The sequence below is a fragment of the Xenorhabdus lircayensis genome, assembly GCF_016306625.1.
Classification (GTDB): Bacteria; Pseudomonadota; Gammaproteobacteria; order Enterobacterales; family Enterobacteriaceae; genus Xenorhabdus; species Xenorhabdus lircayensis.
In genome coordinates this window covers 1-57671 of sequence record NZ_JACOII010000049.1, presented here as the reverse complement: position 1 = coordinate 57671, position 57671 = coordinate 1, and the positions used below count along the sequence as shown (strand labels likewise).

37 protein-coding genes (1 of these 37 running past the window's edge) are annotated in these 57671 nt (G+C 45.2%); 17 read left to right on the top strand and 20 right to left on the bottom strand.

What is annotated here, in order from left to right:
- From sucD to sdhC, 8 genes are all read right to left on the bottom strand, one after another.
- Window positions 1-433, bottom strand: the start of a protein-coding gene (gene sucD, locus H8A87_RS14465) for a succinate--CoA ligase subunit alpha (protein WP_198690652.1). The gene continues 437 nt to the left of window position 1, outside the view; the window shows 433 of its 870 coding nt (coding positions 1-433); its start codon is at window positions 431-433; its stop codon lies off the left edge, out of view.
- Window positions 433-1599 carry an ADP-forming succinate--CoA ligase subunit beta gene (gene sucC, locus H8A87_RS14460; RefSeq protein WP_198690651.1) on the bottom strand — a complete coding sequence of 389 codons (1167 nt, stop codon included), beginning with the start codon at window positions 1597-1599 and terminating at the stop codon, window positions 433-435. Before sucC ends, sucD begins: the two co-directional genes overlap by 1 nt.
- 159 nt (window positions 1600-1758) lie before the next feature.
- Window positions 1759-2976 carry a 2-oxoglutarate dehydrogenase complex dihydrolipoyllysine-residue succinyltransferase gene (odhB, locus tag H8A87_RS14455; RefSeq protein WP_198690650.1) on the bottom strand — a complete coding sequence of 406 codons (1218 nt, stop codon included), beginning with the start codon at window positions 2974-2976 and terminating at the stop codon, window positions 1759-1761.
- A gap of 13 nt (window positions 2977-2989) precedes the next feature.
- Complete coding sequence (gene sucA / locus H8A87_RS14450; protein WP_198690649.1) at window positions 2990-5797, bottom strand: 2-oxoglutarate dehydrogenase E1 component; 2808 nt, start codon at window positions 5795-5797, stop codon at window positions 2990-2992.
- A gap of 335 nt (window positions 5798-6132) precedes the next feature.
- Entirely contained in the window at window positions 6133-6849 is a 717-nt protein-coding gene (locus H8A87_RS14445) for a succinate dehydrogenase iron-sulfur subunit (protein WP_198690648.1), read from the bottom strand.
- A gap of 37 nt (window positions 6850-6886) precedes the next feature.
- Entirely contained in the window at window positions 6887-8653 is a 1767-nt protein-coding gene (sdhA, locus tag H8A87_RS14440) for a succinate dehydrogenase flavoprotein subunit (protein WP_198690647.1), read from the bottom strand.
- Window positions 8654-9001, bottom strand: coding sequence for a succinate dehydrogenase membrane anchor subunit (gene sdhD, locus H8A87_RS14435; RefSeq protein ID WP_198690646.1), 348 nt, complete (start codon window positions 8999-9001; stop codon window positions 8654-8656).
- Window positions 8995-9384, bottom strand: a complete 390-nt coding sequence (gene sdhC, locus H8A87_RS14430; protein ID WP_198690666.1) for a succinate dehydrogenase cytochrome b556 subunit — start codon at window positions 9382-9384, stop codon at window positions 8995-8997. The genes sdhD and sdhC overlap by 7 nt, the downstream gene beginning before the upstream one ends.
- A gap of 626 nt (window positions 9385-10010) precedes the next feature.
- Between sdhC and H8A87_RS14425 the strand changes: the two genes are divergently transcribed.
- Together H8A87_RS14425 and H8A87_RS14420 are read left to right on the top strand one after the other, a co-directional pair.
- Complete coding sequence (locus tag H8A87_RS14425) at window positions 10011-11294, top strand: citrate synthase (RefSeq protein ID WP_198690645.1); 1284 nt, start codon at window positions 10011-10013, stop codon at window positions 11292-11294.
- Window positions 11295-11460: 166 nt separating this feature from the next.
- On the top strand, window positions 11461-11817 hold the full coding sequence (locus H8A87_RS14420; RefSeq protein WP_332460378.1) for a S66 peptidase family protein: 357 nt from the start codon (window positions 11461-11463) through the stop codon (window positions 11815-11817).
- Window positions 11818-11828: 11 nt separating this feature from the next.
- On the opposite strand, the gene H8A87_RS14415 is transcribed toward H8A87_RS14420, so the two are convergent.
- Window positions 11829-12599: an AraC family transcriptional regulator gene (locus H8A87_RS14415; protein WP_198690643.1), complete on the bottom strand. Its 771-nt coding sequence runs from the start codon at window positions 12597-12599 to the stop codon at window positions 11829-11831.
- A 121-nt stretch (window positions 12600-12720) separates the two neighbouring features.
- Here H8A87_RS14415 and H8A87_RS14410 point away from each other — a divergent pair, with 121 nt between their 5' ends.
- Window positions 12721-13875, top strand: a complete 1155-nt coding sequence (locus H8A87_RS14410; RefSeq protein ID WP_198690642.1) for an MFS transporter — start codon at window positions 12721-12723, stop codon at window positions 13873-13875.
- A gap of 70 nt (window positions 13876-13945) precedes the next feature.
- Here H8A87_RS14410 and H8A87_RS14405 read toward each other — a convergent pair whose 3' ends face one another.
- Together H8A87_RS14405 and H8A87_RS14400 are read right to left on the bottom strand one after the other, a co-directional pair.
- Window positions 13946-14689 (bottom strand): type 2 GTP cyclohydrolase I, encoded by a 744-nt coding sequence (locus tag H8A87_RS14405; RefSeq protein WP_198690641.1) that lies wholly within the window; start codon window positions 14687-14689, stop codon window positions 13946-13948.
- 296 nt (window positions 14690-14985) lie between these two features.
- Complete coding sequence (locus tag H8A87_RS14400; protein WP_198690640.1) at window positions 14986-15195, bottom strand: YbfA family protein; 210 nt, start codon at window positions 15193-15195, stop codon at window positions 14986-14988.
- A 350-nt stretch (window positions 15196-15545) separates the two neighbouring features.
- Here H8A87_RS14400 and kdpF point away from each other — a divergent pair, with 350 nt between their 5' ends.
- Genes kdpF through kdpE form a run of 6 tightly spaced genes read left to right on the top strand, consistent with a single transcriptional unit; the run spans window position 15546 to window position 23474 of the window.
- Window positions 15546-15635, top strand: a complete 90-nt coding sequence (gene kdpF, locus H8A87_RS19955; protein WP_198690639.1) for a K(+)-transporting ATPase subunit F — start codon at window positions 15546-15548, stop codon at window positions 15633-15635.
- Window positions 15636-17333, top strand: coding sequence for a potassium-transporting ATPase subunit KdpA (gene kdpA, locus H8A87_RS14390; RefSeq protein ID WP_198690638.1), 1698 nt, complete (start codon window positions 15636-15638; stop codon window positions 17331-17333).
- Window positions 17334-17348: 15 nt separating this feature from the next.
- The gene (kdpB, locus tag H8A87_RS14385; protein WP_198690637.1) at window positions 17349-19415 is read left to right on the top strand and encodes a potassium-transporting ATPase subunit KdpB; all 2067 of its coding nucleotides are present in this window, start codon (window positions 17349-17351) and stop codon (window positions 19413-19415) included.
- 10 nt (window positions 19416-19425) lie between these two features.
- Entirely contained in the window at window positions 19426-20007 is a 582-nt protein-coding gene (kdpC, locus tag H8A87_RS14380; protein WP_198690636.1) for a potassium-transporting ATPase subunit KdpC, read from the top strand.
- Window positions 20008-20010: 3 nt separating this feature from the next.
- Window positions 20011-22755: a two-component system sensor histidine kinase KdpD gene (gene kdpD, locus H8A87_RS14375; RefSeq protein ID WP_198690635.1), complete on the top strand. Its 2745-nt coding sequence runs from the start codon at window positions 20011-20013 to the stop codon at window positions 22753-22755.
- A gap of 26 nt (window positions 22756-22781) precedes the next feature.
- Window positions 22782-23474: a two-component system response regulator KdpE gene (gene kdpE / locus H8A87_RS14370; RefSeq protein WP_198690665.1), complete on the top strand. Its 693-nt coding sequence runs from the start codon at window positions 22782-22784 to the stop codon at window positions 23472-23474.
- 107 nt (window positions 23475-23581) lie between these two features.
- Here the strand turns inward: kdpE and pulA are convergent, their stop codons facing one another.
- Window positions 23582-26392 (bottom strand): pullulanase-type alpha-1,6-glucosidase, encoded by a 2811-nt coding sequence (gene pulA, locus H8A87_RS14365; protein ID WP_408646929.1) that lies wholly within the window; start codon window positions 26390-26392, stop codon window positions 23582-23584.
- Window positions 26393-26683: 291 nt separating this feature from the next.
- Here pulA and H8A87_RS14360 point away from each other — a divergent pair, with 291 nt between their 5' ends.
- Window positions 26684-27112, top strand: a complete 429-nt coding sequence (locus tag H8A87_RS14360) for an EamA family transporter (protein WP_198690633.1) — start codon at window positions 26684-26686, stop codon at window positions 27110-27112.
- Window positions 27113-27206: 94 nt separating this feature from the next.
- Here H8A87_RS14360 and pgm read toward each other — a convergent pair whose 3' ends face one another.
- Both pgm and seqA read right to left on the bottom strand, forming a co-directional pair.
- Window positions 27207-28847: a phosphoglucomutase (alpha-D-glucose-1,6-bisphosphate-dependent) gene (gene pgm, locus H8A87_RS14355; RefSeq protein WP_198690632.1), complete on the bottom strand. Its 1641-nt coding sequence runs from the start codon at window positions 28845-28847 to the stop codon at window positions 27207-27209.
- A gap of 81 nt (window positions 28848-28928) precedes the next feature.
- Complete coding sequence (gene seqA / locus H8A87_RS14350) at window positions 28929-29462, bottom strand: replication initiation negative regulator SeqA (RefSeq protein ID WP_198690631.1); 534 nt, start codon at window positions 29460-29462, stop codon at window positions 28929-28931.
- A gap of 259 nt (window positions 29463-29721) precedes the next feature.
- On the opposite strand from seqA, the gene ybfF reads away from it, so the two are divergent.
- Both ybfF and H8A87_RS14340 read left to right on the top strand, forming a co-directional pair.
- On the top strand, window positions 29722-30501 hold the full coding sequence (gene ybfF, locus H8A87_RS14345; protein WP_198690630.1) for an esterase: 780 nt from the start codon (window positions 29722-29724) through the stop codon (window positions 30499-30501).
- A 276-nt stretch (window positions 30502-30777) separates the two neighbouring features.
- The gene (locus H8A87_RS14340) at window positions 30778-31515 is read left to right on the top strand and encodes a class I SAM-dependent DNA methyltransferase (protein WP_198690629.1); all 738 of its coding nucleotides are present in this window, start codon (window positions 30778-30780) and stop codon (window positions 31513-31515) included.
- Window positions 31516-31570: 55 nt separating this feature from the next.
- Here the strand turns inward: H8A87_RS14340 and H8A87_RS14335 are convergent, their stop codons facing one another.
- From H8A87_RS14335 to rtxH, 6 genes are all read right to left on the bottom strand, one after another.
- On the bottom strand, window positions 31571-31885 hold the full coding sequence (locus H8A87_RS14335; protein WP_198690628.1) for a hypothetical protein: 315 nt from the start codon (window positions 31883-31885) through the stop codon (window positions 31571-31573).
- 115 nt (window positions 31886-32000) lie between these two features.
- Window positions 32001-32309 (bottom strand): hypothetical protein, encoded by a 309-nt coding sequence (locus tag H8A87_RS14330; RefSeq protein ID WP_198690627.1) that lies wholly within the window; start codon window positions 32307-32309, stop codon window positions 32001-32003.
- Between the two features lie 948 nt (window positions 32310-33257).
- The gene (locus H8A87_RS14325; protein ID WP_198690626.1) at window positions 33258-34253 is read right to left on the bottom strand and encodes a hypothetical protein; all 996 of its coding nucleotides are present in this window, start codon (window positions 34251-34253) and stop codon (window positions 33258-33260) included.
- A 526-nt stretch (window positions 34254-34779) separates the two neighbouring features.
- Complete coding sequence (rtxA, locus tag H8A87_RS14320; RefSeq protein ID WP_198690625.1) at window positions 34780-49041, bottom strand: MARTX multifunctional-autoprocessing repeats-in-toxin holotoxin RtxA; 14262 nt, start codon at window positions 49039-49041, stop codon at window positions 34780-34782.
- A gap of 26 nt (window positions 49042-49067) precedes the next feature.
- A complete protein-coding gene (gene rtxC / locus H8A87_RS14315) occupies window positions 49068-49529 on the bottom strand; it encodes an RTX toxin-activating lysine-acyltransferase RtxC (RefSeq protein ID WP_198690624.1) in 462 nt (153 codons plus the stop codon).
- 33 nt (window positions 49530-49562) lie between these two features.
- Window positions 49563-49928 (bottom strand): protein RtxH, encoded by a 366-nt coding sequence (gene rtxH, locus H8A87_RS14310; protein WP_198690623.1) that lies wholly within the window; start codon window positions 49926-49928, stop codon window positions 49563-49565.
- A gap of 445 nt (window positions 49929-50373) precedes the next feature.
- Here rtxH and H8A87_RS14305 point away from each other — a divergent pair, with 445 nt between their 5' ends.
- The 5 genes from H8A87_RS14305 to H8A87_RS14285 form a co-directional block, all read left to right on the top strand.
- The gene (locus tag H8A87_RS14305; RefSeq protein ID WP_198690622.1) at window positions 50374-52491 is read left to right on the top strand and encodes a peptidase domain-containing ABC transporter; all 2118 of its coding nucleotides are present in this window, start codon (window positions 50374-50376) and stop codon (window positions 52489-52491) included.
- Window positions 52484-53839, top strand: coding sequence for an HlyD family type I secretion periplasmic adaptor subunit (locus tag H8A87_RS14300; protein WP_198690621.1), 1356 nt, complete (start codon window positions 52484-52486; stop codon window positions 53837-53839). Before H8A87_RS14305 ends, H8A87_RS14300 begins: the two co-directional genes overlap by 8 nt.
- A 2-nt stretch (window positions 53840-53841) precedes the next feature.
- Window positions 53842-56013: a type I secretion system permease/ATPase gene (locus H8A87_RS14295; protein ID WP_198690620.1), complete on the top strand. Its 2172-nt coding sequence runs from the start codon at window positions 53842-53844 to the stop codon at window positions 56011-56013.
- Between the two features lie 128 nt (window positions 56014-56141).
- Window positions 56142-57152, top strand: coding sequence for a GlxA family transcriptional regulator (locus H8A87_RS14290; protein WP_198690619.1), 1011 nt, complete (start codon window positions 56142-56144; stop codon window positions 57150-57152).
- 128 nt (window positions 57153-57280) lie between these two features.
- Window positions 57281-57671 (top strand): tyrosine-type recombinase/integrase (locus H8A87_RS14285; protein ID WP_198690618.1); only part of this gene is annotated, 391 nt, incomplete at its 3' end.

The following is a 57671-nucleotide window of genomic DNA, read 5'->3' as shown; positions in this document are numbered from 1 at the left end:
CTTTGTGAATGTGGCCTGGCATGATACCGATTTTACATTCACCAGGAGTAATCACTCCCGGACAATTAGGGCCGATCATGCGAACACCCGCTTGATCCAGTTTTACCTTCACTGTCAGCATATCGAGCGTCGGAATACCTTCTGTAATAGTGATGATCAGTTTAATACCTGCATCAATCGCTTCCAGAATAGAATCTTTACAGAATGGCGCTGGAACATAAATGACAGAAGCTGTCGCACCAGTCGCTTCAACCGCTTCACGCACGGTATTGAATACAGGCAGCCCCAAATGCTCAGTACCACCTTTACCCGGTGTAACGCCACCAACCATTTGAGTGCCGTAAGCCATCGCCTGTTCAGAGTGGAAAGTACCTTGACTACCAGTAAAACCCTGACAAATCACTTTGGTGTTTTTATCGATTAAAATAGACATTATTTATTCCCCGCTGCTGCTACTGCCTGTTTAGCTGCGTCTGTCAAACTGGTCGCTGCAATGATGTTCAAACCACTGTCTGCCAATTTTTTAGCGCCTAGTTCAGCATTGTTTCCTTCTAAACGAACGACTACTGGTACGTTAACTCCTACTTCTTCTACCGCACCAATAATACCGTCAGCAATCAGGTCACAGCGGACGATACCACCAAAGATATTTACAAAAACAGCTTTGACATTTTCATCTGACAAGATGATCTTGAATGCTTCGGTAACACGCTCTTTTGTCGCGCCACCACCCACATCAAGGAAGTTTGCCGGTGCACCGCCGTGCAGTTTGACAATGTCCATAGTTCCCATTGCCAGACCTGCACCGTTCACCATACAACCAATGTTGCCATCCAGCGCAACATAGTTCAGTTCCCATTGTGCAGCCTGAGCTTCACGTGGATCTTCCTGTGAAGGATCGTGCATTTCACGCAGTTCAGCCTGACGGAACATCGCGTTGCCATCGGCACTCAGTTTCCCATCCAGGCAGATAAGATCACCTTGAGTAGTAATAACCAGCGGGTTGATTTCAACTAGAGCCAAATCACGCTCCAGGAACAGGTTTGCCAATCCCAAGAAAATCTTGGTAAATTGACCAATCTGCTTACCAGTCAAACCGAGTTTAAACGCTAATTCACGGCCTTGGTACGGCATAGGGCCAGTCAGTGGGTCGATAATTGCTTTATGAATCAGCTCGGGCGTTTCTTCCGCCACTTTTTCTATTTCGACACCACCTTCAGTAGAGGCCATGAATACTACACGACGTGTACCACGATCAACAACAGCACCGAGATACAGCTCCTTGGCAATATCGGTTGCTCCTTCTACCAAGATCTGATGAACAGGCTGCCCCTGTACATCTGTTTGGTAAGTTACCAGTCGTTTACCCAGCCATTGTTCAGCAAAAGCACGGATATCTTCCTTGCTGTTGACGACTTTCACGCCACCAGCCTTACCGCGGCCACCTGCATGAACCTGACATTTAACGACCCAAGGGCCTGAACCAATCTTGGATGCTGCTTCTTCTGCTTCGCGCGGAGTGGTACAAGCATAGCCAGCAGGAGCTGGTAAACCATACCGTGCGAAAAGTTGTTTTGCCTGATACTCGTGTAAATTCATGATGTTCTATCCATAATTTGATCTAAGAAAGGTAAATTACCTTCTATTTTGTTGCTCTGGATATGACCAGCCCGAAGGCTGGCCTGCATATACATTTTTACATCAACGTCGTACTACTTCAGACTTGGCGGAGTTCAACACTCTCCGTCGGTAGTGATGCTATACATCCAGCAACAAACGTGTTGGATCTTCCAGCATTTCTTTGATGGTTACCAAGAAGCCCACAGACTCGCGGCCGTCAACCAGACGGTGATCATAGGACAACGCCAGATACATCATTGGGAGGATCTCAACCTGACCATTGACTGCCATTGGACGATCTTTAATGGCATGCATGCCAAGGATCGCACTTTGCGGTGGGTTAATGATCGGTGTGGACATCAGGGAGCCGAAAACACCGCCGTTAGTAATGGTGAAATTACCGCCAGTGAGTTCTTCAACGGTCAATTTACCGTCGCGGCCTTTAATAGCCAGCTCTCTGATGCTTTTCTCAATATCAGCCATGCTCAGTGCATCTGCATCACGCAATACTGGTGTAACCAGACCACGTGGTGTAGATACAGCAATGCTGATATCAAAATAGTTGTGGTAAACCACGTCAGTACCATCAATGGAAGCATTAACTTCTGGATAGCGTTTCAGTGCTTCAACCACCGCCTTCACATAGAAAGACATGAAGCCCAAACGCATACCATGACGTTTTTCAAACACATCACCGTACTGCTTACGCAATTCTTGAATTGGCTTCATGTTGACTTCATTGAAAGTCGTCAACATGGCTGTATTGTTTTTCGCTTCAAGCAGACGTTCTGCAACACGCTTGCGCAGACGAGTCATTGGAACGCGTTTTTCACTGCGATGTGGTAGTAAGGATGGCTGTGCAGCAGATGCCGATGCCGCAGGTTTCTCACTCTCTTTTTTATTCGAAGCAATATATTTTTCTACGTCTTCGCGAACAATACGTCCACCAACGCCACTGCCTTTAATTGCAGCAGGATCTAAATCATGCTCTGCAATCAGACGACGAACGGCTGGGCTCAGTGCGTCATTGTTTTCTTCTTCTAAAGAAGCCGTCTGGCGCTGCGCTGGTGTTGCTTCTGTTTTTTCTTTTATGTCAGCAGGCATGCCTGTGCTGTCACCCAGACGGATACGGCCAAGCAGTTGCCTGGACAGTACAGTGGCTCCCTCTTCTTCCAAAATAGCTTCCAGAACACCCGCTTCACTTGCGGGTACTTCCAGAACAACTTTGTCAGTTTCAATTTCAACCAGCACTTCGTCACGCTCTATGGTGTCACCTGGTTTTTTATGCCACGTCGCAACAGTGGCATCTGCAACAGATTCAGGAAGGTCTGGAACCAGAATTTCTACGCTACTCATTTTCTATCCTTATTTATTCAACGTTCAGTGCGTCATCAACCAGTGCTTTCTGTTGCTGCTGGTGAACAGACGTATATCCCACAGCCGGGGAAGCAGATGCTGGGCGACCTGCATAACGTAAAGAAGCCCCAAATGGGATCACTTCACGGAAATTATGTTGACTGCAATACCAAGCCCCTTGGTTCAGTGGCTCTTCCTGACACCAGACGAAGTCATGAACATGGGCATACTCCTCAAGCAGAGTTTGCAAATGCTGCCGTGGGAATGGATACAGCTGTTCAATACGCACGATAGCGACATTGGCCTGTTCATTCTTACGACGCTGTTCCAGCAGATCGTAATAAACTTTACCGGAACAAAGTACAACGCGTTTGACATCTTTTGGATCCAAAGCGTCAACTTCACCAATCACTGGCTCGAATTTACCGTTAGCCAATTCATCCAGACTAGATACAGCCAATGGATGACGTAGCAGTGATTTAGGTGACATAACGATGAGCGGACGGCGCATACCACGCAGAGCCTGACGGCGCAGCATGTGATAAACCTGAGCTGGAGTCGACGGTACGCAAACCTGCATATTTTGCTCTGCGCACAATTGCAGATAACGTTCCAGACGTGCCGATGAGTGCTCTGGTCCCTGTCCTTCATAACCATGCGGCAACAGCATAACCAGACCACACATACGGCCCCATTTCTGTTCGCCGGAGCTGATGAATTGGTCAATCACAATCTGAGCCACATTGGCAAAGTCACCAAACTGGGCTTCCCAAATCGTCAAGGCACGAGGTTCTGTTGTTGCATAACCGTATTCAAACGCCAGTACCGCTTCCTCTGAAAGTACAGAGTCCCATACGTTGAATACACCCTGAGCATTGTGGACATTTGCCAAAGGCACATAAACAGAAGCATTGGTTTGATTATGAACAACGGCATGGCGGTGGAAGAAAGTACCACGACCCGCGTCTTCACCGGAGAGACGTACAGGAATACCTTCATCAACCAGTGTCGCGTAAGCCAGTGTTTCCGCCCCACCCCAGTCAAACAATTTATTGCCGTTAGCCATTTCTGCACGGTCGCCGTAGATTTTCGCAACACGTGAATGCATTTCTACTTCAGCAGGAACGGTACTAATGCGCTTACCAAGATCTTGTAAACGTTTCATATCCACTTTATGTGGATAGTCTTCATCCCATTCGTGGTTCAGGTACGGCTCCCATGTGAATGAGTGCAGCCCCATCGGACGCCATTCATCAACGACACACTCACCATGATCCAGGGCATCACGATACAGATTAACCATCTCAGTGATATCATTGGCAGCCAGTAAACCTTCCGCTACCAGCTTATCTGCATAGATTTTGCGTGCTGTTGGCTGTTTTTTGATTTGCTGGTACATCAGCGGCTGAGTTGCACTTGGCTCATCAGCTTCGTTATGACCGTGGCGACGGTAGCAAACCAGATCGATCATCACGTCACGTTTGAAGGTATTACGGAAATCAAGCGCCAGACGGGTAACAAATGCAACGGCTTCCGGATCATCCGCGTTAACATGGAAAATCGGTGCCTGAACCATCTTCACAATATCAGTACAATATTGTGTTGAACGAGAATCTTTCGGATTAGAAGTGGTGAAACCAATCTGGTTGTTAACCACAATACGAACAGTACCGCCAACTTCATAGCCGCGAGCCTGGGACATATTCAGTGTTTCCTGAACAATCCCCTGTCCTGTTACTGCTGCATCACCATGAATGGTGACTGGCAGAACCATATTACTGCGGCCTTCATCAAGGCGATCACGGCGGGCACGCACTGAACCGATAACAACAGGGCTGACAATTTCAAGGTGAGACGGGTTAAAGGCCAGTGCCAGATGCACCAAACCGCCTTCGGTTTCAAAATCAGAAGAGAAACCTTGATGGTATTTCACATCACCCGTACCAAGATGTTCTTTGTGTTTACCTGCAAACTCGTCGAACAGGTCAGACGGTTTTTTACCCAAGAGATTGACCAGAACGTTGAGACGACCACGGTGAGCCATTCCCAGAACAACTTCGCGAGTATCTTGTTTACCAGCGTGACGGATCAACTCTTTCAACATAAGGATAAGTGCGTCACTACCTTCCAGAGAGAAACGTTTCGCCCCAGGGAACTTAGCACCTAAATAGCGCTCCAACCCTTCAGCTGACGTTAACTCTCTCAGGAAACGATGTTTTTCTTCCTCATAGAACTGTGAATTCACTGCCACAGATTCTAGGCGTTGCTGAATCCAACGTTTTTCTTCTGTATTGGTGATATGCATATATTCCGCACCAATTGAACCGCAATAAATGCGTTTCAGCGCGTCATACAGATCAGCCAATTTCATCGTCTCTTTACCAATGGCAAAAGAGCCCACATTAAACGTTTCTTCAAAATCCGCTTTTGTTAAATTATGGAAAACAGGATCGAGATCGGGTACAGGTTCCTGTTTCCATAATCCCAATGGATCAAGGTTTGCATTTTGATGTCCGCGGAAGCGGAATGCGTTGATGAGCTGCAAAACTTTGACTTGTTTTGCATCCATTGCTGGATCGCTAACTGAAGAGTGGTAACGCGTGGCGTCCTTTGCCAGACGACGGAAGTAATCACGTGTCTGTGAGTGAAGTTGTTCCCCGCTAAGCCCTATATCCGGTAATTGTTGGAAGATTTCTCTCCAACTTGCATCAACAGAGTTAGGATCGGTTATATAGTCTTCATAGATTTGCTCTATGTAAGACTGGTTTGCACCAGCCAGAAAGCTTGAGTCCAGCCAGTCCTTCATTGCGCCGTTCTGCATTGTGATCCCTTAAGCTTTAAAAGCTTTAGTTTTCGCCGTGGTTAACAAATACCGCTTAATTAGCGGTGTTGATAAAAGGTTCATTTGGACGTGCTTAATGCATGTTCTCTATTTGGGTTTTCCTACCCTTCAAGGAACCTTTAAAAACTGAATAACAGTTTTTAAAGGTTCCTTTATTTAGAAACATACGCCGTCTTTTGCAGTAGGCAATTTATCATTTTTCATTCTTTACGCCCTCCACCGGTTCGATATTTATTTCAAAAATGTGGAGGGCAACATTATATGCACTATTTACACGCGATTTATGCGTTATTTATACACGAAATATCTTTATTCTATGCGCTGTGTTTCAGCAGCATAGATTTAATATGACCAATCGCTTTTGTCGGATTCAGCCCTTTAGGACACACACTGACGCAGTTCATGATCCCATGGCAGCGGAAAACACTGAACGCATCATTCAGATTATCCAATCGTGAAGACGTTTCAGTATCACGGCTGTCAATCAAGAAACGGTATGCAGCCAAAAGCCCGGCTGGGCCAATAAATTTATCTGGGTTCCACCAGAACGACGGACAAGACGTCGAGCAGCAGGCACACAAGATACATTCATATAAGCCATCCAGTTTTTCACGCTGTTCCGGTAATTGCAGGTGCTCACGCGCTGGCGGGTTTTTACCGTCATTAATCAGGTAAGGACGGATTTTCTCATATTGCGCGTAGAACTGCCCCATATCAACAACCAGATCGCGAACCACTGGCAAACCAGGCAATGGACGAATAACAATCTTCTTATTGCCACGACGAAGTGCTGAAACTGGCGTAACACATGCCAAACCGTTTTTACCGTTCATATTCACGCCGTCAGAACCACACACGCCCTCACGACAAGAACGGCGGAATGCCAGAGTTGGATCCTGCTCTTTTAACTGGATGAGCGCATCCAGCAACATCATGTCACGACCTTCCTGTGCTTCCAGCGTGTAGTCCTGCATACGGGGTACAACGTCTACATCTGGATTATAACGATAAATCGAGAATTCAAGTTTCATAATCTATTTCTCCGCAACTGGAACATCAGCAACGCAATTAGTAAGAACGCACTTTCGGCGGGAAAGCTTCACGCAGCGTCGGCTGCATGTTCACTTCGCGACGAGTCATGCTCTCAGTTTGCGGTAAATACAGGCTATGGCACAGCCAGTTGGCATCATCACGCTCTGGATAGTCAAAACGGCTGTGAGCACCACGGCTTTCTGTGCGGAAATTCGCAGCAACTGCAGTCGAATAAGCGGTTTCCATCAGGTTATCCAACTCCAGACATTCGATGCGCTGGGTATTGAATTCTGATGAAATATCATCCAGACGGGCATTTTGCAGGCGTTCACGGATGACTTTCAGCTCCTCCAGCCCTTTTGCCATAGCCTCACCTTCGCGGAATACTGAGAAGTTATTCTGCATGCAGGATTGCAAGGCCTTGCGGATTTCAACCGGATCTTCACCTGAACGGGTGTTATTCCAACGATTCAGACGTTGCAGTGCAACATCAACATCGGATTCGCTAGCATCACAACTGGTTCCTTGTTCCATCAGGCACTCTTTCAAATGCAGACCTGCGGAGCGACCGAATACCACCAGATCGAGCAGTGAGTTACCACCGAGACGGTTTGCTCCGTGAACGGATACACAGGCAATTTCACCCACAGCAAACAAGCCCGGAATCACAACGTCTTCGCCTTTTTCGTTGACGGTCAATGCCTGACCGGTGATCTTGGTTGGAATACCGCCCATCATATAGTGGCAGGTTGGAATAACCGGAATCGGCTCTTTCACCGGATCGACGTGAGCGAAAGTACGGGATAATTCGAGAATACCCGGCAAACGGGATTCCAATACATCCTTGCCCAGATGATCCAGTTTCAATTTCGCGTGAGGTCCCCATGGCCCATCACAACCACGGCCTTCACGGATTTCAATCATGATGGAACGTGCGACTACATCACGCCCAGCAAGATCTTTAGCATTTGGTGCATAACGCTCCATGAAGCGCTCACCATCTTTATTCAGCAGATAACCACCTTCACCACGGCAGCCCTCTGTGACCAGAACGCCCGCACCAGCAATACCGGTTGGGTGGAATTGCCACATTTCCATGTCCTGTACAGGAACACCAGCACGCAGCGCCATACCAACACCATCACCCGTATTGATATGCGCATTGGTTGTAGATTGGTAAATACGACCAGCACCACCAGTTGCCAGAATGGTTGCCTTGGCTTTGAAATAAACCACTTCACCGGTTTCAATGCAGATAGCAGTACAACCAACAACCGCACCATCCTGATTCTTGACCAGATCCAATGAATACCACTCGGAGAAAATAGTCGTATGATTCTTCAAATTCTGCTGATACAAAGTATGCAGTAAAGCATGACCAGTACGGTCAGCGGCAGCGGCAGTGCGGGCAGCCTGTTCGCCACCAAAATTTCGGGATTGCCCACCAAATGGACGTTGATAAATACTGCCATCATCCAAACGGGAGAATGGCAGCCCCATGTGTTCCAGTTCCAAAATTGCTTCTGGGCCAGTCTTACACATGTATTCAATGGCATCTTGATCACCGATATAATCGGAACCTTTCACCGTATCATACATATGCCATTCCCAGTTATCGTCATGGGTATTGCCCAGAGCAACGGTAATTCCGCCCTGCGCTGAAACAGTATGAGAACGAGTTGGAAACACCTTGGAAATCAAGGCACAGGATAAACCCATTTGTGAAATTTGCAGTGCAGCACGCATACCTGCGCCACCAGCACCAATAACAACAGCGTCAAATTCTCTTACTGGCAATTTCATTTATGCACCCCACACAACAATTGTTCCGTAAATCAAATAAGTCAACAGCGCCACAATAATCACCAGTTGCAGCACCAGACGCAGTGCGAGTGGCTTGACATAATCTGTCAGCACCTGCCACATGCCAATCCATGCGTGCACCAGAATAGAAAGCAGTGCCAACACTGTGAACACTTTAGTGAGAGATGAAGAAAAGAAACCACGCCAGACTTCATAGGTAATATCCGACGTTGTTGCAACAAACCCAACGAGGTAGAGGACGTACAAAACAATAACAATTGCAGATGCACGTAGTAGCAGCCAGTCCTGAATACCCGTACGACCCAATGCGGATGCGTTGCTTACCATAATAGTACCCCAGCCAGAATAGACAGAATAACCGCGATCACTATTGCTACTTTGGCAGACGCACTACCGGTAGCGAGGTTTTCTTCCAAGAAACCAAAATCCATCAGTACATGGCGAATACCCCCACAGATGTGGTAAGCCAACGCCGTCAATATCCCCCACAGGATAAATTTGGCGAAGAAGCCAGTCATGATTTCAGATGCTTGTAGGAATCCCTCCTGCGAAGACAGTGACATACCCAACAACCACAGCAAAATACCAACTGCGATAAAGGTGATGACGCCTGAGATACGGTGCAAGATCGATGCTATCGCGGAAACGGGTTGGTCAATCGTCCGCAGATCAAGGTTGACAGGTCTTTGTTTTTTCACAATTTTGCCCACAAAGCTTTTTTTATTTTCCATCCTCCGGTCCTGGGCGGGAATCAGACAGCGCTAAGAGGATACAAAGACACAACATAATTAAATTAACAATCCTTATTGCATGTTCATCATAAAGTTGTGATTTGGTTACGCTGGGTGCTCCTACATCAGGGTAATCCGGAGACCTGACGGAAGTATAAGTACTTCACATTGTTATTACAATTCCCACACAATATGATTATTAACATTTAGCTTGAACAGTGAGTAAGATCACGCTTCAAACATTTATCATAAAAACCATTATCTTGTTTGACAAAGATTAAACATTTACCTTACATAGATGTCGTTATATATTATTTGTCGTCGTTTTTCGATGAAAAAGTAAACTTAATGAAAAATAGAGTTATGTAAAAAGTATCGTATTAAGCACAAAATGGTAACATTTGATGTTAATAATACTTTAGATATAGCTCCCAGAAACTTTTTAACAACCTGAAAACCATTGTCGTCCGTAATGAGATTTCAGCGTTAAGTGTGATACCAGCCTGATTTTAAATTCTCTCCGGTAGCACAATGCCTTCGGCACAGTATAAATTGCGCCTAGCTGGTTGTTATGGGTTACAAAAATAAGCGCTAAGGAGATGTAAATGGCTGATAAAAAGGCTACGTTGGACATAAATGGTTCAGCTGCTATCGAACTAGACGTACTAACGCCGACCCTAGGTTCTGAAGTGATTGACGTTCGTACCCTTGGCTCAAAAGGCTTCTATACCTACGATCCTGGCTTTACTTCCACTGCCTCTTGTGAGTCGAAAATCACCTATATTGATGGCGATGAAGGCATTTTGCTGCACCGTGGTTTTCCCATCGATCAGCTTGCAACGGAATCAACCTATCTGGAAGTCTGTTACATCCTACTGTACGGCGAACCGCCAACACCTGAAGAATACGAAAAATTCAAAATAACGGTGACTCGCCACACGATGATCCACGAACAGATCACTCGTCTGTTCCACGGTTTCCGCCGGGATTCCCACCCAATGGCTGTACTTTGTGGTGTGACAGGCGCGCTGGCTGCCTTCTATCATGATGCACTGGATGTCCATAATCCCCGCCACCGTGAAATCACTGCTTACCGCCTGTTGTCCAAAATGCCAACCGTGGCAGCGATGTGTTACAAATATTCACTTGGGCAGCCTTTCGTTTATCCACGTAACGATCTTTCTTATTCGGCTAACTTCCTGCACATGATGTTCTCAACACCTTGTGAAGAATATAAGGTTAATCCAGTGCTGGAACGCGCCATGGACCGCATTTTCATTCTGCATGCGGATCATGAACAGAATGCTTCGACTTCAACGGTACGTACTGCGGGTTCTTCCGGTGCCAATCCATTTGCCTGTATCGCCGCTGGTATTGCATCCCTGTGGGGGCCTGCACATGGTGGTGCAAACGAAGCCTGTCTGCGTATGCTGGAAGAGATCCAAACCGTCGAACACATTCCTGAATTCATCGCACGCGCCAAAGATAAAAACGACTCTTTCCGCCTGATGGGCTTTGGTCACCGTGTTTACAAAAACTACGATCCTCGCGCGACAGTGATGCGTGAAACCTGCCATGAAGTATTGAATGAGCTTGGCTTGAATGACAGCCTGCTGGAAGTGGCGATGGAGCTGGAACGTATTGCTCTGAACGATCCGTACTTTATTGAGAAGAAACTGTATCCGAACGTCGATTTCTATTCTGGGATTATCCTGAAAGCGATGGGCATTCCATCGTCCATGTTCACCGTGATTTTCGCCATTGCCCGTACTATTGGCTGGATTGCGCACTGGAATGAAATGCACGATGACGGCTTGAGGATCGCACGCCCACGTCAGCTTTATACTGGCCACACCAAACGCGATTTCAAAAGTCAGTTAAAGAAGTAATTTAGTCAGTCCAATAACACTATTCAGAATGTGAATAGTGTATTTCTGCACCTCTCATGTCGGTTTTTATTCTAGCATCGGAGGTGTAGTTTTTTATGGTTAGATATCAATGATTGTTTTAATAACGAAAAGGATATGAGACCGCCATGATAATACCCTTTATGGAATCAGGGGAAGTGAATATATGCCTGAAATTAAACAGGGTGATATTCTACTAACTGAAGACTGTTTCGAAGGGATAAATGAGGTTGAACGTGCTTTTGCCCACCTTCTGCTATGTGGGATCTTTGATAGAGTTTCAGAAGTTATTCTTGGAAAACATGAACAGTTTGATGATCAAGGGACGGGAAGAAACTCTCTGGATGTTCTTAAAGAAGTTCTAAACGGTAAAGAAATTCCTATTCTGGCAGACTTTGATTGTTGTCATACACACCCGATGTTCACCATGCCTTTAGGCGTTGATCTTGTCATCGACTTTGACTCCGAATCCGTTTTCCTACCAGAATCATGGTGTTCAAATTAATTATTTTGATTTCATCTCCCTGAGCCCACCATATACTCCCTTGGTGGCTTTCCCATGGCTTTGCGGAAAAACGTCACAAACGCACTATCATTGGCAAAACCCAGTTCCTGTGCAACATAGGATAAAGTTTTATTCTGTGCCAATAACTCTATCGCCTTTACCAATCGCCATTGTTGCCGCCACTGCTGATAATTCATTCCTGTTTCACGATGAAATATCCGAGTAATGGTTTTCTCACTGGCACCGATATAAGTAGTGAGCATGTGTAATGGTGGCGGTAATTGTTCAAGTGATAAACGCGCTAAACGCCGATCAAAAGGCAGCGGCAATAAAGTTGGCTCCCTACGCGCCTCACGAATCTCATCAAAAAATACAGCCAGCAAATGTGCTCCCCTTCCCTGATACCAATCAGAATTGAAAGAAGATATCGCAATGCGCTCCAAAAGCGCCTGTAATAATGGTGTAGTTTCCAGTACTTCACTTTGCGCTGAAATCAATTCAGTCTCAGAGACATTCAGATAAATAGAACGATACCCCACCGAACCGCGCATTTCTGCACGATGCTGTGTCTTGGGGGGTATCCATGCCGCTCTGGTTGGCGGCAAAATAGAGATCTTATTTTCCAGTGTAATCTTGATACAACCTCGTCGGGTAAACAGTAATTGCCCCATATCGTGCTGATGGACGCCAGAATCATGCTGCCCCATCTCTGCTGCGATCCCTATCACAGGCACATTCAAACTGTCAGGATCAAAATGATCACTTTGCCGCAACCACGCCATGCTAACTCCCGCCATCCAATGTCCGGTTATATAAATATATTGTCTTTATTATCATAAAAAGACATAAATCGGAATGCTAATCTTTCAAGCCATTACTCACTTATCATCAGAAGACAAAATCATGCAAACCAAACCCTCTCTTTGGCTCACCATCGTATTGATGATGTTTCCGCAGATCGTAGAAACCATCTATAGTCCTGCATTAACCAATATTGCCAGTGGATTTTCTGTCAGCTCAGAACAGGCGGCTCAGACACTATCACTCTATTTTTTTGCTTTTGCCTTCGGTGTCGTCGTCTGGGGACGCATGTGTGATGTGATTGGCAGACGCCCGACCATCATTGCCGGTCTTTCACTCTATGGACTCGCTTCTCTGCTGACATTGTTAACCCAACAATTCTGGTTATTACTCGTTGCCCGAATGTTATCGGCTTTCGGTGCAGCAGTCGGCTCTGTCGGCACACAGACCATCATGCGTGATGCTTATCGTGGTGAAGAATTGGCTCGTGTTTTTTCCATCATGGGCATTGCCTTAGCCGCCAGCCCTGCTATTGGCATGATCAGCGGCTCAACATTAAACTATTTTGCTGGCTATAAAGCGGTCTTTACTGGACTAGCCATTCTGGCAGGCCTCCTGACCTGTTGGTCTATTGCTCGATTGCCAGAAACTCGTCCTATTAACGTGACAAAAGTGGCGCTATTCGACACTGCAATCATGATGTTCAAAGATATTTCGATTTGGCGAAATGCGTTTCTGATCGCATTTTTCAATATTTGTCTGTTCAGCTATTACCAATTGGCCCCATTTCGTTTCGAGCAATTTGGATTATCACAGGAAGTGTTTGGTTATACTGGCCTGTTATTAACTTTGGGCGTCGGATTAGGCTCGTTATTAAACAAATACCTATTAAAGAATCAGTGGATATCCGTCAAATTAATTAACCTTGCCGCATTGATTATTTTATTGAGTGGGATTGGTGTATATCTGCTCGAAAATAGCTGGCTATTTATTTTTCCTATGCTGGGAGTGGTTATCGCTTACGGACTTGCTATCCCTAATATTCTAGCATCTGCATTAAGTCACTATAGGGATCGGTTGGGTACGGCTGGCGCTTTACTGGGGCTCTTTTACTATTTGCTGCTAGGTCTTGGTTTGGCATTAGCCGGCTGGAGCCAGGCATTGGGCAGCGTGCTGATCTGTTGTGGGATCGCAGTGGTTCTTTTAATATTTTCCTCAACAGTACTTTCCTCAACAACACCTTCCTTAAAAAAATAAATCAGTTTTAAACGCCCCCAATATTCCTAAATGGAATAGAATTTGGGGGCCAGACAAACGAGCGAAAACATCAAGCTGGGTTAGAAATATCGATAAAAGTCACATCCAACCCATGATGATTCGCCAGCCATTCACCGAGCACTTTGATACCATAGCGCTCTGTTGCATGATGTCCAGCGGCAAAGAAATGCAGCCCCATCTCACGGGCAACATGGATCGTCTTTTCTGATACTTCTCCCGTCACAAAAGCATCAACACCAAACTCAGCCGCCTGCTCAATAAAGCTCTGACCGCCGCCGGTACACCATGCCAGTGTACGAATTTCTTCTGGCGCATTATCTCCGCAATGCAGTATCCCGCGCCCCAATCTTTTTTCAAGTCGCTCAGTCAATTCTGCCGGTGTGATAGGCTGATCAAAAACACCATGAGGAAGTAGAGAATCGATATTGCCTATGATCTTCACGCCCATCTGGCGCGCCAATTGGACATTGTTGCCCAATGTAGGATGAGCATCCAGCGGGAGATGATAACCATACAGGTTGATATCATTACAGAGCAGCGTTTGCAAACGGCGACGCTTCATTCCACGGATAACGGGAGATTCATTCTTCCAAAAGTATCCATGATGAACGATAACAGCATCCGCTTCTAGGCGAACCGCTTCGTCCAACAATGCCTGACTGGCTGTCACGCCTGTAACCACCCGCTGAACATGGGGACGGCCTTCCACTTGCAATCCATTGGGGGCATAGTCTTGAAATTCACGGATATTCAGTTCCGTATTGAGCACATGTTCCAATTCAACATTGTTCATCACATTCCCCCTGTCACTTAACTTTTTCACCATAAAATACATACCTGCCATGAATTAAGTCAATGCATTCGCCAAATTGCCGATACCTTTCATCTTCCAAGCCGAAATATCTTTGGTATAGATGTACGTCTTCATCTTAATAGCATATAAAACAAAACACCTCGCCAGAATAAACTAGCAAGGTGTCAAAATACCATATTCAAAATGTTATATTCAAAATACCATCAGACAAAAAACACTAAGAATGGGAACCTGAGAGACGGAAAAGTGCCATTAGGCTCCGTCATAATAAGATCTTAGCGATTTCTAGTACCTGCGGCTATTTCTGAACTTTCCAACCATACTGGCTTATCGCTGGTTTTTACCCATACTTTATGCAGATAACTGTAAAAACGGGCACGATCACGGCGAAACAGCATGACAGGAAGCGCAATGACGCCCAGTACTATAGCGCCAATTCGCCGCAAGAGAACCTGATGCCAAGAGTATTCACGATATATAGACATTGGTACCCTCCTCATGGGTTTAACCTGTAATATGTACAAAATTTTACCTGATAAAATGAAAACTTACTACTCATCCGACCACTTTTTAGTGGTATAAATCACCTTTTTTTCTTATTACGTAATTTAATTACAAAAACAATACCTAAACAGAAACAAAACCAACAATTTGAAAACAAAAAATTAACCCGCCAGAGTTTGCTACACTTGCCTTAATAACGTCTTATCAATTAATTCCGCTTGTCATTTATACTTTTTTTACGCTTTCAGGGTCTCTTTTAACAACTTCTTTGTATGGTCATTCCTATGCTGTAACTGACTAGTTCTTAAAGAAATAAGCAAGGAGAAACACCGTGACTATATTCCCCATCATTGGCATTTTTCTGGTGATGCTATTACTGAGCTATCTGATTTATGCGTTATTAAATGCGGAGGATTTCTAAATGGCAGCCTCCGCTTTTCTACTGATTGCCAGTTTCCTGCTCATTCTGTTTTTATTGAGCAAGCCGCTCGGTAATCTGATTGCCAGTTTAGTCGAAGGAGAATTACCTCGCTGGCTAACGAAAGCAGAAACGAGCCTGTGGCGTTGCTGTGGTCTGCAAAAGCCCGGCAACGACATCAAAGAAATGAACTGGTGGCAATATGCCCTCGCCATCCTCACCTTCAATATCGCAGGATTATTGTTGCTGTTTATCCTGCTGGTAAGTCAGGGACACTTGCCACTGAATCCACAGCATTTTGCTGGCATGAGATGGGATCTGGCACTTAATACCGCAATCAGTTTTATCACTAATACCAATTGGCAAGCTTACAGCGGAGAAAATACCCTCAGTTATCTGAGCCAAATGGCGGGGTTAACTGTTCAAAACTTTCTGTCTGCGGCAACAGGAATTTCAGTGGCTTTTGCCTTAATGCGGGCATTTTCCCGTCAAGGCACTAAAACATTGGGAAATGCGTGGATCGATATTACGCGTATTACTTTATATCTCTTGCTTCCACTCGCGATCATCGTTGCCTTGTTCTTCGTCAGTCAAGGCGTCATCCAAAACTTTTCCCCCTATGTCCTCGTCCACACCCTTGAGGATCAACAACAATGGCTTCCCATGGGGCCTGTTGCTTCTCAAGAAGCAATAAAACTCTTGGGAACAAATGGTGGTGGATTTTTTGGGGCAAACTCTGCCCATCCATTTGAGAATCCAACCTCACTCAGTAATTTTGTACAAGTCCTGGCCATTTTCTTAATCCCCTGCGCGCTGTGTTTCGCATTCGGTTTGGTCGTTGGAGATAATCGACAGGGATATGCCTTACTTTGGGCGATGAGTATTGTCTTTATTGTCGCCACGAGTGTTGTGATGTACGCCGAAATCGCGGGTAATCCCCACTTCATACAAACCAACATTAGTAGCCATTTTAATATGGAAGGAAAAGAATCCCGTTTTGGCATCCTTGCTTCCTCCCTTTATAGCGTAGTCACCACAGCGGCCTCCTGTGGTGCCGTAAATTCAATGCACGACTCCTTCACTGCACTGGGTGGCATGGTGCCACTCTGGTTGATGCAAATCGGTGAAGTGATATTCGGTGGTGTAGGCTCTGGCCTCTATGGCATATTGATATTCGCTCTGCTTGCCGTATTTATTGCAGGCTTGATGATTGGCCGCGCACCAGAATACCTCGGCAAAAAAATCGATGTCTATGATATGAAAATGGTCGCACTGGCAATTTTAGTCACCCCTTCGTTGGTCTTATTGGGAACCGATCTGGCTATTTCAACCGATGCCGGACGGAGCGCTATTACCAACCCCGGTGCTCATGGCTTTACTGAGGTACTCTATGCTCTCTCATCCGCAGCCAACAACAACGGCAGTGCCTTTGCCGGCCTGAATGCCAACAACGTCTTTTATAATCTGTTATTGGGAACGGTTATGTTTCTCGGACGTTTTGGCATCATTCTGCCTGTTCTGGCTATCGCAGGCTCCATGATTAGCAAAAAACGCCAACCTATCAGCAGTGGCACCCTACCGACCCAAGGCTTCCTCTTCGTCGGATTATTAATTCTGGTTATTTTACTGATCGGTGCACTCACATTTATTCCTGCTCTGGCTCTTGGCCCCATAGCAGAACATTTACAACTCTGGCAGTGAGCGGTGAGATAACTCATGAAAAACAAACAACAAGTATTATTTGAACCCACTTTAATTCGCCATGCACTTATCGATTCGTTAAAAAAATGCCACCCAGCTCGCCAATGGCGTAATCCCGTCATGTTTGTTGTCTATCTGGGAAGCTGCCTGACGACCGCCTTATGGATCGGCATATTGGTGGGACAATTAACTGGTAACGCATTATTTACTGGCGCAATTGCACTCTGGTTATGGTTTACCGTGCTGTTTGCCAACTTTGCAGAAGCATTAGCCGAAGGGCGTAGCAAAGCTCAAGCATCCAGTCTGAAAGGCGTGAAAATAACTAGCTGGGCTACTAAACTGGCTTCATCCAGCCGTGAAGCCACAAAGGAAAAAGTGACCTCTGACACTTTGCGCAAAGGCGATATTGTGCTGGTAGAGGCGGGAGAAATCATTCCCTGTGATGGTGAAGTTCTGAAGGGGGGAGCCTCCGTTGATGAAAGTGCCATTACGGGAGAGTCCGCACCCGTTATCCGTGAATCTGGGGGCGATTTTTCCTCTGTTACTGGTGGCACGCGGGTTTTATCGGATTGGCTGATCGTCGAGTGTACTGTCAATCCGGGAGAAACCTTTCTGGATAGAATGATTTCAATGGTTGAAGGGGCTAAACGACGCAAAACCCCCAACGAAATTGCCCTCACCATTTTGCTCACTGCGCTGACCATTATTTTTCTGCTGGTCTGTGTAAGCCTGCTGCCTTTTTCCTTGTTCAGTGTTCAAACCAATCAATCCGGCACCCCCATTACACTCACCGTACTGGTTGCCCTGCTGGTTTGCCTTATTCCCACCACCATTGGTGGGTTACTTTCAGCCATTGGTGTTGCAGGCATGAGCCGCATGTTAGGAGCCAACGTCATTGCCACAAGCGGACGCGCTATTGAAGCCGCTGGCGATGTAGACGTCCTGCTACTGGATAAAACGGGCACGATCACGCTGGGCAATCGTCAAGCCTCTCAGTTTTTACCCGCGCCCGGCGTAACGGAACGGGAATTAGCCGATGCGGCCCAACTTTCTTCTCTTGCTGATGAAACACCGGAAGGACGCAGCATCGTGATCCTGGCAAAGCAACGTTTTAATATGCGCGAACGCGATCTTCGAGCATTAAACGCGACCTTTGTTCCCTTCTCCGCGATGACACGCATGAGCGGCGTCAATATTGGCAATCGTATGATCCGCAAAGGCGCTGTCGATGCCATCCGTCGTTACATTGAGGCCAACCACAGCCATTTTCCCGATGCCATTGACCTGTTAGTACAGCAAGTCGCACACAAAGGAGGAACACCATTGGTTGTTGCTGAGAACCAGCGAGTCTTGGGCGTTGTCGCCTTGAAAGATATTGTAAAAGGTGGAATCAAAGAGCGTTTCAGTGAAATGCGCAAAATGGGGATCAAGACCGTGATGATCACAGGAGACAATCACCTGACTGCCGCCGCCATTGCAGCCGAAGCAGGAGTTGATGATTTTCTGGCGGAAGCCACACCCGAAGCGAAACTGGCCCTGATCCGCCAATACCAGTCTGAAAGTCGCCTGGTCGCGATGACGGGTGATGGTACAAATGATGCGCCAGCATTGGCACAAGCAGATGTTGCCGTTGCTATGAATTCAGGTACACAGGCAGCAAAAGAGGCAGGCAATATGGTGGATTTGGATTCTAATCCCACCAAACTGATTGAAGTCGTGCATATTGGCAAACAGATGTTGATGACTCGTGGCTCTTTGACCACATTCAGCATTGCCAATGATATCGCCAAATATTTCGCCATCATTCCCGCCGCCTTTGCAGTCACGTACCCACAACTTAATGCCTTGAACATCATGCATCTTCATTCTCCGGAATCTGCGGTACTGTCTGCGGTTATTTTCAATGCGATAATCATCATCTTTCTGCTTCCGCTGGCCCTGAAAGGCGTCAGCTACCGCCCGATGAACGCGTTGTCGCTCTTGCGTCGAAATTTATGGATATATGGCCTTGGCGGCCTGCTCGTTCCCTTTGCAGGCATCAAGCTCATTGACATTTTACTGACTGCTTTGGCTTTCAAATAAGGGGATGAAAATGATCTGGTTACGTTCTTCCATTGTCCTGCTGGCATTTCTTAGCCTAATCACGGGTATTGCCTACCCGCTTCTGGTGACGGGATTATCAGAAGTCTTATTTCCCCATCAAGCTCAAGGATCGTTAATTGAGCAAAGTGGCAGACGGGTTGGCTCTGAATTAATCGGTCAGAATTTTACCAAAGTCACCTATTTTCATGGGCGCCCTTCCATGACGGCTGAAAAACCTTATAACACACTGTCATCTGGAGGCAGCAATCTCTCTGCAACCAATCCGGCTTTAATCAGCAAAATTAACCAAAACATTATCCAAGTACGTTTATTTAATCATCCCGAAAACCGTCAGATTCCTGTTGATTTAGTGATGGCATCAGGTAGCGGGCTCGATCCCCATATCTCCCCTGAAGCGGCCGAATTTCAGGCACAACGTGTGGCCATAGCCCGTCACTTGCCACTTGGGATCATTAATCAATTAATTCAGAAACACATTAAATACCCCCTACTGGAATATATGGGTGAACCCGTGGTAAATGTACTGGAACTTAATCTGGCGCTGGATAACTTAAACCTCAAGGACAAATAAAATATGGATCAAAATGAACCACAACGTCCCGATCCAGATGACTTACTGACACTGGCAAACGAAAAACCACGCGGTAAGCTCAAGATATTTTTCGGTGCTTGTGCAGGTGTCGGCAAAACCTATGCCATGCTGCAAGAAGCCCAACGGCTGCTGGCTCAAGGTTTGGATATCATTGTCGGCGTCGTTGAAACTCATGAGCGGCAAGAAACCGCAGCCCTACTGAAGGGGTTGCCACAATTGCCGCCAAAGCACCTCCGCTATCATGAACGCAGGATTGCGGCCTTTGATATTGATGCCGCTATCGCCCGCCATCCTGCCATTATTCTGATGGATGAGTTGGCATTCAGTAATCCTCAAGGTTGTCGCCATCCCAAACGCTGGCAGGATGTAGATGAATTATTGGAAGCCGGCATAGATGTACTGACCACCATCAACGTGCAACATCTGGAAAGCCTGAACGACATTGTCGGCGGTATTACCGGTATTCGCGTTCGCGAAACCATTCCCGATCATATATTTGATCAGGCCGATGATGTTGTTTTGGTTGATCTTCCCCCTGACGATCTACGTCAGCGACTCAATGATGGCAAAGTTTATATTTCAGGTCAGGCCGAGCGTGCCATTGAACATTTCTTCCGCAAAGGAAACCTGATCGCTCTGCGTGAATTGGCATTGCGTCGTACGGCAGATCGCGTAGATGATCAGATGCGTGCTTTTCGTGACACGCGGGGCAAAGAACCCGTATGGCATACACGGGACAATTTACTGTTGTGTATCGGCTATAACGCGGGCAATGAAAAACTGGTTCGGAAAGCAGCTCGCTTGGCAGCGAAGCTAGATTGTATCTGGCATGCCGTTTATGTTGAAACCCCTAAGCTACACCGGCTACCAGAAGGCAAACGACGTACTATTTTGAAAGCCCTGAAGCTCGCACAAGATCTGGGAGCGGTGACCGCAACACTTTCCGACTCTCATGAAGAAAAAGCGATCCTGCTCTACGCAAGAGAGCATAATCTGGGCAAAATCCTTACGGGTCGCTATTACAGCTCATACTCGACACTCTTTAGTTATAAATGGATGAGTTATAAATGGCTTAGCTATAAATGGCGTCCCGACTTCTCTGAGCGGCTGGGAAAACTCGGCCCTGATCTGGATTTGATCATTGTTGCACTGGAAGACAAAAAACGCTGGGATAAAGAGCAAAAAGATAACCGAACATTTAATGAAAAATGGCGAATCCCGATTCAAGGCTTCGCAATGGCTATCGTGCTCTGTGCCTTAATTACGCTCTTTTCTCGAACTTTCTTACTCAACCTCGATAAAGCCAATCTAGTCACACTTTACCTGCTCGGTGTTGTCATTATCGCCTTGTTTTATGGCCGCTGGCCTTCGGTCTTTGCTGCTTTTGTCAATGTCATTAGTTTCGACATCTTCTTTGTCCAACCGCACTGGTCATTGGCGGTCAAGGACATGCAATACCTGCTTACCTTTACCGTCATGCTGATTGTGGGCGCAGTCGTGGGAAACCTAACCGCAGGTATACGCTATCAGGCCAGAGTTGCCCGCTATCGTGAGCAGCGAACACGGCACCTATATGAAATTACCCGTGAGTTGAGCCGAGCCCTGAATGAAGAAGATGTAGCCCGTATCAGCTATCACTTTTTATCCAATAGCTTTCAGGCAAAAACAGGGCTGCTGCTACCAGACAGCAACCATCATTTATATCAGGTGAAATCCAATAACGGTGGTCAGATGCAAATTGATGAAGCCATCGCCAAATGGTGTTTCGATAAAAAACAACCAGCAGGAGCCGGTACTGATACATTACCGGGCGTGCCTTACCAATTATTGCCTATTGCCACACCTTCACAGGTATTTGCCGTTCTTGCCATCGAATCCCCTAACCTGCGCCAATTATTGGTGCCGGAACAACAGCGATTATTACAAACCTTCACAGGACTTATCGCCAACGCACTGGAGCGCTTACATCTTGCCCGCAGCGCGGAATACGCCAAACTGGAAACCGAGCGGGAACAACTGCGGAACTCACTGCTGGCGGCTCTATCCCACGATTTACGTACTCCGTTAACCGTGCTATTTGGGCAGACAGAAATACTGATGTTAGATTTATCCGCTGAAAACTCGCCCCATACCCAACAAGTCAACCAAATTCGCCAACAAATTCTCAGCACTTCCCGGCTGGTCAATAACCTGCTGGATATGGCGCGTATCCAATCAGGTGGTATTCAACTCAATCTTGAATGGTATCCGCTGGAAGAAATTGTCGGTAGCGCTTTGCGCTCATTAGAATATGCCCTCAACCGTTACACCGTAGAGCTATCTCTACCCACCGATTTATTCCTGCATTGTGATGCCGCCTTGCTGGAGCGTGTTTTTATCAATCTGCTGGAAAATGCGATTAAATATACTAATGAACAGACCCCCTTGGGCATACAGGCTACCATTGAGCGAAAACTTGATCAAAAACAGGCGCATATCGAAATCTGGGATGCAGGGTCAGGAATTCCACAAGGACAAGAACAACTCATTTTTGATAAATTCTCACGGGCCAGCAAAGAATCCGCCATACCCGGCGTCGGGCTGGGTTTAGCTATCTGCCGATCAATCATTGAAATTCATGGTGGAAAGATATGGGCGGCTAACAATAAAAAAGGTGGAGCTAGTTTTCACTTTGTTCTACCGTTGGAAGATCCACCCAAAATTGAAGATGCACCTGAGGGTATGTGAGTAAAACTAATTTTAGTACGGCTAATGTGAGTGCAACTAAAAACAGTACGATCTTAATCGTCGAAGATGAAAAAGAGATCCGGCGTTTTGTTCGATTAGCACTGGAAAGTGAAAACTGGCGGGTTTTTGAATGCGATACCTTAAAACGAGGTTTAATTGAAGCCGCCACCCGCAAGCCTGATTTACTGATCCTTGATTTGGGATTGCCCGATGGTAATGGCATTGACCTCATCCAAGATATACGCCAATGGAGCGATATCCCGATTATTGTGCTTTCCGCCCGCGATAGCGAACAAGATAAAGTGACAGCATTGAATTTTGGTGCTGACGATTATCTGAGCAAACCTTTTGGCATCAACGAATTGATCGCCAGAGTTCGTGTTGCCCTACGTCGCTCATCTAAAGCCAATCAACTTAATCCCGTGATTCATTTTTCAGATATCCAAGTTGATTTGGTCAACCGGCGGGTTTTGAAAGGCCAAAATGAACTTCACCTGACTCCAATTGAGTACCGCCTACTCACTGAATTGCTCACCAACAGTGGCAAGGTACTGACTCAACGCTATTTACTCAATCATGTCTGGGGGCCAAATTACGTTGAGCACAATCATTATCTAAGAATTTACATGGGGCATCTGCGACAAAAGCTGGAAACCGATCCTGCCCGTCCTAAGCATTTGCTAACAGAAACGGGGGTAGGTTATCGGTTCATGCCTTAAACGAGCCGCCTTAAACTATCTACCTTAAACTACCCACCTTAAACCACATGCTGTAAAAATCATGCCTCAAGATACATCTCAAGGCATGAAATCAAAAATGGCGGCAGTTACTTCCGACGGACGGGTAAACCCGCACCACGAATTCCTTCCTGCGGTAAGACCAATACTGCTGCCGACCACGCTGGCATTATCACCTCGCCATTTTCCTTTATCTGTACTCCCGCAGCCAAAGACGCCTTGCCCAATTCACGTTGAATATCATTTAACTCCAAGCCATTGACATTAATATCTTTGACAGTGATAGACCACGGAGCGGCGTTAATGACCACCACCAAACCATCAAATCGCCAATCACGATCACGAGAGGTCGTGTTGCCGTCATCAATAGTCATGACCAGTAATCCAATTTGCTGACGTGACCCAACATTAACAAAATCGACACGTTGCTTAACGGATGCACCATCGCCGAGAGTCATCAATGGTGAGAATTGACGTAAACGCAATAGTTCCTGATAAAAGGCCATCATCTGTGATAATTCACTTTGGCCTGGTTTTTTTACCCTCTTTTTCACGCTGTTGATTAACGGATAATTTTTGCCATCATTACCGTGTTCCGGCATTCCTACATCATAATTATTACCCTTGTAATCATAGCTCACACGGTTAAACCAATCACCTGCATTGTAAGAATCACGGGTAAACGATTTTGAGCGCAATAACTCTGACCCTTGCTGGTCAAAAGCCAGCCCTTGCCCAAGGAATATTGTGGAAAGAGAGATTGCCTGCATACGAACTCTTGTTTTTAAATCCGCCTGAAGTGCAGCCTTGTAACTAATGATATCCCACAACGTTTGGTTATCGTGCTTAGATACATAATTCAGTACTTCAATGGGCTCTGACGCATAGCCCGCAGCAGTACCCTTATAATCAATTTCTCGGCCTGTTTTCACTGCTCCATCTTTATCGATCATGACAAAATCAGCCAAATTGCCAGCCATGCCAAGACGCACCAGATCTAACAAATGACGCACTTCATTTGCATCTAACCTGGCAATTTCATTGGGTAATGTTCCTGCACCGTTACCGATTCCCTGATTAATGCGAATGCTATTGGCAAAATCAAATGGCCCACCACCACGTACCGCATCCCGTAACCTGTCAGAGAAAGTACCAATACCCGTTCCCTTAAGATTCATTTGCGAAGCGATTTCGAATCGGTCGTCCTGCCCGGAATTCCAACCCTCACCGAAAAAGTAGATCAATGGATTGATAGTACGCACTTTTGCCAATGCTGATAAAATTTGAGCTTTGGGGTGATAACCCATTAAATCGAATCGAAACGCATCGATCTTATAGTCTTTAGCCCAAGTCACCAGGGAGTCTTCGATAAGTTTGGCAAACATACGACGTTCCGGCGCGGTATCGTGACAACAGGTATTATTTTCAACCTGACCCGTTATTTCATCCAAACGGTGGTAGTACCAAGGCACAATCTTATCCAACACCGACGTTCGAGATGTAGGACCTGCTGCATTGGTATGGTTATAGGCGACATCCATGATCACATTCATATCCAATTGCTGTTTGATAGCCTGAACCATAGAGCGAAACTCTTTTATGCGACCCGAACCTTCGGCATCAGTAGCATAAGAACCTTCTGGTACTGAATAATGCAACGGATCGTAACCCCAGTTATAGGAATCAGTTTTTGCCACCATGGTATTTAGCTCTTGCACTTGCGGATTTTTGACACTGTCATCACGTTGTAATTGCTGCAAGACTTCTATCACAGTCAATGAACTATGGCAATAATCAGCGAAACGGCTATTTTTCACCGTGGTGTTGATTTGGCATAAGCGACTAAAAGGGTGATCAAGGTCAGCCACCTGATGGCTAAACTCATTAATAGAAGCGATATCAAACACAGGCAACAATTCCATATGAGTCATCCCTGCCTGACTCAGCGCCTTAAGGTGTTTGAACATGTTGCTGTTATTATCCGTAAGAGCCAGATACTTACCACGCCAAGCTTCCGGTATGGTGTTGTCTGCAACGGAGAGATCACGAATATGCGCTTCATAAATGGTCATACGAGCAATATCCACTGGTGTATTTTGCGGATGCGGCATGAGCAGGTTATCCCAGTTTTGCGGCTTCAACGCCTCATCATCCAGATTGACGACCTGACTATATTCCGAATTAGTGGACAGACTATAAGAATAAGGATCAGTAACCTCATAGCGTTCTACACGGCGAGAATACGGATGGTACACCGTCAAAGCATAACGGTAGTAAGCACCAATCAACACCTTGTCACCTTGCCAAGACCAAGAGCCGCTCGCTACATCGCGTTGCATTGTGTGATTAGCGATAATCTGTTTACCTTGGTTATAGATAACTAAATCAACCTCTTGAGCAGTGGGTGCCCAGAGGCGAAAAAACACTCCCTTATCGTTTATTTGCGCGCCATACTCCAGTGTTCCAGCAGCATTGGCAAAACGGTCGTCTAGCACACCAGCAGTTTGTACTCGGGTCGCCGTTAGTAATAAGCCTTGTTTATTGGCAGCCAAGACCACCAAATCCCCGGTCAGTAGTCGATCAATATCCGCATCTTCAGGCAGACTGAATGCCGCCCATTTTGCCAGATGAGGAAATTTTTTTGCTGTCTCCTGACTCAGAGTTGTCGGTGTTAGTGTCAGATAGTTGTCGGTAAAATGACCTTGAGCATTGTCCTCTACCTTATTGTTTTGGTTGTAATATAGGCGAACAATCGGTTTGTCTGCACCAACTGGCCACAATAGTGTCTGTCTATCAACCCAGTGTGCAGAGGCTTGAGAAATTTCGTGCTCTGAATTAGAGATTTCAGCACGACAACGATAGATTTGTTCACTTGATGTCTGATTAAAACTATGTGCCACTGATTTCTCCTGATTTTTGAATAAATAACTTTTGTTTTTGGTGCAACCCGTGAGTAATAAAATAAATATCCCACTGAATAAAATAAGATAAACCTTTCTCCAAAAATCAGATTTCATCGTCAAACCTTTTTTAATAGAAAGATAACGTTTATCATTTCGCTTTTAATAGAAATGGAAATAGTGATTAAATATTGTATTAAGCAATCTCGCCTCATCCTTTTATTCATAAAGATGGGGAGGAGGATAAAGGATGAATTATTTCTTTGATATAACAAATAGGATTAATTGAATATGAGTACATGGCTGATTTATGCCTTACTCTCCGCGCTGACAGCAGCATTGGTGGCTATCTTTGGCAAAATTGGGCTGCAAAGTTTGGATGCCAACGCTGCGACGGCAATCCGCGCTGTCATCATGGCATTGTTTCTGGTAGGCGTTGTCGTTGTACAGGGAAAATTAAATCTCATCAGCGAAATTCTCGCCAATCGCAAGGCGCTGCTGTTTATCCTATTAAGTGGAATTGCCGGTGCACTCTCTTGGTTATTTTATTTTCTGGCGATCAAGCATGGCAATGTTTCCCAAGTGGCTCCCATTGATAAACTGAGTGTGGTGTTTGCGGTAATTCTGGCAGTGATCCTATTTGGTGAGAAAATTTCTCTGGTGGCCGCCGCAGGGGTCGCGCTGATTACCATAGGTGCTTTGATGGTCGCTTTGGGATGAACCAACACTCCACATAACAACCATAAAACATAAAAACGAAAAAGCCATAGCAACCGCTACGGCTTTCATTATTCAGGTCAGAAATAGAAACCCATTAACCCGCTGCAAATACTTGATTAACGATTTCCTGTGCTTCTTGCTCAATTTTTTCACGATGTTCAGCACCGAGAAAACTTTCGCAATAGATTTTATAGGCTTCTTCCGTGCCAGAAGGACGGGCAGCAAACCAACCGTTATCACTCATCACTTTCAAGCCACCGATGGAAGCACCGTTACCCGATGCGGTTGTCAAGCGAGCGGTGATCGGATCACCTGCCAGCATATCGGCCTTGACCATTTCTGGTGATAATTTGGACAACAATGCTTTTTGCTGATGAGTAGCTGCTGCCTGAATCCGGCTATAGCTTGGCGTACCAAATCGTGCAGCCAGTTTGTCATAACGCTGTTGTGGATTCTCTCCGGTAATTGCGGTCATTTCAGCAGCCAGCAGGCAAAGAATGATACCATCTTTATCGGTTGACCACGGCGTGCCATCAAAACGCAAGAAAGAAGCCCCTGCACTCTCTTCACCACCGAAGCCCAATTCACCTTGATACAGGCCATCCACAAACCATTTAAAGCCAACGGGAACTTCGACTAACTCACGGCCCAAATCTGCGACAACGCGATCAATCATGGCACTGGAAACCAGCGTCTTGCCCACTGCGACATTTTCAGGCCATTGTGGACGGTGACGGAATAAGTAATCCACTGCCGTTGCCAGATAATGGTTAGGATTCATCAAACCTGCCGGTGTAATAATCCCGTGACGGTCATAATCAGGATCATTGGCAAAGGCCAAATCAAATTTACCACGCAGCTCCAGCAAACCCGCCATTGCCCAACGAGATGAGCAATCCATGCGGATCACTCCGTCATGATCCAGTGTCATAAAACGGAAAGTCTGATCGATCTTATCATTAACCAGTGTCAAATCGAGATTGTAGTATTCCCCAATCCGCTGCCAATAGGCGATACCAGAGCCACCTAATGGATCAATACCGATTTTTAACCCTGCTTTCTGGATCGCTACCATATCCACAACATCACCCAGCACAGTGACATAAGGATCAACCAAATCTTGGGGATGCAGGTATTCGCTTTTTAATGCCTGTTCATAAGGCAGTCGCTTGATCCCATTGAGATCATTCACCAGTAATTCGTTGGCACGCCGTTCAATGATTGTGGTCAGATCAGTATCGGCTGGTCCACCATTAGGAGGATTATATTTAATGCCGCCGTCTTCTGGGGGGTTATGGGATGGCGTGATCACAATACCATCAGCCAGATTTTTTCCCTGACGGTTGTAACATAAGATGGCATGAGAAATAGCAGGAGTCGGCGTAAAACCGTTATTTTCCTGCATAATCACATCCACGCCATTCGCCGTTAACACCTCCAATACAGAGATAAAGGCCGCTTCAGAAAGCGCGTGGGTATCTTTACCCACATAACATGGCCCCGTAATTCCCTGCTGGAAACGCACTTCCACAATTGCCTGAGAGATAGCCAGAATATGCGCTTCGTTAAAACTGTTGCGTCCAGAACTACCACGATGACCAGAAGTGCCAAACTTGACCTTATGGGCTGGATTTTCGGGATGTGGTTGTAGGGTATAATACTGTGATGTGAGCTGGGCAACATTGATTAAATCATGCTGCTGGGCAAGCTGCCCTGCTCTTGGATGAATTGCCACTTTATTTCTCCTGAGAGACTGCACTGGCTTATCCACCAGTGCAGTATAAATAAGTTCAGCGACTTAGAGCAGCTAACTAAACTAGATAGTGCCACACACTTTTTCAATCAAATTTGCTGGAAACTTCATATCCTGCATAACATGTTCAATCATGCTACGTTTACGGTCAGTATTAGTATTGGTGATCACCCAAAAAGGTGTGCCGGGGATATGACGTGGCTTAGTCTGCTTACCGCTAGCCAGCAGTGTGTGTTCATCTCCCGCAAAATAGGTACGGGTACGGCCGTGCATCGCTTCTGTTGTTTTGGAAAAACTCTCGCTGTTCAAGCCATACAGCGTGGACAGAATTAACATAAAGCGCTCAACAGATTTATTCTTTTCGGCGTACTCATCGGAAAGCAATAATTCGCGAACAACGCGAACAGCATCACGAGAACGGGCAACAGGGGTTTTAATAACAGGTGTAGGATCGTTGGCAGGCGGTGTAATTTGTACTGGCTGCCCGGCGTCCAATTTCAATATGCGCCGTAAAATATCAGATGCACTTTCACCGATATGCAGGGTTTGGCTTGCAATAAAGCGGTAAAGGTCTTCATCAACTTCTATCGTTTTCATTTCTATCCAGTACTGTTCTTAATGAAAAAATTATCTTGGGATTATAAGATATAATGCCACAAAACAAAACAATTAAACTTTCAATAACTTAAAGTGATTCTTTTTAAAATTGGTAATCTTAAAAAAAGCGACTTTCCTCTAAAATAAATCAATCAGTTACAACCATTTCTTCCCATTGAGTTTGTCACTGCTCGCATGTCATGATATTAATCATCTCAATATTAAACATTGTATAAATGGTATTAAATTCAGGCAAATCATGAAGTCAAATAGTCAATTAAATTATCATTTTCACACACCGGAAAATCCGCAATCATCAACTCCCATTGCCTTGATTCATGGGCTTTTTGGGGATTTAAACAATCTGGGGATATTAGGGCGAGACTTACAGCAACATTATCCTGTGATTCAAATCGATGTGCGTAATCATGGTATTTCACCACGAATGGAAAACATGGATTACCGGGATATGGCACAGGATGTTTTGGCTCTCCTTGATGAGCTTAATTTGCCAAAAGCCATAATTATTGGGCATTCTATGGGCGGCAAAATTGCCATGACCATGACGACAGTTGCACCAGAACGTATTGAGAAAATCGTGGTGATTGATATGGCTCCTGTCGCTTATCCCGTTCGCCGACACGACAGCATTTTCGCGGCACTGAACAAGGTCACGGCAGCAGGCGCGCAAACTCGGCAGGCAGCGACAGACATTATGCGCCAGGATATTCAGGAAGATGGCGTTATTCAGTTTTTACTGAAATCGTTCCGACAAGGAGAATGGAAATTCAATCTGTCAGTCCTGCAACAAGAATATGAAAAGATCATCGGCTGGGAGCGCATTCCTGCATGGTCACAGCCAGCACTGTTTATCCGTGGTGGGAATTCTGATTACATTACCGAAGAATATCGGAAGGACATCATCAACCAATTTCCACAAGCGACAGCATGGGTCGTCGCAGGTTGTGGGCATTGGGTTCACGCAGAAAAACCTGAAGCTGTACTCAGGGCAATTCATCGCTTTTTAGGAACAGAGTAATTATGATATCAACCCATCGAGTGTGGGTTGATAAAAAAACAAAACGTGCTCAATATTATTATCAATAAATTAATTACTTTTAAAAATAATTTTTTCTATTTTTATTTTTACATTTATCCAAAAAATATAACCAATATAAAAATAATTATATCTAATTTATTACTGATATCTTAATATACAACAAAGAAAAAACAATCAGCAAACTTTACACTAATACTAAATAATATATCCTATAGACAAATAAAACATCTTGACTTTAATTAAGGACAAAGAATAATGAAAGATAATATCTTATATAATCCTATTGCACATCTTTACGAAAGTTTTTCAGACTCCGCTGCCCAAATCAATATAGAAATCCGAACCATCTTTAATCTAGCAGGAGATATACAAGGAAAATCAGTGTTAGATTTAGCATGTGGATATGGTCTATTTAGTCGGGAATTCAAAAACCACGGTGCTTCAAAAGTTATTGGTGTCGATATATCAGATAGAATGATAGAGCTTGCCAAAAACAAATCGCAACAATGCTGTGATGATATAGAATTTCATGTAAGAGATGTCTGCAAGATGGAATCATTTGGGAAATTTGATCTCATAGTTGCGGCCTGGTTATTCTGCCATGCAGAATCAATTGAAGATCTTGAAACTATGTTTCGTGTAATTGCAGGTCATCTTAAGCCTTCCGGTAAACTAATAGCTTATACATTTGAACCTGATTATCGATTAGAAAAAGGGAACTACGAGAATTATTGCATAAATGTTCTTAGTGAAGAGCCTTTGAAAGACACAACCCTCGTGAAGGCTGAATTTCTTACTACACCACCCAGTCCTTTTACGATGCATCGCTGGAGCCGTGAACAGTATAAAAATGCAATCAATAAGGCAGGTTTCAAACAATTTGAATGGCACAAACCAATGCTGTTGGAGAGCGATATTGAGAGCCATCCTCCAGGTTTTTGGGATAATTTCCAACAAAACTGTCTTGATGCAGCTCTTGTTTGTCAATTCTAACAAGATAATCCCCCGTGACTTCAACGTTAGGGGGATTATTAATTAGATATTATTATTATCTTTTCTCTCGGATTAATGCTATATGATCTATATAATTTGTTCCTTCATGTATATGCATCGTTATATTTACTCGTATTTTATGTATTAGTGCCAACTGTAAAACCATTAACAATTTATCACCAGGACTCGCACCTATCCCATTAGTTAATCGACCATCCTTAAGCGTTATTTTACCATCTTCAGATATTTGAACAGATATATTATTTGAAACAGGAGATGCTACATGAATAAAATCAACATACCCAGAGACTGAAGGGGATTTTTGTTGAATTTCAATATCATTATTGGGATCTGTTGTATTTTTTTGCATTTTTAACCTCATCCAATATCATATCTTTTTTAATAAGATGAAACAAAATTAGTTTCGTCATAGTAAAAACATGTCAAATTATAACAAAAAACACCAGTTAAAGATCCTTACATTATTATTTAGATATCTTTACAGTCTCTATATACTCGTAAACTCCACTTGTATACCCCGTCAACCTCACTAGTTTTTTATATATGAAAGCCATCTCTAAAACCGTGAGTAATTGATACCCAGGACTTTCAGTTAGTTTATACGCCAATCGAGCTTCAAAAAGCACGGTATCTCCACCAGCATGTACTATATTGACAGATATACTATCATTATCAGGAGTTGCTACATCTAATACAGAAACATAGCCCTCAACTGTAAATATAACTGATTGAATTTCAATATCACTATTACAAACCACTGTGTTTTTATGCATATTAAACCTCGCCCAATATCATATATATATTAACAGAATGAAACGAGTTTTCATCATGGTAAAAATATAGTCACTCTAATATAGAACAAAATTATTCAAGAAACATGCAATTGTTACCTCAATATTCATTATATAAATAACAGAAATTACCGCCATTATTTATCTTTAAGTTTATATTAAATCCTGATATATTTATGTCATTATTATTTTTAATTACCATGTAATGTTACTCTCTGATAATATTAAAAACACTTTATTAAACCATTTTTATAGCATCAGTTATTCTAATATAGCTTCTTGGTTATTAATGTGAAATATCATATAAAATTCACGCAAATGTCCCTGTGGATACGCAACATAAAACAGTCTATTTCAGTAGACTGTTTTATTTATTATATTTAATTTATTCAAGCAATATCGTCAATAAAGTTTAAACCAATTTGGTGCTGGAAGACTCCGTTGACGTGGTTCATACAATTTAAAATTTCGTTCCTGACGATCTATATTAGATTCTCTCTCTTTCTCAATAAAAACATGTGAGCCATTTAGAAACCAATACATATATACTGGATCTGTAGCTGCTTTTACAGGCTGCTCTGTGAAACGAGAAAACTCTTGCGAAAATCCAGTTGCTCCTGACCAACTGCTAAGTAATCTAATACTTCTGATAGAGAACGCCGATGTAAAATTACGGATATTATTCAAGAAGAAGCCACTATAAAGTCGATAAAGTAATTATTGGTAAAGATTAGTTTTTTATTTGAATGAGTCTAAACTTAGAAGCTAGGCCAGAGAGGTATATAACCTTAACATATTAGAAAATTTTCTTCTCGCGGGATACCCACCAATATAAACATCAGTATAATGATACCTAAGATAAAGAAAACCCGAACCCGCTAGACACAAAAGATTCGGGTCAGTTTAATACACTAAGCTCATTTTAGATTCTTATTTTATCTTAACTTCATTGTTTACTATAAAATAACCGCCAAATTCAGTATATATTCCACGATCGAAATAGCAAGGATCACGTATAATTTTTCCTTTATTATCTCTTTTTCTGGCTTTCATTTGGCCAAGTTTATGTCCCCAAATACGCCTGTGCCTCTCACCAGAACCTAAAACTAATCTATACCAATGGTAATCCCAAAAAAGCCCGTTAATAAAAACATCGGGATAGGGAGGTTCAGCGTAAAGAGCAACAACATAATTTGGAGAATGCTCTTTATCTTTATAATTGTCTAGCGGAACTAATCCATCTGCAATTGCTCCATCTATAATAGACTGTATATTTTTTTCGTGCGGTTTATTACTATATCTACCAGGTTGAGGAAAAGTTCCAGATGCATAATTACACGCATAAGCATAACAGTTATTAACTTCTATCCTTTCAGGCGTATTCCAGAAATTTTTCTTAAACAAACCTGCCTGTATAGGATATGACAACCCAGAAAATGTACTAATAATTTCTGTATCAAAAATTTCACTACTTGTTACATCGTGTAACTCCTTATCTCCTTTTTCTATGTTCTTTTTTTCTATATACTGTTCTTCATATTGAACAACATTATTAGAAGGATCATACAGTTCTTTCTCAACATTATATATTTCCTCTATTATTTTATTTTCAAATTCAGATCCTAGATTAAAGTATTTAATTAATTCGAGACCAAGCTGTTGACTTAGTGCCAGGTTTAGCGCCCGCCCATCACATATATAAAAGGACTTAGGCAGACCCTTACTATTCGCGATTATCTCTGTATCATCGGTAAATTCGACAAGAAATCCAGAAAACCCAAGTTTCCCGGTATGTTCCGACATGTTTAGCCCCTTTATACCTACCTGAAAGAGCTTCAATAACGTATCGATTTTATGACTATCAGAATCATTATTCCATGTATAATTTTCTCGCCCTGAAAAAAGTAGTAATGTTATCTTAATCATTTTACACTCCATATATAAATTTATTATAAACATTAGTAAAACAAGTTATTTTCAACTGCCATAGCCAACTAAATTACTGGCTAAGTTTTAACATGTTAATAGTAGAGATAATTATCTATTGGAGAAGAATAATATTAAACTAAAATTCCAACCCATCTAATTCAATCCTAGTAATATTTATATATTAATTATTTAAATAACCCGTAAAATAATCCCAACAATAATTAGCTATGCTTCTGTTAATTGATTTATGCTCCCTCGTTCGGAGACTTGAAATCTATTAGGTATATAGTGTCATTAAACAACATATTGACACTTTAAAATTTAGTACATATTTTGATATTTTCAATTAAATATTATCAATAAAAGAAATTATTTTTTCAGAAATCATTATTCTCTTATAACATATTGAATAAAAAGAAATCACACTATTTTAGTGAAAATTAGTTACCCAAAAATAAAATGGCTCACAATTGTGAGCCATTTTCATTAACGTAATTTACTGGTAAAAATTCTTTTCTGCTAATTAAACCAGTTTGGATTTCCCGTTTGTCGTATCCGACCAAGCGGTCACGATGGTTGATTTCATTTGACTATCAAGCGAGTCAATAAATCCGCTGTCACCCATATTAGGCGCAAATCCACTCATAGCCTGCACCAAGGAATCCACCGCATTGGCCGAAAGTGCCGTATATTCACGCTCACCCTGTGCATCTTTATCCCCCATTTGGATGATGATATCCGCACGGTTGTTATTGAAGTAATCATTGAAGGTCACAGACCCCATTGCTTCAAACTGCCCCTGTGCCGAGGCATCTTTGACATCGCGATGAGTCAACAGAACCAAATCGTAACCACTGCGTTGGAACCACAAGTTTTGCCAGTTGATATCGTTGAAAACAATCTTGTCGCCTTGCTTGATATCTTCAACCACGTTATCAATGACATCACCACTGACCACGAAACTATTAACGCCCGTGCCGCCTTTAAAGCGGTTTTGGTATCCGCCCAGCACCAACAGATCATCACCGTCACGGCCATTAAACTGGCTGAATTTGGATACTACATCAGCGATCAGGTGATCGTTACCTGTACCACCGTTGATCACCGCGTGATAGCCCATCAGTTTGATGGCGTTGTTGCCCGCATTGCCATCGATCCGGTTATAGTTGCCGAATACAGTGGCAAAGTCGCCACCTTCTCCCAAATCTACCTGATTGTTGTTGCCAATGGTCACAGCGTAATCTTGATCTTCTCCGGCATCAATATGATTAAAGTTACCGGAAGCCACGATATAGTCGCGTCCCTTGCCACCATCAATCACGCCACCTTCACCAAAGGCAAAGATCTGATCATCACCGTCTCCCATGTAGCCATAGTTAATGCGTCCGGCCAGCACAGCAACGTCATTGCCCTTCCCGCCAAACATCATGTTCTCACGTCCCATCAGAACGCCCACATCATTACCTTCACCGCCCGAAAAGATATTTGAGGTTCCTACGGAGTAAAAGACGTCATCACCACGGCCACCCCAGAAGTTGTTGTTATCTCCCAAATATGCACCGAGATCTTTACCGTCACCACCCCAGTTAAAGTTGTAGTTACCGAGAGAGACGTGGATATCACCATCTCCTTGCAGATGACCGCTATTACGCAAGAAATCGAAGGTTTTATCCTGCATGTTCAGTAAGTCAGCGGTCAGGTTCTCTTTCAGATTAGTGACCAGTGATTTCATCTCAGCCTGCTTGTCCTGATTGAACAGAGTGGCAAACAAGTTTGGCAGACTCAGGGAAGGCAACCCAGTGGCGCGATCTGTCTGTGGGTTTTTAGTTTCCGATGCTGATTTATCTCCTTCATCATTGATGGATACATGCCCTTTTTGGCTTTCATCAGGCGATTTCGCTTTCAGGCCGTGGCTTTCAGCAAAAGATCTCACGCCATCAGCTCCCATCTTCACCCCTGCTTTCAAGTCATCAAGCAGCTTAGCCGGATCAGTGAATGCCTTCAGTTGATCACCACTGAATTCACCGATGATTTCCAGCATTTCACCCAAAATGGCAGCACCATTCACTGGCTGACCCGTACGGGAGACAATACCGCCATCTGGGGTGTAATCCACGCCAAAGATATCCGCCAGCGTGGTATCTCCGCTGACACCAGCCAGATTACCCAGCAGTTTGTTCTTAATCTGACGTGGCAAGTCCGTTGGGCTGAATGTAAACGTGGTTTTCGCCATGCCCGTGGAGGTGTACTCCTGCGTCATCAGACCAAACAGTGAACCCAGGTTGGTATCCAAGATCGATTGAATATTGTCACCGAACATGAAGTTCCAGTTACCGGTTGTCACCTGAATATCGGCGCCCTGTCCGCCAACGGCAAAGTTGAAGGCCAGTTTTTCATTCGCCTGACGGAGTTTATCCGCCCGACTGAGTTTGCCCATGTCAGGCGTATTACCACTCTGTCCCAGCCACTGGTTGTATTTTTTGTTCAGTGTGCTTTCGATATCACTTTTCAGACCACGGCTGCTGCGTTCATGTTGAGAATCGAGATCGGTCAGGGTGTTATAGTCCACACTGCTGGTCAAATCGAGACCAGACAGATCACTGACGTATTTCTTCGCACTTTCCAGCGTCCATTGCTGATCCTGTTTCGCTAACCAATCCGGTGAATTAAACGATCCGGCAATGTTCTGCAATACGCCAGAAATACGGGATGCACCATCAAATGGGTTTACCAACGGCGGAGTTGGAATGGACTTATCCATCATCACAATCAGATCGTTACTGCGCCCTAAATTAAAGCTGACGTTCCGGTTGCCCATGAACAGTTGTGCGCCTTCCAATGCCTGATATCCTGCGATGTCGACGCTGTGCCTGCTGTCACCATTACCAATGTGAACCATCACGTTGTTATCACCAAAGGCCAGAGACTTAAAGCCGCCTGTACCTACTTTGATACCCACATTGGTAGTTCCCCAGTTAACGGCAGTGAACTCACCATCACCAATCTGTAACTGAATATTGCCGGAATAACTCAGTTGGTTATTTGCTGATGCTGATGAGGTAGCAGATGTATTGTCATCTCCTTCATTGCGCGGTTTTGGTGCGTGGAATGTCTCTACATTGTCCGCAATAGCGCCTTTCGCTTTTGCATCAACATCGGTTTGCCCCACGCGGGACAGATGGATGTCATTTTCAGAGATACCACGGCGGACGCGTTCGGAGTGGCTTTCCACTTCGCCTTTGTCGTTCCAGCCCAGCACAATCTTGTTATCCGTGAGTTTATTAACCCACTGTTCCTGCGCATCTTTCGTGTATTTGCGGCCAATACTATCTACCGCTACTTCACTGCTGCGTGCCGATACGGAAGTACGGATACCTTGACCATCCAGCGCCGAAATAAAGCGGCGGGCAAAACCATCACGTTTGTCATCGCTGATCAGGGAACAGCCCACAAGGCTGATATGGTCAGGTGTGCCGATCTGCTTGAAGTCGGTACTGAACTGCTTCAGTTTCAAGGCCAGTTCATCCGCACTGTAACCACTCATGCGAGTATGCTTCTGTGCAGATTCATCACGCCCATGCCCCACAATCTGCCAGCGCAATTTATCGGTCAGTTTGGTTGGGTCACCATAAACCACCCGATATTGCCCATTGGCATCAAGCTGAACAATCACGCTGGAATCTGGGTGCTTACCCGCCAGATTTGCGGCAGCCTTAGCCGCAACAGGATCATTTTCAGTCTGGATAATGATCTGACCGTTGAAGCGACTCTCTCCGCCTTCAGATTGTGGTTTGACAGCAGCACGTTCCCACGATTCGACATCGTGGTTATTCACTACCCGGTTAACACCCTCCGGTACATTATCCTTAAGCGGAGCTTTCACCTCATCGGTGATGTTTATATCTCCCGAAGCGTTGAGTGTTAATTTGTTGGTTGCCGGATTAGCAAATACTTTATCCATATTCGACTGCACAAGGTTGGCTGCCTGCTTAAAGTTGTTACTTTCAACTTCAACCAGTACTTTCTCACCTTTCTTCGTCGTCACTTCCAACGTCACAGCGTCGTCACGGTAATCAACCACACGTCCCGTAAAGTTTGAACCCAGTTTAAAGGTCTTACCCTGCTCTTTCAGCGCACGCAATATGTACGGTTGTTCACCTGCACGTGCCTGTTGCCAGACTCCGTCATAATGGGTAATGGCACCGTCTTCAAACGTATTGTAGTTAACATAAAAACTTTGATTGTCCTCTTTGCTAGCCTCATATTGATAACTAAACCTGGATTTATACCCCGTTATTATTCCCTTATGGAAGGAGTCCATAAAGCGTTCGAAGTCTTTATAGTTATTAAATGACTTGATACCAAAGTTAGGATCATAGAATGACCAGATGGTTTGAGTTGGCTCTTTATGTACAACCACCGCCATTGCATGGTCTTCAGACATAAAGGACATATAAGTTGTTTTATCCACATCACGCAGCTTATCCATCACGGATTCATAGCCAGCGATATCATTACTCAACGACCGATCAATTCTATCTCCCGTCAGTCCATTGGCTTTCAGTTTGCCACCATAAGCTTTATTGGCTTTATCACGGTCTACCGAGTGGGACATACTTTGGGTTTGGCTATATTGCATTGATAGTAAATCTTGAATAGCCGGGCCGATATTTTGGCGGCGATACTGGTTAAGCAAAGAAGCTTCTACCGAATTGATATCGCTCTTTTTATTTACGGAGTTGTCCTTGTAGGCTTTAACCGCATCCGTCAACCACGCCATATACTCTTTACCGCCGCCCAGTCCATGCACCCGCTCTTCTATCAGGTAACGGGCAGACAAGGCGAAACAGACTCCTTCCAGAAATTCTTTTGACTCAACGTGATTGCCATTAGTCAGGAGCACATTGCCAATTTCTGGTACAAGCTTATCAAGATTATTTAGCAGTGAATCTCCCTGAGTGAAATGGAATGAGTATTGATCCAGCTCTTTTTTACCTGATTTCATATCAAAGAGAGTATAAAGCGCTTTTTCCAGCAACCCTGCTTTCACGCTACTATTTTCACGCTGGGGTTCGGAAAGTGTTGAAACAATCTGATCCGCATATTGGCCCATCAACCGACCGCTGGCTTCATGACCATAGAAAGTCTGCTCGCCCGATACCTGATACCCTGCAACGACAAGTTTGGCGCGCAGTTTTTCCCCTGCTTCACCCAGTCCTTCGTTATCAGTCAACAGCATAATTGGCGTCTGCTTCGAGATACCTTGCAGGTTTTTCTCCACGGAGAATTGACCATTAACCGCTTTTGCCAGTACGCCCGTGATCCCAGCAGGATTAGGTACTTCATGCGCAGTAAGGGCCTTGGTCATGCTTGGCATTGGCCTGTCGAGCAACAGGCCAGAGACTGTCTGCCCATTCCGTTCTGTATAACGAACCAGATCCGCGCCTACCGCCCCACCCATAGAATAGCCATGAATGATGATATTTTCCGGTTTGATGCCACGATCATTGACCAGATAATGGAACATGGTGCGGGCATCCTGATATAGCCCTTTTTCGCTTGGATGACCATCACTGGAGCCATAGCCCCGCATGTTCACCGCCAGCATATCGACGCCCTGTTGCTGGTAGTGGTTTTGGATAACGCTGGCTTGCTCTTCCGCAGATGAACCAGAACCATGAATGAAAAGCACCACTTTTTTCGCTGGGCTATGTTCACCCTGATCTTTTTGATCACCGTTATGGTAATAACCGGCCAGACGTCCGGCCTCACCCTGTAACGTGACCTTATCCGCCGTGCCCTTGGTGATAGCATCATCCAATATTATTTGAGTGCCACCATGCACGCTGCGGCGATCTTCCTTGGAACCGTAAAGCTCATTATTCAGGAAGCGAGCTACTGGATTGAATGGCTCTCGGTCACGCGGTGGCTTGCCGTCGTTGTCAATGGCAACATTTTCCAGCACCTTGTCTTTTTTATCAGAATGACCCAGCGCTTCCAGATCTTCACCGACAACTCGATTCGGCTTATGAATGGTTTGTTCAATCTGCGCTTCTTGTAATTTCTGCGCGAAATTAAATAACTCAGTTGGTGTCCAGACACCAAATTTTGGCCGCCATGTATGGCCGATAACTTTATCGGCGCCCCCCGCCTTAAGCACTCTGGCTACGATACTTGAACAGTTATCGCTTAACAGTTGATAACGGGCATCCGGGTTCTGGCTGATTTTGTGCCATTCCGCCTGCATTGCCGCCATATCCAATCCGGCCAGATTGATACGGAATACACGTCCCTGATCGGCCTCGCTGGCTTTGAAATCCTGAATATCGCCCAGTTCATATTCGGCAAACTGGCGAATCACATTGGCAATGCGTTTTTCAGTCAGCTCAGGAGTTTGCTGCTTGGCTGCCGTCCGCAGTGCTTGTGCAAAGTCTCTGCCAATGTCATGCATATCAAGGTGACCATTTTCCCACTGCTCGATGAACGGACGGGAAATATGCTCCGGTATGCCAGCCGATTGCAGCAGATGAGGATTCGCCAGCGCAGCCATGGCAAAGCCTTCGCTGATATCTTCAAATTTGGCATCAACGCCTTTTGCTGCCTGTATTTTTTCAATAAATTTCTCCAGCTTACGAGTGCCATCCCGCAGGCCAAAGTCATCATTTTCCTCAGAGGCAACATCCAACTCCAGCGCTTGGTTCTGAAAGGCTGGTTGACTGAGATCATGCCAACGTATTCTTAAGTCAGGATATTGCGCTGAAGATACATCGAAAATACGGCTAATGTCGGACGATTTGCTGCCTTTCGGCCACCAACTCACATAGTTTTTCTCGTTGAATTCGCCCGCATCTTTGGTGCTAACCTGTATGCGTCCCTGCCCAATTTGCAATGCGGCATGTCCCAAGCGGCTGTGGTCGCTCGGTTTCCAGACAAACAGAGTGGCGCTGACCGGAGACACTTGTTGTTCAATCGCCTGATGTACCTTTCTCAAACCAGAAACATCAATGCCCTTGCCATCTTTTGACAAATCACGGGAACTCAGGTTTGCGAAGACGGTATCTGCCATAGGCTGGCCGTATTCTCTGCTTACAGCAGCCTTAAGCTGTTCAACCGCTTTTTCCGCACTTTCCGCTTTCATAGCAATCTGAATATTGGATTTACCGCGGGTAACGAAATCGCCCTGCTCATCAATATAAAGATGCTTAGAATCTTTGAGGTTGGCGTTACCCAGTTTGTTGTACAAATCGCTGAAGCGGCCTTTGCCTGCACTTTCGAAAGTCGGTTCCGCCAGTACCAGCGATTCTTCCATGCGCACATTGATTTGTGACAGCAGGTTTTTCAGCGCAGGAGCACGTCCTGAGTCAGGATGCCCCAACAGATAGCCTTCAACTTGCTGGTGCAAGTTAGACAGTTTTTCAATCGCCGCCAAGGAATAGTCTTCCAAGCGATGATCTTCACTGTTTTGCAGAACATTTTCGTAGCCGCGGAGCGCTTCCAACACATTCTTATAACTGTCACCGAGAATCTTACCCTTGACGTAAGCCGCTTCCTGCAACTCACTGGCAGACATCAGGTCAGTTTTTGGTTTATAGCTCCAGCTTCCTTCCACTTTTTCTGCAATAATGCGGGTACGCCCCTGCTCGTGGGAAACAATTCGGTCTTCCACCAAATGCAGTTCATCTGGCAGTTGCCCGTAATCGTCATAGTTGGCGAGAATAAAACGTTCAATGGCTTTGATCTGTGCGGGATCTTCTGAATCTCCCACGATAATGGTTTTGAAACTATCGCGGTCATTACCCGGCCACGGACGGACTTCAAAGCCTTTTTCATCCGACTCGCGTACCAGCAGATTGCGCTCTGTGCGCAGACCGTAAAATGGCAAAGCCCGATTCAGCATGCTGTCAATGGCGCTGAGTTTGACGTCAACATCTACCAAGGTATCTGACTTGTATCCTGTCGGATTCAATGTCAGCAGTTTTTCCTGTTCGTCAAGGCTGAGGGAATCAAAACGCGCTTTCACAGAAACACCCGCTTCTGTCAGTCTGCGACCAATGGATTCAGACGGCACGCCTTGATATTCTTTGGCGGCTTTATCCAGCAAGCGAATTTCGCCCACCAATCCTTCACGCTGCAATTGGCGCAATACCGGTAATTCAACATTCCAGAAATAGTTGCCAAGACGCAGACCGCCTTCCGCAATCACATACACATCATCACGCGATCCCGTTGCATAGAGTGAGCTCCAGAATCCAGTATTGCTATATGCAGAAGCATCGATAGCTGATTGCAAGGCTTTTTGTTCAGTATTATCGGAATCGAGGAACAGCCCTCCCCAGCGCATCAGTGTCTTGTTCAGTTCAAGGGCAAAAGAGTTACCTTTTACATCAATATCGTAGACCACTTTCTTGCCGTCGGGATGCGCTGCATCCAGAACATCACGATAACCCCTGAAGTTTTTACCTGACCAGAACGACACAATACTCTGATCACCATGTGCAGGTTCAAAACTATAGCCGTAGTGCTCCAACTTTGAGATGAACTCAACGCGCTTATCCCAGTCATAGTCAAGCGTGGCATCAACGAACAGTTTTGCCAGCGAAGTAGCATGTTCTTTCGGTACACTGTTTTCCGTATTGCTAATGTATCCCTCAACAAAATTGACCATCTTCTGCCGGAGGTCATCGGGAATATCGGCATCAACGCGATCAAATCCCGGCACAGGAATATATTTATCTGTGGCCATGCCGTTGTCGCTGTCCAGCCAGTGGTAAATATCTGCAACTTTTTGCGCTCTTATGGCTGCGGCAGAAGCCGTTTCTGACACATCAGCCGATTCTGGTTGAGCATGGGTTTCGCTCAATGCCTGCAATCCACTGAGATCCAAACCGGAAATTCTTGGTGTATTTCTAACAAGTTCTGTAGGTACATCGGCTGTCTTACTGACAGGCTGATTAACTGACGTTTCGGTATAAACTGATGTCAGGGTAGCCCCCACATTTTTAGTGCTCGTACCTTTACCCCGCACACCTGCGTTGATCTGTAATCGATTCAGCGCTTCTTTTGCATCGGCAAGTTCACTCAGATCTTTATCCAGATCTCGCAATTCTTCACTAAACCCACCATCTGCCTGAACGATCGATTCAGGGTTGATTTTGCTCTTGGATTGTTCTGCTTTTTCAATGTCTTCAGAATAGTTAGATTCATAAGCCTTGCCTGACAAACCGCTGCCTGCTGCTCCTGTGCGGTTCGGCTTATGGTTACCATCAAGTCTCGAACCATTGGCATCATTTTGCACCTGAGCGGTTTTACTGTCTGCCGCAAAAGCTTCATGCTGACCACGCTGTTCTGCCTTCTGAGAGGCCGCTTTACCATCACGTTCAGCCTGTTCAGCCCGTTGCTTATAGGTGATGGCTTCTTTTTCCCTGCTTTCGGCCTGGGTACGAGCTTCTTCCACATCCTGCTTGGCATGCTGATGGTTTTGCTCACCTTTAAGCGTACCCGCTTCTGATTTGGCAACCGCATCCTTGACATCACCCAAACGTTCTGCTGCCGCTTTTTGTGAGCGATCCAATTGGTTCTGCGCAGTCTCGCTTGCACTGTCCAATTCGGTCTGAATACGCCCCAACAATCCATCGGCAAACTGATCACGCCACTGTTGGCCAGAGGGTCCATGATATGACGCGTAACCATCCAGTGTTTCCAAGCCCTTGGTTTTCGCCATCAACTCATCTGTAACAGCTTGGGCTTCGCTATTGATCGCATCACGCTGAGATTGTCCATTGGCATTGAGGGCATCCAGATCGGTGTTTTCAAGTTGTACTTGAGTGCCAGAAATAGCTGCCTGTTGTTTACCCTTTTCCTGTTCCAGACGCTGACGATTCTCTTCTGCCTGTGCCTTATCCTGCAAGGCATTCTGGGCCGCTTTGTCCTGTGTTATATGACCAGCAATGGCACTGCTTGACATATCAGATAATGATATTGCAGAAACGTTATCCAAAACGTAACCCAGACCATCATTCAAGCCCATTCCAGAAAATTCCAGTCGGTTGCTGCCTGCTTTGGCCTTCAGGGTCAATGTCTTGTTGTGCCATTCTGAACGGCCATTGGCCTCTGCAAAAACAACTTCACCATTCCACCACACTTCCAGCCCGTTATCATCAGAGCAGCCAAGACGTCTTGCAAAATCAAACTTAACGGTAATTTCTTCATCCGCCGTCAGATTCTGAATATCCTGATAGATGTGCGTGTTGCCGCTGACATCAAGCTCACTGACACGATTGCCATGCCCTTCGTCACTGAGACCGTAAGCCCGGGCAGAATGGGAAACTTCAATGCCTTTGGTGGATTGCCATCCCTCCGCACCCTGTTCAAAATCGCCATTAACGATCAGATTACGTGACTGGGAAGGGGTCAACCGATTGTCATTGCCAAGTGAATTCTGGATACCATCAATATCTGGGGTATCAACACCTGTCACAGCGCCTTTCAGACTATTTTGCAAATCAGAAGTGACTTCATCGATTTCAGTTAGCTTAAAGCCATTCAAAGAAGAGACTTCTGGCAGATCAATGGCACCACGCCCCTTATGGGTTCCCGATGTGTTGGCTTCATCACCATTCACCAGATAGTTGATCCCCTGACTGCCCGCAACCCCAAACAATGTCTGTTTCACATTGTCAAACAGCGCATCCAGTTTATTGCTCTGAGTATTGCTTTCTGCCACCGCAAGGCTATAGAAATCACCGTTGCCCACCTGAATGGCTACGTTGTCTCGTGCATAAGAGGCGTTGATGTTCAGGCCATCACCGACGCGGATATTGGCATTTGCCTGACCTTTCATGACGGAAACATTCAGGCCGTCGCCCACGCGGGTATTGACGTTGAGTTTGCCCCAAGCCACATTGACGGCAACACCATCACCCACTTTAGTATTGATATTCAGGTCGCCATGTACTGCGGTAACGCTTAGGCCATTACCTACCGTGGTCGTAATGTTACCCTTGCCTTTAGCGGCTGTGACTTGCATGCCATCACCCACTTTGGTGACAACATTGCCCTGACTCCACAACGCATTGAAGCTGTCTCCATCACCGATTTGAGTCACAATATTGGCATCACCCTTGGCGAGCACGACATTGCGGCCATCACCCACTTTAGTGATCACATTGGCCTCGCCCCAAGCGCCGGTGTAATCATCACCATCACCGACATGGGTTACGATGTTGGCTTTCCCTTGGACAACGTTAACTTCCTGACCTTCACCCACTTTAGTAATGATATTCGCTTCGCCTTTGGCAAAGTTATAGCGATCACCGTTACCGGCATGAGTTATGATGTTGGCCTTGCCCCAGACCGCATTGATGCCCAATCCATCACCGACTTTGGTAATAATATTGGCTTCACCTTTTGCGAACCCGACCGTGGTTCCATCACCAACATGCGTCATGATGTTGCCAAATTTGGAAATCAATAGGCCGACGGTGGTTCCATTGCCAACTTTGGTCAGAATATTGCCTTTGCCAGACAATAAAGCCGCAGTTGTGCCCTCACCGACATGAGTCACTACGTTGGCCTCAGAAGCCGCAACGACACCCATGAAATCATTACCGACTTTTGTCACCACGTTGGCTTTGCCCAATGCAAGTACACCGGTCAAACCATTGCCGACATGCGTCATGATATTGGCTTTGCCAAACATAGCAGCAAGTGTTGTGCCATCACCTACTTTTGTCATGACGTTGGCTGTGCCAGCAAACAAACCAATACTGGTTCCTTTTCCAACATGGGTATAAATATTGGCTTTACCTATCATCAATGACGCTGTCAGGTCACCGCCGACTTTGGTCAGTACGTTTGCCCCACCGATCATGGTGGCAAAAGTGGAACCATCACCAATTTGAGTAAAGATATTGCCTTTGCCAATCATGGCAGACAGTGCATCACCGTTACCGACTTTAGTTGCAATATTGCCTTTGGCGATCATCAGGGCCACGCTCATGCCGTCACCAATGTGCGTGAACACATTACCAAGCGCCAACATCAGTGCCAGTGCATCGCCGTTGCCGACTTTAGTGAAAATATTTCCAGCACCGCCCATCAGTGCCCAAGCGTCTCCTTCACCCACATGGGTGAAAATATTGCCCGCACCCACCATCGCAGCAATCGTTGTACCATCGCCGACTTTGGTAAAGATGTTACCCACCGCACCCATCACGCCCAGCGTTTGCCCATCGCCTACGTGGGTCAAGACATTGCCCAGACCTAACATGATGCCCGTGGTATCGCCGTTGCCGACTTTGGTCAAGATATTCGCACCGCCCAACATAATGCCGGTAGTTTTTCCATCACCAATATGAGTCAGAACATTGGCACCACCGCCCATGACAGTCCGTACATCACCCTTGCCCTTTTTAGTCAGGATATTGGCACCACCCAATGCAATTGCTGATGTATTTGAGGAACGGGTATTAGACGAATCATTGCTAATATGGGTAATGACGTTGGCACCGCCAAGCATGGCAGATTCCAGATCGCCTTCTCCCACCTTAGTCAGAACGTTTACCCCACCGACCAATATTGAGGATACGTTACCATTCCCCATTTGGGTCAGGACATTAGCGCCACCAACACCAGACCAGAATCCGTCACCATGACCAATTTGGGTATGAGTATTGAAACCACCACCCATTGCGATACGGCTGTTGCCATTGCCTTTGTGAATGGAGATATTGCCAACCGCCAGAAGATGGGCAAGATAGCGGCCATCTCCAACGCGAACCAGCACGTTTGCTGCACCACCAGCATTGACATTCATATCACCACGCTGGCCTTGGTGAAGCAGTACGTTGGCAATGCCGACACCATTGAAGGTCAGGTTCCCTTCTCTGCCTTTTTTGATGATGACGTTTGCACCACCAGCACCTTTAAACTCGGTGTTACCAAACTCAGAACTATGTTCAATAACATTGGCAATACCAGCGCCATTAAAGTAAACATTGCCGCGTGTTACGTTGGATTTGATAACATTACCACCACCCGCGCCATCATAATGAACGTCACCAGAGCTTTCACCGCTGCCTGTCGCCGATTTGAACAGCTCAAGATCACTGTATTCATGCATCTTGGCAACGCGCCCAGAAGTCGTGCGTACCGCCTTGGCACTGTAATGAAGATCACTTAGTACATAGATACCTCCCGGCACTTTCTGATAGCCGTTAGCAGAAGAAATATCTTCGTTCGCCAAGTTTGCCTTGTGATCCCCTATGTTCAACCAAGCCTGCGCGTGATATTGCAGTATCCCTGTTTTTGGATCGTTCTTCAGCCCGACAACCACAATTTTAGTATGGTTATCGAGTTTCTTGGCATAAACATAGGTGTTCGGTTTACGGTTGGATTTTACCACCTTAACATCGGCGGTTGCGCCATTACCGCCAATCGCATAGCCACCCATTTTTGCATCTAACAATGTGACATCAGCGGCATCAATCAGGATACCCTCGCCATAGGCTACCCATTCGTTCTCAACCAATTTTTCTTGGACAGCATGAAATATGGCATCCTGTCGGTTTTCAACAATCAAGTCCGACAGGGTGTATGCACCATCAGTATTGGTTGCATTAAAACCACCTTTATCAGAAATATCCTGTTTATCAATATCTTGAAGATAATCCCCTTCTTTATACCAAGACGTTGAGTGGTATATCAGCTTGCCAGTTTCCGGATCATTGCGGAGCTGAACTTTGTTGATTTTAGTATGAATACCATCCACAAACGCAAACAAATAGGTGTTCGGTTCCCGTGCCGATTTGAGGCCGGTTACCTGATAGGAAGTGCCCCCAATCCACGAACCACCCATGGTCGCTTTTGTCAGCACAATCTCTTCAGCCTTGACATACTCCATGCCTTCGTCATTAAAGTCATGGGCGGTACCCTTGCGTGTTATATGGTTATAAGCACCTGCTCCTGCGAAATGGATATCACCGTGCGCCACATCAGAGTACAGGCTGTTATAACCACCAACGCCTTCAAACCGGATATTCCCTTTGGTTTCAGAATAAACGTCATCTGCCTGACGGGTGCGCTCGATGCGGTTATAAGCCCCCGCCCCCCCCAGAGTAATGTCTCCAGCCTTACCCTTACGAGAAATATGGTTATATGCCCCAGCCCCTTTAAAATTAATATTACCTGTCTCGACTCTGGAGCTAATGACGTTCGCCGCACCAGCACCGTCAAAAGTTACGTTTCCCTGAGAGCCCTGATACTTGTTAAACCAAGTACGGTCGAGCTTATTGCCAGCACCTGCGCCGATAAAAGACAAATTGCCCTGATTGGTTTCATGCCAGAGTTCATTATATGCCCCTGCGCCTTTGAAACTAATATCGCCCTGCAAGCCTTTGCGGGTGATGCTATTGTATCCAGCGGCCCCAGAATAAAAGATGCCGCTTTTGTCACCGGTATGATTGATGGTCACCCCACCGGAGATCCCTTCAAATGTTATCGGCCCACTCTGTGTCTTATTGATTGAAGTGAAGCCAGAGCCTCCCTTCACTGTTAGATCGCCACCAGTATCATTGACATCCAGATACCCCGCTCCCCCTACAATGGTATCGTGTCCCCATGTTGTATTGACTTTTGCAGCAAAGGAGCCAACAACAATATAGTCATTCCCGCCATAAGCATTAATGACTCCTCCAAAGCCGATGGCATGTATTGTGTTTCCATCATCGTCATCTTCATATTTACCCGTAAAGGTATATGCTAAACTTCGACCGACTGATTTCCCCATAAATAATCCTGGTATTGGACAGAAAATTAAACAGTAAACCACTGCACCCGACGGATACAGCGGTCATTTTGAACATCCAGAATTCCCCTGACAGTACAGGCTTTTTGCCCCTTCCATGCTGAAAAGACACGCCGACGAAGATCATGGGCAATGCCTAGTGCATGGCCGAAAGGGGCAATCATTTCTGGAAAGAAGATATGCTGACCAGAACGCCAGTCTTCATGCGATATTTCCCGTTCACCGGAAAGAATCGCGTCCCGACTGCTGTCAGATAAAAAAGCCCAATTACAAAAAGCAACTGGGCGTTGATGTTCATCTTCGTAATAGCAAAACTGATTGAGCTGAAATGACGGCAAAATACGTTGTTGCCACTCTGCAACCAAATAACGTCGATGCAAGGGGGAATGTTGACAAAGCAACATCACCCCACCAATCATTGCCTGTATTTCAGTCGTACTCAGTGTTGCCGGTTGATGTGTGATCATCATAGGCTACAACCATCTGATAGGATTTTGCTGGTATTATTTTGATGTTTCAGAATGGCGTGTTGAACGTTTTTTAGGTTCAGTGGTTTCTGAAACAACAGCTTCTACTTCAGTAGGCTCTGCACTTTCATTTATCTCAGGCGTAGGTAAAAAACCAGCAGCGATCAATTTATTGATTTCAGCTTCCATTCTCGGATCTTCAAGCATGCTTTTCACCATGGATACCATATACATAAAACCGGATGCGGGCATATGAATAACTTGTTTTAATTGTAATTCCTGATCGTTTTCTGCCAGTATGCCATTTGCCATTCGATTGGATTCTTGACCAACAAAATAAAGGGAGAACACACCTTTGTTGTAATTAACGCTTGAAATGGTTTGAACGAATTTTTCAGACATATAATTATCCATTAAATAAATATTAATATAATGTTAAAATTGCTTTAAATTAAAATGATTAAATCATAAATGAATCCCACAGTTATTATATTTTCATTTATGATTTAACCTCATTGCTACAACTCATTGCTACAACCATTTGAACAGAGTAAACTAAGCCAAACGCGAAATGGCAAGTAAAATATACAGAACAAATTTAGATGATTTCTCGGCTACCTTGAACAAAAAATATATCCATTCGTATGATAAAATCAACATATAAAAAGCAAAATGTCTGTTTAGCCGCTACATTTTGTCCCAATTGCCAACACTCATATACTCCTTGATAACAGATAATATATTTTATTGGATTTATTAAACTTCCTTTATAAATAAATGCCATAATCTTTTTCAGGTTATCTCCTTAATCTGAGGTTTTATTTTTATTAAAAATAGATTTCCCTTAATGAATGAAATAGAAAAAAGAATAATATCATTAATTAAATTAATAATAATGATATCTAATAGAAATCACACTACTGCACATAATAAAAACTTAAGCGATAATGATGATTATATTTCTGCCTTAAACAAGATAAAAAAAGAATACAATATTAAAATTAAAAATAAACACTCTATAAATAAGAGGTTAGAAGCCATTCCGCTACCTGCCATTTTATTCAGCGATGAAGGTCAACCTTTCATTCTGGCAAAATATGATGAACAACGGGTATTGATTCAAAAACCTCATCGGGAAACACCCGAGATCTTAGATAAAGCAGAATTTATCAATCTATGGAATGGCAGATGGATGAAAATAACACAAAAAAGTAGTCGATTTAATATTCGCTGGTTTATTCCTGAATTCGTCAGGCAAAAAAAGAACCTCACGGAGATACTCGTGTTCTCTTTCGTTCTCCAAATTCTGGCGCTTATTTCTCCTCTGGTGGTGCAAGTTGTCATGGACAAGGTTCTCGTCCATCAGGCGTTTTCCACGCTGGATGTGCTGATCTTTGGGCTAGTGGTGGCGGGATTGATTGAGGTGATCCTAAGGGGACTGCGCGAATATCAGTATGCCCACACCGCCAACCGGATTGACATAAAACTCGGGTTGAAGCTGGTTAAGCATCTGTTCGGCCTGCCATTGCTGTTTTTCAAAACCCGTCAAGTAGGGGCGATTGTGACACGGGTACGAGAACTGGAAACAGTTCGGGAGTTTTTAACCGGTTCGATGTTCACACTGTGTATCGATGTCTTGTTCATGTTTGTATTTATTTACGTCATGAGCCTGCTATCCGGTACGCTGACCCTGATTTTTCTGCTCACCATTCCATTCTATGCCCTGCTCGCCTGGTGGGTTACCCCCAAAATTGAGAAAGCAGTGGAAAAACAGTTCACTCATGCCGCGGTCAATAGCTCTTTCTTGACCGAAACGGTTGCAGGTGCCGAGACGCTGAAAAGCCTCGCGGCCGAACCTCGCTTTGTTCGCCGCTGGGACAGTCAGACCGAAAAAATGGTCAGCACCAGTTATGACGTGCAGCAATGGGATAATCGTTCCAGTCATCTGGTGATGCTGTTACAGAAAGTCACCAGTGCCGTAATTATCTGGCTTGGCGCCTCAGAAGTGCTTTCGCTGCATATAACTATTGGTCAGTTGATCGCTTTCAATATGATGGTCAGCCATACCCAACAACCGCTGGCTAAACTGGTACAACTCTGGGGGCAATATATCCGCTCACGCATCGCCATCGATAAGTTGGGGGATATGCTGAACCTGCCAACAGAACAACAATCAGGCAACGAACAGGTTACATTACAGGGAACAATTTTATTCTCCGATATCGTCTTCCGCTATCAACCCGATTTACCCCCCACCATCAACCATTTCACGCTGGATATTCGGGCGGGCGAAACCGTGGGAGTCGTCGGAACCTCTGGCTCTGGAAAAAGCACCCTTGCCCGTTTGCTGCTGCGGCTTTATACCCCTGAAAATGGAGCAATCACGTTGGATGGCATTCCCTTACAAAATCTCAATATTGAATCCATCAGGCAGCAAGTCGGTATCGTGCTGCAAGAAAATTTCCTGTTCAATAAAACTGTGTATGAGAACTTGTCCCAATCATGCCCTGATATGCCGTTATCCGCAGTGATTGAGGCAGCAAAGCTGGCCGGGGCACACGATTTTATCCTCAAGCTGCCGATGGGGTATGACACGGTGATTGCAGAAGGTGGTCAATCCTTATCAGGCGGTCAGCGCCAACGTCTGGCCATTGCCAGAACTCTTCTGTCAGACCCCAAGATTTTAATCCTTGATGAAGCTACCAGCGCACTGGATGACGAATCACAAGCCGTCATCCAATCCAACATGGCAAACATTGCCCAAGGCAGGACGGTCATCACTATCGCACATCGGCTCTCCACCGTACGCCAATGTGACCGGATTATTGTATTACATCAGGGCCAAATCATCGAACAAGGTAGCCATGAGCAGCTTCTACAACAAGGCAAGCACTATCGAAAACTCTGGCAACTACAACAAGAACTAAAACAGGAAATAAAACAGGAGGAGCCTTCCCATGCTTAAGGCTATCTTGCGCAAAGGGATCAAGCGGTTACGTACTCCCTCTCCCCATTATGATTTTTTGCCGACGCACTTGGCATTATCACAACGCCCGCCTTCCCCATTCGCCCGTTATACAGCAATCACCCTGAGTATTGGCGTTCTGGTCGCCTTGCTGTGGGCCTATCTGGGTAAATTAGATATACAAGCAACTGCAACCGGACGCCTGATTGCCTCTGGTCGTTCCCAAGTCATTCAGGCTTACGAACAGAGTCGTATAATTGCCATTCATATAGGAAATGGGCAGCACATTGAGAAAGGTGCGCCGCTGCTTACGCTCAATACACTCGGCGTCAATCAGGATATCGCCCGTCTGCTCGAACAGCGCGACTATCTGACAGAAGAGGAAATCCGTTATCAAGCTCTGCTTATGAAACATGATCCTAAATCCCTACCGTTTTTCCAGCAGCAACCCGAAGGCAGACAGGAAAGAATTCTGACACATTACCATCACGAAAAGCAGGAATTCGACTCAATCATCACCAACATCTACGCGGAAATGGAAGTGAATATCACGTCCCAAAAAGCGCGGAACAGCGATATCCAGTCATTGACCAATCTGCGCGAAAATATTAGCCAGCGTTTACAGGCTCAAAAAACATTGAGCCAAAAGCAGATCATCAGCAGGGTTGAATATCTGGTACAAGAAAAGGAATTTTTGGAAACAGAAAGGTTGATCGCTCAACAAAAATCGGAACTCGGTATTCTCATGACTCAATACAAGACACTAGAGGAACGTTTAAAGGGCATCAAAGTACAAAAAGAACGGGAATGGTTTGAGAAAAGAAAACAAGCCGAAATGCAACTGTCCGTACTAAAACAGGAAATTTCTAAAATGCAGGAGCGGGAAGAGCTTGAAATTGTGCGCTCCCCTGTGACCGGTACTGTCCAGCAATTGAGCGTCCATACCCTTGGTGCCGTTTTACAGCCTGCCCAGAATTTGATGGTCATTGTGCCGGATGAACATGTACAACTCGCTGAAATTCAGATCTTGAACAAAGATGTCGGTTTTGTCCGTCCCGGTCAGCATGTCACAGTCAAAGTTGATGCCTTCCCTTATACCCGCTATGGCACGATTGAAGGGGAATTACTCAGCATTTCACGGGATTCCACCACCGATGAACGACTGGGTCTGGTTTTTCCCGCACAAATCAGCCTCAGGCAAAACAACATCATGGTGGATGGAAAACCCGTCGAAATCACAGCGGGCATGTCCATTGTTGCAGAAATCAAAATGGATCAGCGGAGAGTCATTGATTATCTGCTTAGTCCGATTCAGGAATATCAATCTGAAGCATTGAGGGAAAAATAATCATGACTGACGATTTTTCCTTTACGAGTAACGTGGATACCAATCCAAATAATCATGCGCTGGATTGTATTGCCTATTTGGGAAAACAATTTCACAAAGTGGCTTCTGTCGAACAACTGCACCATGCACTGGGGCTGGATTCCCTGACGCTGACAGATCCGCAGCTACGCGAAGCTGTTGATGCCATTGAATTGCACAGTAAATTTGATCGCCTGATACCCAACACCGCCGCCACGTTACCTTTGCCAGCGCTAGTTGAGTTAGATCAGCGCTGGTGGGTGCTGTCAGAAATCCGCCCTGACGGGTTTACCGTGTTTGATCCCACCACCGGAAAACACGAAGTGCATCCATTGTCACATCCATTGCACAGTGGACAGGCTAATCCTAGCGATTCTGGCGGAGATAACGGATATAAAGTGCTGTTGGTGGCTGATAAATCCCTGACCAAGCAGCAGGTTAAATTTGGTCTGAGCTGGTTTTATCCCTCCATCTTCAGGCAAAAAAACCAGTTACGGGATATTTTCCTGTTCGCCATTGTGTTGCAACTTTTCGCTCTGGCTGCTCCTTTGTTGTTTGAAAATGTTATCGATAAGGTGTTGGTCGGGCGGAGTATCTCCAGTCTGCATGTACTCGGTATGGCGATGCTGGCACTGGCATTGGCAGAACCCTTATATGGCTTCCTGCGCAATACCGTGTTTGGGCATATGGCCAGCCAAATCAATGCGGAACTCTCCGGCAAGCTTTATCGCCATTTGGTAGGCTTGCCCCTGCCCTATTTCAAGCAACGTCAAACTGGGCAAATTATCGCCCGAGTCCGGGAGATGGCGCAGATCCGCCAATTCTTGACCGGCTCTACGCTCATGCTGCTGCTTGACCTGATTTTCATCATTCTGTTTCTGGGCGTGATGTTTCATTACTCCTCCCTGCTGACGTGGATCGTGATAAGTTCACTGGCACTCTATTTCTTGCTATGGATCGCCGTCGGGCCCATCATTCGCCGCAAGGTAGAAAAAGAGTATGAAACCGATGCAGATGCCACCAGTTTCCTGACAGAATCCGTTACGGGTATTGAAACTATCAAGACCACCGCAACGGAAAAACGCTTTTTGCACCAGTGGCAGAAGGTATTGAGCCAGCAATTGATCCAACGTTTTGCTGCCCAGAAGAGTGGGCTTGCCGCTGGACAAGGGATCGCTTTGATCCAGAAAGTTGTTGCAGCGCTGCTTCTGTGGTGGGGTGTCAGAGGAGTGCTTAATGGGGATTTATCCCCCGGTGAATTGATTGCCTTCAATATGCTGGCAGGACACGTTACCCAACCGATTCTACGGTTGGCACAAGTCTGGCAAGATTTTCAACATACCCTGATCGCCCTGCGGCGGGTGGGCGATATTCTTGATGAACCGATGGAAAGCAGTAAACAGGGGCTGGCATCCTCTCCTGAACTCGCAGGTAAAATTGAGTTCAGGAATATTCGCTTCCGCTATGATGCAGATACCCCCGAAGTGCTGGCAAATTTGTCATTGGCAATTAAGGCGGGAGAGTTTATCGGCATCACAGGGCCATCGGGTTCAGGCAAAAGTACGCTGACCCGATTGTTGCAGCGCTTGTATGTCCCGCAACACGGTCAGGTTTTGGTGGATGGCATGGATTTAGCGATCGCCGACCCAGTATCATTGCGACGTAATATGAGTGTGGTCTTGCAGGAAAGCATTCTATTTTCCGGCAGCATTGCGGACAATATCCGCCTATGCAAACCCAATGCCAGCGATGAAGAAGTCTATCGAGCCGCAACCTTAGCGGGTGCGACTGATTTCATCAATGCGTTTCCACATAAATTCGCGCATCCTGTTGGCGAAAAAGGGAACAATCTTTCTGGTGGACAACGGCAGCGTATCGCATTGGCAAGGGCGTTGCTGAATGATCCCAAAATCCTGATCCTCGATGAAGCAACTTCCGCACTGGATTATGAATCTGAGGCGGCCATCATGAGTAATCTGGATGAAATATGCCGTAACCGAACAGTGATTAGCATTGCCCATCGACTGAATACAATTCGCTATGCCGATAGAATTTTCGTTTTAGATCAAGGGAAAATCGTTGAATCAGATTCACATGATGCCCTCGTTCAACAAGACGGCTTATATGCACAACTTTGGCATCAACAAACCAAATGATTATCACGACTTATCACTACAGAAATAGAAAATTCATTGAAGACATGGGACTTGTTTAGCCTTAGAATTAATTTCATAACGAAATTAACACAACATCACTAAATGTTCTTAAGGAAGAGAATATAACTATGAAACAAGTCTCTATCACAGCGTTGGTTTTTTCTCACACATCTGTAACTTCGGTTGCCATGCCGATTGAAATTCTCACCATTGCCGCCAATGCCATTGGCGGCCCGATTCCCCATGTCAGCATTATTTCCCCGACCAGTCAGGGAGTGACCAATCAGGAAATAACCAATCAAGAAATCAATGGTACAAACAGCCTGTTTATGGACGCCGAACCCACTGCCTACGATACTCTCCATAGCTCTCTCCAATATGGCCAGCAACCCGATATCATTCTGATAGGCTCGCTGGGGTTCCCTGAATGGGAAGCAAGTCACTGCTCACAAGAAATCATTGAATGGATTAAGGCGATGGATGAAAAACACATTCCTATCGTTTCCATATGCTCAGGCACATTCTTGCTTGCCAAAGCCGGATTATTGCAAACAGGTGCTACAATCCACCCTCATTTTTCCTCTGAATTCAAAAAATTATTCCCCCATATCCCACTGTATACCGACAAAAAAATCATCTGCGATAATCACCGTTTTTGTATCTCCAGTGCCTATGGGTGCGGAAGTTGTATGTTGAATATTGTTGAATTGATTTACGGACAAGATGCCAAAGAACAATGCGCAAAATTCCTGTTAGGCGAAAATGACAGCAAAAAATCGTCAGATTCCGTCAGTTTTGCCCCTTATCGCCAACATGCAGATTCACTGATCCACAAACTGCAAGATTGGATGCATGCTTTCCCCTCTGAAATTTTATCTGTCGCCGATTTAGCCAATAAAATCCATCTTTGTGAGCGCCAAATGAAACGTCGTTTCAAGATCGCCACAGGAAAAACACCGATCCAGTATATCCAGCAGATCCGTCTGTCACAGGCAAAGCATTGGCTGGAAAAATCCCAGAAAACCATCGAAGAAATCAGCCATGAAGTGGGTTATGAGGATACCCGTTATTTCAGGGAATTATTTAAACGTTGCAACGGCCTGACCCCAAAAGAGTATCGCCAAAAATATCACCATTAAGGCGTTTTTCTGCACGCTCACTTTGCACTCTGCAAATAATCAGCAACACTAATAAATGTCACATTTTATTATCTTATCCCCGGAGCCTGATGGGATAGGCTCTTCATCGCTTTCTGGAGATGAATACCATGCTAAAACGCAAGTACCTGACCCAACCTGAGATCGAAATGCTGCTTAGGGAGTTGGGAAATCATGCACATGCAGAACGCAATATCTGCATGATGTTTATGGGTTTTATTCACGGCTTCAGGGTATCAGAGCTACTGAACCTAAAACTGTCCGATGTGGATTTGGATGGTCGCAGCCTGCGCGTACAACGCCTGAAAAATGGCTTTTCCACCATTCACCCGATGGTGCAGCGTGAAGTCCAGCTTATCCGTCATTGGCTGGTGGAACGGCAAAATTATTTATCAAAAGCCTTATCACGTACACAGCGGTACACGGCGCAAAAACCGGATGAAGATGCTGACTGGTTATTTCTCTCCCGTGCTGGTCAGCGTATGTCGCGTCAACAGGTGT

Bases quoted from the DNA above. Each gene is read 5' to 3' on its own strand.
- H8A87_RS14400 (WP_198690640.1), bottom strand. From the start codon at position 15,195: ATGTCTATATATCGTGAATACTCTTGGCATCAGGTTCTCTTGCGGCGA.
- ybfF (WP_198690630.1), top strand. From the start codon at position 29,722: ATGAAGTCAAATAGTCAATTAAATTATCATTTTCACACACCGGAAAAT.
- H8A87_RS14305 (WP_198690622.1), top strand. From the start codon at position 50,374: ATGAATGAAATAGAAAAAAGAATAATATCATTAATTAAATTAATAATA.
- sdhD (WP_198690646.1), bottom strand. From the start codon at position 9,001: ATGGTAAGCAACGCATCCGCATTGGGTCGTACGGGTATTCAGGACTGG.
- kdpD (WP_198690635.1), top strand. From the start codon at position 20,011: ATGGATCAAAATGAACCACAACGTCCCGATCCAGATGACTTACTGACA.
- sucC (WP_198690651.1), bottom strand. From the start codon at position 1,599: ATGAATTTACACGAGTATCAGGCAAAACAACTTTTCGCACGGTATGGT.
- H8A87_RS14410 (WP_198690642.1), top strand. From the start codon at position 12,721: ATGCAAACCAAACCCTCTCTTTGGCTCACCATCGTATTGATGATGTTT.
- H8A87_RS14415 (WP_198690643.1), bottom strand. From the start codon at position 12,599: ATGGCGTGGTTGCGGCAAAGTGATCATTTTGATCCTGACAGTTTGAAT.
- H8A87_RS14335 (WP_198690628.1), bottom strand. From the start codon at position 31,885: ATGCAAAAAAATACAACAGATCCCAATAATGATATTGAAATTCAACAA.
- odhB (WP_198690650.1), bottom strand. From the start codon at position 2,976: ATGAGTAGCGTAGAAATTCTGGTTCCAGACCTTCCTGAATCTGTTGCA.
- sdhA (WP_198690647.1), bottom strand. From the start codon at position 8,653: ATGAAATTGCCAGTAAGAGAATTTGACGCTGTTGTTATTGGTGCTGGT.
- H8A87_RS14325 (WP_198690626.1), bottom strand. From the start codon at position 34,253: ATGATTAAGATAACATTACTACTTTTTTCAGGGCGAGAAAATTATACA.
- rtxH (WP_198690623.1), bottom strand. From the start codon at position 49,928: ATGTCTGAAAAATTCGTTCAAACCATTTCAAGCGTTAATTACAACAAA.
- H8A87_RS14405 (WP_198690641.1), bottom strand. From the start codon at position 14,689: ATGAACAATGTTGAATTGGAACATGTGCTCAATACGGAACTGAATATC.
- sucA (WP_198690649.1), bottom strand. From the start codon at position 5,797: ATGCAGAACGGCGCAATGAAGGACTGGCTGGACTCAAGCTTTCTGGCT.
- seqA (WP_198690631.1), bottom strand. From the start codon at position 29,462: ATGAAAACGATAGAAGTTGATGAAGACCTTTACCGCTTTATTGCAAGC.
- H8A87_RS14290 (WP_198690619.1), top strand. From the start codon at position 56,142: ATGAAACAAGTCTCTATCACAGCGTTGGTTTTTTCTCACACATCTGTA.
- kdpB (WP_198690637.1), top strand. From the start codon at position 17,349: ATGAAAAACAAACAACAAGTATTATTTGAACCCACTTTAATTCGCCAT.
- H8A87_RS14340 (WP_198690629.1), top strand. From the start codon at position 30,778: ATGAAAGATAATATCTTATATAATCCTATTGCACATCTTTACGAAAGT.
- H8A87_RS14360 (WP_198690633.1), top strand. From the start codon at position 26,684: ATGAGTACATGGCTGATTTATGCCTTACTCTCCGCGCTGACAGCAGCA.
- kdpA (WP_198690638.1), top strand. From the start codon at position 15,636: ATGGCAGCCTCCGCTTTTCTACTGATTGCCAGTTTCCTGCTCATTCTG.
- H8A87_RS14300 (WP_198690621.1), top strand. From the start codon at position 52,484: ATGCTTAAGGCTATCTTGCGCAAAGGGATCAAGCGGTTACGTACTCCC.
- H8A87_RS14330 (WP_198690627.1), bottom strand. From the start codon at position 32,309: ATGCATAAAAACACAGTGGTTTGTAATAGTGATATTGAAATTCAATCA.
- H8A87_RS14445 (WP_198690648.1), bottom strand. From the start codon at position 6,849: ATGAAACTTGAATTCTCGATTTATCGTTATAATCCAGATGTAGACGTT.
- H8A87_RS14425 (WP_198690645.1), top strand. From the start codon at position 10,011: ATGGCTGATAAAAAGGCTACGTTGGACATAAATGGTTCAGCTGCTATC.
- rtxA (WP_198690625.1), bottom strand. From the start codon at position 49,041: ATGGGGAAATCAGTCGGTCGAAGTTTAGCATATACCTTTACGGGTAAA.
- rtxC (WP_198690624.1), bottom strand. From the start codon at position 49,529: ATGATGATCACACATCAACCGGCAACACTGAGTACGACTGAAATACAG.
- kdpC (WP_198690636.1), top strand. From the start codon at position 19,426: ATGATCTGGTTACGTTCTTCCATTGTCCTGCTGGCATTTCTTAGCCTA.
- H8A87_RS14295 (WP_198690620.1), top strand. From the start codon at position 53,842: ATGACTGACGATTTTTCCTTTACGAGTAACGTGGATACCAATCCAAAT.